General features: G+C 43.5%; 53 protein-coding genes (2 of these 53 cut by a window edge). 16 read left to right on the top strand and 37 right to left on the bottom strand.

Features of this window, described 5'->3' with window-relative positions; all coding sequences use genetic code 11:
• The 6 genes from M3593_RS06815 to M3593_RS06790 all read right to left on the bottom strand — a co-directional run.
• Positions 1-586 carry the 5' portion of an ABC transporter permease gene (locus M3593_RS06815; protein ID WP_144474548.1) on the bottom strand. The gene continues 365 nt to the left of window position 1, outside the view, so 586 of the gene's 951 nt are visible here — the first part of the coding sequence; its start codon is at positions 584-586; its stop codon lies off the left edge, out of view.
• A gap of 367 nt (positions 587-953) precedes the next feature.
• Positions 954-2,603, bottom strand: coding sequence for a peptide-binding protein (locus tag M3593_RS06810; RefSeq protein ID WP_144474547.1), 1,650 nt, complete (start codon positions 2,601-2,603; stop codon positions 954-956).
• A gap of 84 nt (positions 2,604-2,687) precedes the next feature.
• On the bottom strand, positions 2,688-3,710 hold the full coding sequence (locus M3593_RS06805) for an ABC transporter ATP-binding protein (RefSeq protein ID WP_144474546.1): 1,023 nt from the start codon (positions 3,708-3,710) through the stop codon (positions 2,688-2,690).
• A complete protein-coding gene (locus M3593_RS06800; RefSeq protein ID WP_251544118.1) occupies positions 3,707-4,690 on the bottom strand; it encodes an ABC transporter ATP-binding protein in 984 nt (327 codons plus the stop codon). Before M3593_RS06800 ends, M3593_RS06805 begins: the two co-directional genes overlap by 4 nt.
• A gap of 348 nt (positions 4,691-5,038) precedes the next feature.
• Complete coding sequence (fabF, locus tag M3593_RS06795) at positions 5,039-6,280, bottom strand: beta-ketoacyl-ACP synthase II (RefSeq protein WP_251544225.1); 1,242 nt, start codon at positions 6,278-6,280, stop codon at positions 5,039-5,041.
• 53 nt (positions 6,281-6,333) lie between these two features.
• Entirely contained in the window at positions 6,334-7,266 is a 933-nt protein-coding gene (locus M3593_RS06790) for a beta-ketoacyl-ACP synthase III (protein WP_251544119.1), read from the bottom strand.
• 261 nt (positions 7,267-7,527) lie between these two features.
• Between M3593_RS06790 and M3593_RS06785 the strand changes: the two genes are divergently transcribed.
• Positions 7,528-7,839, top strand: coding sequence for a hypothetical protein (locus tag M3593_RS06785; protein ID WP_144474543.1), 312 nt, complete (start codon positions 7,528-7,530; stop codon positions 7,837-7,839).
• A gap of 25 nt (positions 7,840-7,864) precedes the next feature.
• On the opposite strand, the gene M3593_RS06780 is transcribed toward M3593_RS06785, so the two are convergent.
• From M3593_RS06780 to M3593_RS06765, 4 genes are all read right to left on the bottom strand, one after another.
• The gene (locus M3593_RS06780) at positions 7,865-8,053 is read right to left on the bottom strand and encodes a ComZ family protein (RefSeq protein WP_251544120.1); all 189 of its coding nucleotides are present in this window, start codon (positions 8,051-8,053) and stop codon (positions 7,865-7,867) included.
• A 25-nt stretch (positions 8,054-8,078) separates the two neighbouring features.
• On the bottom strand, positions 8,079-9,029 hold the full coding sequence (locus tag M3593_RS06775) for a BMP family ABC transporter substrate-binding protein (protein ID WP_144474541.1): 951 nt from the start codon (positions 9,027-9,029) through the stop codon (positions 8,079-8,081).
• A 144-nt stretch (positions 9,030-9,173) separates the two neighbouring features.
• Positions 9,174-10,001 (bottom strand): NAD-dependent epimerase/dehydratase family protein, encoded by an 828-nt coding sequence (locus M3593_RS06770; RefSeq protein WP_251544122.1) that lies wholly within the window; start codon positions 9,999-10,001, stop codon positions 9,174-9,176.
• Positions 10,002-10,068: 67 nt separating this feature from the next.
• The gene (locus M3593_RS06765) at positions 10,069-10,812 is read right to left on the bottom strand and encodes a lipase family protein (RefSeq protein WP_285848094.1); all 744 of its coding nucleotides are present in this window, start codon (positions 10,810-10,812) and stop codon (positions 10,069-10,071) included.
• Positions 10,813-11,103: 291 nt separating this feature from the next.
• Here M3593_RS06765 and M3593_RS06760 point away from each other — a divergent pair, with 291 nt between their 5' ends.
• Positions 11,104-11,292 (top strand): YjzD family protein, encoded by a 189-nt coding sequence (locus tag M3593_RS06760; RefSeq protein ID WP_144474539.1) that lies wholly within the window; start codon positions 11,104-11,106, stop codon positions 11,290-11,292.
• Positions 11,293-11,338: 46 nt separating this feature from the next.
• On the opposite strand, the gene clpB is transcribed toward M3593_RS06760, so the two are convergent.
• A complete protein-coding gene (gene clpB, locus M3593_RS06755; protein ID WP_251544124.1) occupies positions 11,339-13,939 on the bottom strand; it encodes an ATP-dependent chaperone ClpB in 2,601 nt (866 codons plus the stop codon).
• 94 nt (positions 13,940-14,033) lie between these two features.
• Positions 14,034-14,216: a YjzC family protein gene (locus M3593_RS06750; protein WP_079508079.1), complete on the bottom strand. Its 183-nt coding sequence runs from the start codon at positions 14,214-14,216 to the stop codon at positions 14,034-14,036.
• Positions 14,217-14,365: 149 nt separating this feature from the next.
• Here M3593_RS06750 and M3593_RS06745 point away from each other — a divergent pair, with 149 nt between their 5' ends.
• On the top strand, positions 14,366-15,178 hold the full coding sequence (locus M3593_RS06745) for an undecaprenyl-diphosphate phosphatase (protein ID WP_144474537.1): 813 nt from the start codon (positions 14,366-14,368) through the stop codon (positions 15,176-15,178).
• Between the two features lie 44 nt (positions 15,179-15,222).
• Here the strand turns inward: M3593_RS06745 and argF are convergent, their stop codons facing one another.
• The 7 genes from argF to argC all read right to left on the bottom strand — a co-directional run bounded on the left by argF (position 15,223) and on the right by argC (position 24,644).
• Positions 15,223-16,179 (bottom strand): ornithine carbamoyltransferase, encoded by a 957-nt coding sequence (gene argF, locus M3593_RS06740; protein ID WP_251544126.1) that lies wholly within the window; start codon positions 16,177-16,179, stop codon positions 15,223-15,225.
• Positions 16,176-19,277: a carbamoyl-phosphate synthase (glutamine-hydrolyzing) large subunit gene (locus M3593_RS06735; protein ID WP_251544128.1), complete on the bottom strand. Its 3,102-nt coding sequence runs from the start codon at positions 19,275-19,277 to the stop codon at positions 16,176-16,178. The genes argF and M3593_RS06735 overlap by 4 nt, the downstream gene beginning before the upstream one ends.
• Positions 19,270-20,349: a carbamoyl phosphate synthase small subunit gene (locus tag M3593_RS06730; RefSeq protein ID WP_144474534.1), complete on the bottom strand. Its 1,080-nt coding sequence runs from the start codon at positions 20,347-20,349 to the stop codon at positions 19,270-19,272. The genes M3593_RS06735 and M3593_RS06730 overlap by 8 nt, the downstream gene beginning before the upstream one ends.
• 75 nt (positions 20,350-20,424) lie before the next feature.
• A complete protein-coding gene (locus tag M3593_RS06725; protein ID WP_251544130.1) occupies positions 20,425-21,579 on the bottom strand; it encodes an acetylornithine transaminase in 1,155 nt (384 codons plus the stop codon).
• Complete coding sequence (gene argB / locus M3593_RS06720) at positions 21,576-22,349, bottom strand: acetylglutamate kinase (protein WP_251544132.1); 774 nt, start codon at positions 22,347-22,349, stop codon at positions 21,576-21,578. Before argB ends, M3593_RS06725 begins: the two co-directional genes overlap by 4 nt.
• 13 nt (positions 22,350-22,362) lie before the next feature.
• Positions 22,363-23,598, bottom strand: a complete 1,236-nt coding sequence (gene argJ, locus M3593_RS06715) for a bifunctional ornithine acetyltransferase/N-acetylglutamate synthase (RefSeq protein ID WP_251544133.1) — start codon at positions 23,596-23,598, stop codon at positions 22,363-22,365.
• A gap of 11 nt (positions 23,599-23,609) precedes the next feature.
• Entirely contained in the window at positions 23,610-24,644 is a 1,035-nt protein-coding gene (argC, locus tag M3593_RS06710; RefSeq protein WP_144474530.1) for an N-acetyl-gamma-glutamyl-phosphate reductase, read from the bottom strand.
• Between the two features lie 222 nt (positions 24,645-24,866).
• On the opposite strand from argC, the gene M3593_RS06705 reads away from it, so the two are divergent.
• Positions 24,867-25,559, top strand: a complete 693-nt coding sequence (locus M3593_RS06705; RefSeq protein WP_251544135.1) for a Crp/Fnr family transcriptional regulator — start codon at positions 24,867-24,869, stop codon at positions 25,557-25,559.
• Between the two features lie 417 nt (positions 25,560-25,976).
• Here M3593_RS06705 and M3593_RS06700 read toward each other — a convergent pair whose 3' ends face one another.
• From M3593_RS06700 to M3593_RS06685, 4 genes are all read right to left on the bottom strand, one after another.
• A complete protein-coding gene (locus M3593_RS06700) occupies positions 25,977-26,693 on the bottom strand; it encodes a YwiC-like family protein (protein ID WP_144474529.1) in 717 nt (238 codons plus the stop codon).
• 187 nt (positions 26,694-26,880) lie between these two features.
• Positions 26,881-27,303 carry a respiratory nitrate reductase subunit gamma gene (locus M3593_RS06695; protein ID WP_251544228.1) on the bottom strand — a complete coding sequence of 141 codons (423 nt, stop codon included), beginning with the start codon at positions 27,301-27,303 and terminating at the stop codon, positions 26,881-26,883.
• A gap of 144 nt (positions 27,304-27,447) precedes the next feature.
• The gene (mobB, locus tag M3593_RS06690) at positions 27,448-27,966 is read right to left on the bottom strand and encodes a molybdopterin-guanine dinucleotide biosynthesis protein B (RefSeq protein WP_251544137.1); all 519 of its coding nucleotides are present in this window, start codon (positions 27,964-27,966) and stop codon (positions 27,448-27,450) included.
• Positions 27,960-29,225 (bottom strand): molybdopterin molybdotransferase MoeA, encoded by a 1,266-nt coding sequence (locus tag M3593_RS06685; protein ID WP_251544139.1) that lies wholly within the window; start codon positions 29,223-29,225, stop codon positions 27,960-27,962. The genes mobB and M3593_RS06685 overlap by 7 nt, the downstream gene beginning before the upstream one ends.
• Before the next feature lie 221 nt (positions 29,226-29,446).
• Between M3593_RS06685 and ric the strand changes: the two genes are divergently transcribed.
• Positions 29,447-30,145, top strand: coding sequence for an iron-sulfur cluster repair di-iron protein (gene ric / locus M3593_RS06680; RefSeq protein ID WP_144474525.1), 699 nt, complete (start codon positions 29,447-29,449; stop codon positions 30,143-30,145).
• Between the two features lie 69 nt (positions 30,146-30,214).
• On the opposite strand, the gene cls is transcribed toward ric, so the two are convergent.
• The 3 genes from cls to M3593_RS06665 form a co-directional block, all read right to left on the bottom strand.
• On the bottom strand, positions 30,215-31,726 hold the full coding sequence (gene cls, locus M3593_RS06675; protein WP_251544141.1) for a cardiolipin synthase: 1,512 nt from the start codon (positions 31,724-31,726) through the stop codon (positions 30,215-30,217).
• A gap of 148 nt (positions 31,727-31,874) precedes the next feature.
• The gene (gene moaA, locus M3593_RS06670) at positions 31,875-32,891 is read right to left on the bottom strand and encodes a GTP 3',8-cyclase MoaA (RefSeq protein WP_251544143.1); all 1,017 of its coding nucleotides are present in this window, start codon (positions 32,889-32,891) and stop codon (positions 31,875-31,877) included.
• Between the two features lie 244 nt (positions 32,892-33,135).
• On the bottom strand, positions 33,136-34,635 hold the full coding sequence (locus M3593_RS06665; RefSeq protein ID WP_144474522.1) for a nitrate/nitrite transporter: 1,500 nt from the start codon (positions 34,633-34,635) through the stop codon (positions 33,136-33,138).
• Positions 34,636-34,966: 331 nt separating this feature from the next.
• Between M3593_RS06665 and M3593_RS06660 the strand changes: the two genes are divergently transcribed.
• The gene (locus tag M3593_RS06660) at positions 34,967-35,665 is read left to right on the top strand and encodes a Crp/Fnr family transcriptional regulator (protein WP_144474521.1); all 699 of its coding nucleotides are present in this window, start codon (positions 34,967-34,969) and stop codon (positions 35,663-35,665) included.
• A 99-nt stretch (positions 35,666-35,764) separates the two neighbouring features.
• Here M3593_RS06660 and M3593_RS06655 read toward each other — a convergent pair whose 3' ends face one another.
• The 3 genes from M3593_RS06655 to M3593_RS06645 all read right to left on the bottom strand — a co-directional run bounded on the left by M3593_RS06655 (position 35,765) and on the right by M3593_RS06645 (position 38,647).
• Positions 35,765-36,889, bottom strand: coding sequence for a TIGR04053 family radical SAM/SPASM domain-containing protein (locus tag M3593_RS06655; protein ID WP_251544145.1), 1,125 nt, complete (start codon positions 36,887-36,889; stop codon positions 35,765-35,767).
• A 602-nt stretch (positions 36,890-37,491) separates the two neighbouring features.
• Positions 37,492-37,803, bottom strand: a complete 312-nt coding sequence (locus tag M3593_RS06650) for a metal-sulfur cluster assembly factor (protein ID WP_079508061.1) — start codon at positions 37,801-37,803, stop codon at positions 37,492-37,494.
• Between the two features lie 76 nt (positions 37,804-37,879).
• On the bottom strand, positions 37,880-38,647 hold the full coding sequence (locus M3593_RS06645) for a prolyl oligopeptidase family serine peptidase (protein ID WP_251544147.1): 768 nt from the start codon (positions 38,645-38,647) through the stop codon (positions 37,880-37,882).
• Positions 38,648-38,860: 213 nt separating this feature from the next.
• On the opposite strand from M3593_RS06645, the gene M3593_RS06640 reads away from it, so the two are divergent.
• From M3593_RS06640 to M3593_RS06630, 3 genes are all read left to right on the top strand, one after another.
• A complete protein-coding gene (locus M3593_RS06640; RefSeq protein WP_144474518.1) occupies positions 38,861-39,679 on the top strand; it encodes a Cof-type HAD-IIB family hydrolase in 819 nt (272 codons plus the stop codon).
• 444 nt (positions 39,680-40,123) lie between these two features.
• A complete protein-coding gene (locus M3593_RS06635) occupies positions 40,124-40,276 on the top strand; it encodes a hypothetical protein (protein WP_186326628.1) in 153 nt (50 codons plus the stop codon).
• Positions 40,277-40,468, top strand: coding sequence for a DUF3813 domain-containing protein (locus M3593_RS06630; protein ID WP_144474517.1), 192 nt, complete (start codon positions 40,277-40,279; stop codon positions 40,466-40,468).
• 40 nt (positions 40,469-40,508) lie between these two features.
• Here M3593_RS06630 and M3593_RS06625 read toward each other — a convergent pair whose 3' ends face one another.
• Both M3593_RS06625 and M3593_RS06620 read right to left on the bottom strand, forming a co-directional pair.
• Positions 40,509-41,297 carry a BsuPI-related putative proteinase inhibitor gene (locus M3593_RS06625; protein ID WP_251544149.1) on the bottom strand — a complete coding sequence of 263 codons (789 nt, stop codon included), beginning with the start codon at positions 41,295-41,297 and terminating at the stop codon, positions 40,509-40,511.
• 20 nt (positions 41,298-41,317) lie between these two features.
• Entirely contained in the window at positions 41,318-42,160 is an 843-nt protein-coding gene (locus M3593_RS06620; RefSeq protein WP_144474515.1) for a YitT family protein, read from the bottom strand.
• Between the two features lie 129 nt (positions 42,161-42,289).
• Between M3593_RS06620 and M3593_RS06615 the strand changes: the two genes are divergently transcribed.
• A complete protein-coding gene (locus tag M3593_RS06615) occupies positions 42,290-43,150 on the top strand; it encodes a DegV family protein (protein WP_144474514.1) in 861 nt (286 codons plus the stop codon).
• Positions 43,151-43,213: 63 nt separating this feature from the next.
• A complete protein-coding gene (locus tag M3593_RS06610; RefSeq protein WP_125478228.1) occupies positions 43,214-43,345 on the top strand; it encodes a DUF3941 domain-containing protein in 132 nt (43 codons plus the stop codon).
• 21 nt (positions 43,346-43,366) lie between these two features.
• Here the strand turns inward: M3593_RS06610 and M3593_RS06605 are convergent, their stop codons facing one another.
• Positions 43,367-44,230 (bottom strand): CvfB family protein, encoded by an 864-nt coding sequence (locus M3593_RS06605; protein ID WP_251544151.1) that lies wholly within the window; start codon positions 44,228-44,230, stop codon positions 43,367-43,369.
• Positions 44,231-44,383: 153 nt separating this feature from the next.
• Between M3593_RS06605 and M3593_RS06600 the strand changes: the two genes are divergently transcribed.
• The 3 genes from M3593_RS06600 to M3593_RS06590 all read left to right on the top strand — a co-directional run bounded on the left by M3593_RS06600 (position 44,384) and on the right by M3593_RS06590 (position 48,133).
• Entirely contained in the window at positions 44,384-44,875 is a 492-nt protein-coding gene (locus tag M3593_RS06600; RefSeq protein WP_144474512.1) for a YajQ family cyclic di-GMP-binding protein, read from the top strand.
• Between the two features lie 349 nt (positions 44,876-45,224).
• Positions 45,225-46,877: a CoA-disulfide reductase gene (locus tag M3593_RS06595; protein WP_251544153.1), complete on the top strand. Its 1,653-nt coding sequence runs from the start codon at positions 45,225-45,227 to the stop codon at positions 46,875-46,877.
• Between the two features lie 389 nt (positions 46,878-47,266).
• On the top strand, positions 47,267-48,133 hold the full coding sequence (locus M3593_RS06590) for an SDR family oxidoreductase (RefSeq protein ID WP_144474510.1): 867 nt from the start codon (positions 47,267-47,269) through the stop codon (positions 48,131-48,133).
• Between the two features lie 35 nt (positions 48,134-48,168).
• On the opposite strand, the gene M3593_RS06585 is transcribed toward M3593_RS06590, so the two are convergent.
• From M3593_RS06585 to M3593_RS06565, 5 genes are all read right to left on the bottom strand, one after another.
• A complete protein-coding gene (locus tag M3593_RS06585) occupies positions 48,169-49,203 on the bottom strand; it encodes a LacI family DNA-binding transcriptional regulator (RefSeq protein WP_144474509.1) in 1,035 nt (344 codons plus the stop codon).
• A 121-nt stretch (positions 49,204-49,324) separates the two neighbouring features.
• Complete coding sequence (locus M3593_RS06580; RefSeq protein ID WP_251544155.1) at positions 49,325-50,860, bottom strand: alpha-amylase family glycosyl hydrolase; 1,536 nt, start codon at positions 50,858-50,860, stop codon at positions 49,325-49,327.
• Positions 50,861-50,931: 71 nt separating this feature from the next.
• Positions 50,932-51,774: a sugar ABC transporter permease gene (locus M3593_RS06575; protein ID WP_144474507.1), complete on the bottom strand. Its 843-nt coding sequence runs from the start codon at positions 51,772-51,774 to the stop codon at positions 50,932-50,934.
• Position 51,775: 1 nt separating this feature from the next.
• Positions 51,776-53,059: a carbohydrate ABC transporter permease gene (locus M3593_RS06570; protein ID WP_144474506.1), complete on the bottom strand. Its 1,284-nt coding sequence runs from the start codon at positions 53,057-53,059 to the stop codon at positions 51,776-51,778.
• 419 nt (positions 53,060-53,478) lie between these two features.
• Complete coding sequence (locus M3593_RS06565) at positions 53,479-54,756, bottom strand: sugar ABC transporter substrate-binding protein (protein WP_144474505.1); 1,278 nt, start codon at positions 54,754-54,756, stop codon at positions 53,479-53,481.
• Positions 54,757-55,044: 288 nt separating this feature from the next.
• On the opposite strand from M3593_RS06565, the gene M3593_RS06560 reads away from it, so the two are divergent.
• Both M3593_RS06560 and M3593_RS06555 read left to right on the top strand, forming a co-directional pair.
• The gene (locus M3593_RS06560) at positions 55,045-56,802 is read left to right on the top strand and encodes an alpha-glycosidase (protein ID WP_251544157.1); all 1,758 of its coding nucleotides are present in this window, start codon (positions 55,045-55,047) and stop codon (positions 56,800-56,802) included.
• 416 nt (positions 56,803-57,218) lie between these two features.
• Positions 57,219-57,671: the beginning of an MATE family efflux transporter gene (locus M3593_RS06555; protein WP_144474503.1), read on the top strand. Its footprint extends 891 nt past the window's final position; 453 of the gene's 1,344 nt are visible here — the first part of the coding sequence; its start codon is at positions 57,219-57,221; its stop codon lies beyond the right edge, outside the window.

Genomic DNA, 57,671 nt, shown 5'->3' with positions numbered 1-57,671 from the left:
TATCGGCAGCGGCTAAAACAAATGCTGGCATGATTAAGTGGTGGATCCTGTCCCATAGACTGAAAGGAGCATTCAGGGTTGCGACCCCTCCTGTCGGGAACCAATTATTCTGGACGGCAAAAACCATGATCAGGATCAAGCCGAGGAAAAAGTTTGGTGTTGCGACGCCGAGGAATGATGTAATGGTCACTGAATAGTCGAGCTTTGAATACGGTCTGGTTGCCGATATGACTCCAAATGGAATTGAAATCAACAATGCCAGCAATGTCGAAACGACCATTAATAAAATGGTATTCGGCATCCTGTTCATGATCATTTCTATGACAGGAACACCTTTGCGGATCAGTGAAGTACCAAAGTCACCTTGAAGCATGGCTCCCAGCCATTTCAAATACTGGATATGAATAGGGTCATTAAGACCGTATCTTTCCATGAACCTGGCCTTGTCCTCAGGGCTGATGGTCGGATCCATCATCAAGCTGGCAGGATCCCCGGGGGCCAGCTTCATGATGGCAAAAGAGACAATCGTAATGCCCAGCAGCAAAGGAATGGCCATCAGTATTCGGCGAATGATATAAGATAGCATGGCAATTCTCCTTTAAAAATTAAGAGATTATAAGAAAAGCGCAAGCGCCTTGGTCTGCCCCGACAAGCGCTGGAGGGCCGATCAGTGAAGTCGTTCTTTGACTTCATTGGGCGGACCGAAGCGACTCGAGGGGCAAGGCGCTGGAGCTGGACAATGAAAAGTGCAAGCGCCTTGGTCTGCCCCGACAAGCGCTGCCCGCCTAAAAACGCCACGTCCTGTGGCTGGCGGGTCTAGCACCTCGTGTGCCACGGAGGGCCGACCACTGAAGTCGTTCTTTGACTTCATTGGGCGGAAGAAAACGCCTCGGTAACTGGCGGCACTTAAAATCTGAAAGGGAAGGGACACTCCCTTCCCCCCCATCCTGATCCTATTTTTTCAGCCACCACTTGGAGATTTCATAAAAATCATCCTTCGCGTGGAATACATAGCCTTCCAGATTCGCAGGCATGACCCTGTGTACATTTGGATAGTACAGGAATGTGTATGGCTGGTCTTCTGCCAGCATCTTATAAATTTCGGCATACGCTGCTTTGTACTCATCCTGGTCAAGGATTTGCTTCGCTTCTTCCATCAGCTTATCTGCCTCAGGGTTTGAGTACCAGACGAAGTTCAAGCCTTCTTTCATCTGGCTAGAGTGGAAAATATCATACTGATCCGGGAATGTTGACAGACTCCATCCAAGTACAAGTGCGTCGTAATTCCAGTTTGGCGCAGAAATTTGCTCGATGAATGCGCTCCATTCAACAATTTCCGGCTTGGCTTCGATTCCGACTTCCTTCAGCTGCTCTTGTAGAACCACGACAATATCTTCCCTTACTTTGTTACCCTGGTTTGTTTTTACCGTGAAAGAGAATTTCTTGCCGTCCTTATCGAGGATTCCATCACCATCCGTGTCCTTCCAGCCAGCTTCGGCTAGTAATGATTTTGCTTTCTCGACGTCATATCCAAATTTCGGAACATCGTCATTGTATGCAAATGAAAGTGGGCTCTCTGGAACATCAGCGACTTTACCGTCACCGTTCATGACAGAATTTACGATTGCTTCCCTGTCGATTGCGTGTGTAATTGCCTGTCGGACTTTTTTATCTTTGAACAGATCATTCTTCTGGTTGTATCCCAGATATGTGTAGGAAAGAGCAAGGCCTGACTCAACCTTCACACCAGGGAATGACTTGACTGTTTCAATATCAGTTCCAGGAACACCAGCTGCAAAATGAATATCTCCAGCCTGGATTTGCGCGATCATGGCATCCATATCAGGAACGATTTTATAGGTGAGCGTATCAAGGTATGGACGGCCTTTGAAGTAATCATCGAAGGCTTCAACCTTTACATACTCTCCGTCTTTCCATTCAACGAATTTGAATGGACCAGTACCAATTGGACTTTTCGTATTGAATTCATGCTCACCAAGTTCGGCAACCGGTACATCTTTCAGGATGTGTTCTGGCAGGATATAGTAGCTCAGTGAAACCGGATAGAAAGAAGCATCTTTCTTGCTCAGTTTGAACTCGACCGTATAATCATCAATTTTTTTGACGGATTCCATTGATTCGAAAGCTGATCCGCGCTCGCCGTTATAATCCGGGTTTTTCGGGATGCTGAACGTGAACACTACATCATCAGCAGTGAACTCTTCTCCGTCGTGCCATTTAATGCCCTTTTTCAATTTCGCTGTAAAGGTCAGGCCATCGTCAGAGATATCGATCGACTCTGCCATGCTCATAGTCGGATTGAATTCAGTATCCGATGACACCAGGCTGTCATAAATGAAACCTTCAATGTCCGAACTGGATGTATCAGTTGAATAAAGTGGGTTGAAGACGGTCGGCGCACCAGTGGAACCAATGATCAAATCCCCGCCCTGCTGCGGTCCTGAAGCTTCCTCTTCTTTCTTGCCATCATCTCCAGGAGTTTCTTTAGGATCCTCAGCTGAATTTCCTGTACATGCAGTCAGGAAAATCGACAGGATCAGGGTAAGACTGATTAATAACCATGAAGCTTTTCTTAATTTCACATCATTTCCCCCTTAAATTTTTACTGATTTTCTAGATAAGCAGAAAGGTATACCTATCTCCCCCCTTCAGTTTCTGCAGCTGCCCTATGTATATAGATGGCAGGCAACAAAATGGTTGTTCTTGACTTCTTTGAATTCAGGATCCACTTGTCTGCAAAGGTCAAATGCAGCTGGACACCTTGTATGGAATACACACCCTTTGGGCGGATTCGATGGACTCGGAAGCTCGCCTTTCAAGATGATGCGCTCACGTTTCATGACACCTTTCTTTCTAGGAACCGGAACAGCTGACAAGAGTGCCTGTGTATATGGATGCAGCGGTTCTGCATACAGGTCTTTTTTTGCAGCGAGTTCCATCATTTTTCCTAGATACATGACACCAACCCTGTCACTAATATGTCTGACAACACTTAGGTCATGGGAGATAAAAATATAAGTAAGCCCAAATTCCTCCTGAAGGTCTTCCATCAGATTAATGATTTGTGCCTGAATGGAAACATCCAGGGCAGAAACAGCTTCATCGGCTATAATCAATTCCGGGTTCAATGCCAGTGTTCGGGCTATTCCAATTCTCTGGCGCTGCCCCCCGGAAAATTCATGGGGATAACGATTGATAAACGAAGCATTTAGTCCTACCTTTTCCAATAAGCTCTCAACATGAATGTCCCTCTCTTTGCTCTTATACAATTGATGGGTATCAAGAGGCTCCCTGATGATTGATCTCAATGTTTTTCTCGGATTAAGCGAAGCGAATGGATCCTGGAAGATCATTTGTATATTTTTGCGTACATCCCTTCTCAGGTCACTCTCCGAAAGATGGGAGATATCCTTGCCGTTGAAAATGATTTTTCCATTGGTAGGTTCATAGAGCCTTATAATCGTCCTGCCGACAGTAGATTTTCCACAGCCTGATTCTCCTACAATTCCAAGAGTCTCTCCTTTATTCACCTTCAAATTTATTCCGTCAACCGCTTTAATATGACCAACTGTCTTTTGGAATAGTCCTGCTTTAATAGGAAAGTGCTTTTTTAAATCTTGTAATTCAAGCAAGGTTTCGGAGCTATCTTGTTTTGATTTGTTTTCCAGTGATTCCTTGGCTGCAATCATTTCTCCACCTCCTTGCTTTCATGTAAAAAGCACCTTACAGACCGTGTGCTATATTTCCTCACAAGACTTGGCATTTCACTGAAACAGCGGTCAAAGGCATGTGGGCATCGAGGAGCAAAACGGCAGCCTTTTGGCAGATTCTCGGGTGAAGGTACATTTCCTTCTATTGACACAAGCCGGGCATGGTCCTCGTCTACCGACGGGATGGAACCCATCAGGCCCTCAGTGTAAGGATGCAGTGGATTTTCAAACAGGTCCTCCACGATTGCTTGCTCCACAACCTGGCCCGCGTACATGACGACAACCCGGTCTGCGATTTCGGAAACCACTCCAAGGTCATGGGTAATGATCAGGATCGAGGTATTGAATTTTGTGCTCAAATCCTTCATCAGATCCAGGATCTGCGCCTGGATTGTCACGTCCAAAGCTGTAGTTGGCTCATCCGCAATCAAAAGCTTTGGGTTGCAGCTCATGGCCATCGCAATCATCACCCGCTGGCGCATTCCTCCCGAAAGCCGGTGGGGATAATCATTGATAATTTCCTTCGCTCGTGAAAAGCCAACGAGTTCCAGCATCTCGATGGCTTTTTGCTTCGCCATTGCCTGATTCAATCCCTGATGGTATGTCAGGACTTCGGTTATTTGTTCACCGATGGTAAGCACAGGATTCAGTGAAGTCATCGGTTCCTGAAAAATCATCGAAATGTCATTGCCTCGGATTTTGCACATTTCGTCCTCTGTGGCCATCACAAGGTCCCGCCCATCAAAATGGATCTGCCCGTCCACAATTTCCCCGGGCGGGCTAGGAATCAATCGCATGATTGATAGAGATGTAATGCTTTTGCCGGATCCCGATTCTCCCACCAAAGCGACAGTTTCCCCTTTATTGATGACAAGGTCCACTCCGTCCACAGCAGGAATCACTGTCTTTTTTCTTTTAAAATAGGTTTTTAGGTTCTTTAGCTCCAATAAGGCTGTCACGTTTCTTGCACACCGCCCATCCCAAGAAATTAATAGTAAAAGAAGACACTATCGGCCTGAATAAAACATTCTGATAATTATTAATTATTAGGAACATGGTCCTTTTATTACACTTTCATTACTTTTTTTGAAAGGATCTTTTGATAGCAATGCTGCTTTCTTCATGAAACTAAAGAGTATTGAGGCAAATTCTAGTATGAGGGGAAGAAGTTTTATAAGAGTGTAATTAGCCCCTAAATGGAATTCTCATGGGCATAGGAGGTACGGAATGGATTCATCGACAAAAAAAAGCAGAAACCCTGCCGAAAGGGTTCCTGCTTCTATTACGAAGGACTTTTACCGATATCATTAAGCTTCGTATTTTCTGAAAGCAATTGTCGCGTTGTGACCGCCAAAACCGAGCGAATTGCTGATTGCTGCGTTTACTTGCTGGCTGCGTGCTTCGTTTGGAACATAATCAAGATCACATTCAGGATCTGGATTTTCAAGATTGATTGTTGGAGGCAAAATTCCTTCTTTCAATGCAAGTACGGTGAAGATTGCCTCAATTCCTCCTGCTGCTCCAAGCAAGTGGCCTGTCATCGATTTTGTTGAACTGACTGCCAGTTTATATGCCTGCTCGCCAAAGACTGTCTTGATCGCCATTGTTTCATATTTATCATTATACTCGGTGCTTGTTCCGTGTGCATTGATATAACCAATTTCTTCTGGTGCAAGCCCTGCATCATCAAGGGCCATTTTCATCGCTCTTGCCCCGCCTTCACCTTCTGGAGCGGGTGCGGTGATATGGTATGCGTCTCCAGTTGCGCCATAGCCGACGATTTCGGCATAGATTTTTGCTCCGCGGGCCAATGCGTGTTCTAATTCCTCAAGAACGACAATTCCAGCGCCTTCACCCATTACAAAGCCATCACGGTTTTTATCGAATGGTCTGCTTGCTTTCTCTGGGTCATGATTGGTCGATAAGGCAGTATTTGCACAGAATCCTGCAAAAGACATTTTTGTTATTGGTGCTTCTGCCCCGCCTGTTACCATAACATCAGCATCACCGCGCTGGATGACCTTAAAAGCATCACCGATTGAGTTTGTCCCCGTCGCACACGCTGTCACTGTACATGAGTTAAAGCCTCTTGCACCAAGAGTGATCGATACCTGTCCTGTTGCCATGTCAGGAATCATCATTGGCACGAAGAAGGGGCTGACCCTGCGGTACCCTCTATTCATGAATGTTTCATGCTGCTGCTCGAATGTCTCCATCCCGCCGATTCCCGATCCGATCCATACACCAACTCGCGGCGCATTCTCATCGGTAATTTCCAGCTCGGCATCTTTTACAGCCATCAGGGATGCGGCAACAGCATAATGTGTGAAGCGATCCATTTTCCTGGCATCTTTCCGGTCTATAAAGTTTTCAACATTGAATTCTTTTACTTCTGCTGCGACCTTTGCCGGAAAATCATCGGCATTTAGCCTTGTGACCGGGCCGATTCCCGATACACCTTCCACAATATTTTTCCAGGTAGTTTCTGCATCATTGCCGAGGGGCGTGACAGCCCCGATTCCAGTAACTACGACTCTGCGTTTCTCCATCATTTATTGCATCTCCTTTATCTGATCTCTTATTTTGATTGAAGTTATTTTAATTATCTACCCCATCGCATGGCAATCGCGCCCCAGGTCAATCCCCCGCCAAAGCCTACCATTACGACTACATCGCCATCCTTGATTTTTCCAGCTTCTAGTTCTTCAAAAAGCGAAATCGGGATTGAAGCGGCAGATGTATTTCCGTACTTATGGACTGTTTTTGACATTTTTTCAGTGGGAAGCTCAAGACGCTGGCGTGCAGACTCCATGATCCTGATATTTGCCTGGTGAGGAATCAGGAAATCTACATCTTCTTTTGAAAGGCCGGCTTTTTCAAGTACATTGATGCTGCTCTCACCCATTTGCCTTACCGCAAACTTGAAAACTTCCCGGCCGTTCATCACAATATAGTCGTCCTGATACAGATACTTTCCGCCGGTTCCGTCAGAACCCAATTCAAACGAAAGTACTCCTTTACCGTCTGACACTGGCCCCATCACTACAGCACCGGCACCATCACCAAAAAGTACAGCTGTATTCCGATCATTCCAGTCAGTGATCTTGGATAGTTTCTCAACACCAACTATTAACACGTACTTATACGTACCTGCTTCGATAAACTGCTTTCCGGTTACCATCCCATACATGAATCCGGCGCATGCGGCACTCAAGTCCATTGCTGCAGCCTTTTTCGCACCAAGCTGTTCCTGGAGCATGCATGACACCGTTGGGAAAGGCTGATCCGGCGTAACTGTAGCTACCAGGATCAAGTCTAGTTCTTCAGCAGAAATACCAGCATTTTTGATGGCTTCTGCTGCAGCACGATAGGCTAAATGTGATGTATCCATATCATCATTTGCAATTCTTCTTTCCTCAATCCCCGTCCTTGTGCGGATCCACTCATCCGAAGTGTCCATTTTCTTTTCCAGATCAAGGTTCGTTACTATATTTTCAGGCAAGTACCGCCCAACCCCAATTATCCCTGCATTCATGGGATCCATCTCCTTTATCTTTAGGATTCTGTCTATTTAGCGCAATTTATTGTTATCAATTATTATGACTTGGTACTAATTTTAGCAGATAATCCTCCCTTGCTGCAACTGAAAAATAAGAATTCCACTATTGACCCAGTCCATATGACCAGATTCCTCATAGACTGACAGTGAGGACATTACGTCTGAAAACTGCCAAGTGCCAGCCGCCAGTTTGCACTATATTGATGTACAAAGAGATAGAGAAAGGTGGGACTCAAAATGGAGGATGAAAGAGCTAGAGACCTGTTTGGTTTCAAGCTCAGGAGAAGTGAAGAAGAAGTCGGCGATGAGAAAGGACAGGAATTCGATCATTTCGACCACATCATGTTTGGAGGTCAGAGGAACATAGCCGAAAGCAATGACCAACCAGCAGAGCCTTCTTCCCCTTTAAGCAAGTACCTTGATCAAATTGATTTAGATGAAGTGATGTACCATGTTGATACATTGATCACATCAGCCAGGGAACTAAAGCCCCTTTTGGGCAAAGTAAAGCCTTTTTTTAACCAGATCATTGATAAAAATAAAAGCTGAGGCATGCCTCAGCTTTTATTGTATTCTATTCCTGTGCAGCGTCTGTTTTCCCCAGTTCATATGCTTCGTTCATTACTTTTGTGAACAGGGTGAAAAATGGCTGCAGATTGTCCATTGTCAGCTCGATGCCTGCTTCTTGCAGTTTTTGCTGGGCTTCTGGCAGGTATTTCATGGCGATTTGCATGAATTCCATTGTTTTGTCATTATTTTGCATGTTCTTTGCCTCCTATAGTGTCAAATCATTGATTAGGTAATTTGCCAGTGTTTTTATAAGTATTGATATAAGTATTTAACTTTTTGCGGTACTCTGAATCGACATCAGGGCTGAATTTGCCAAGGGTGATCACACCGTCTTGAAAGTCGAATGATAAATTGCCAGATTCAAGATTGCCGTTATTGTACTTCTCAGCCGTTAATTCATACAAGTCGTCAACATGCTGGACAGTACTCGTCAGAACCGTCGACTCGCCGAAATCGGACTGGTCAGAAATATAGCCAATCACATAGAAGCCGCTGTCCTTCACTTTTTCGATAACGGGAACATTATACCCATCTCCGGCAGGATAAATAACATCCGCTCCCTCGTCCAAAACTTCGTCAAGAACTTCCAGCGCTTTCTTTTGGTCATCCCAGTGGCCAACATAACGGATGTTGACCTTCATATTCTTATTTTCAAAAATGGCCCCATCATAAAATCCTTCGACTTCAGGCTGCCATTCATAAGCTGCAATGATACCGACCTTGCCAGTTTCAGACATATGGCTCGCGACCATACCTCCAAAGAATCCCATAGCATATCCCTCAAAATTCAGACTTGTCGTGTTCTTCTTTCGGGCATCTCCATTAAAACTGATGAAATGGATATCTGGATATTCTTCAGATATCTTATTGAAAAAGGCAGCGTACTCATTGCCATGGCCATAGATCAGGTTCACACCTTTACGGTCGAACTCCTTGACAGCTTCCTCTACAGCTTCTTGGGAATCCATACCTTCCTTGAAAAAAACATCAACACCCAGACGGGTCTGGATTTGCAGAAGACCGCGATATCCCTTTGTCCCCCACACCTGATCATCAATAGTTTCAGGCACCAGCAGGCCGACTTTCTCTACCTTCCCGGATGCAATAGGTTGTCCGCATCCTCCAAGTAAAAGAAGGCTTAACAATATCAGCCCGAAACGTTTCAGCATCCGATGCATCTCCTTTATGCGCCACTGTTCTTATTTTATATGATCCAGCAGTGTTCGCTTTATTAAAATGGAACCGAGTAAAAGAATCTTTTACCATTTTACTCTGTGGAGTATCGTTTGAAAAGTGATTTATGGAAAATCCCTTCAGACTCTGCTGTCGTGTATCCGGTAATATTGCTCCCTTTGTTTCCTCAACCCTTTGCTGACTTCTTCGTTTTTTTTCACTTTTTTGACCTTAACGGCCCCTTTTACCTTTGATTTTGCAAACCGGCTATCAGGAACTGCTGGGTCCTGTCCAAGCAGTTCCCTGGCACACTCTTCCCATCTGTCTGGTTGTCCGCTTGACAGTATAAACCGCCCTTGTTCGCCGGATTCAGCCATTTTCCTAATCAAGTTAACAGCATCATCAATATACAAACAATCCTCGGTCCACTCCCAAGGATCGATTTCGAGGATTTCTCCTCTTTGATTTGAGGCATGATTCATCGCTTTCTGGAAAAAACACTTCTCAGGCTGCCATGGCCCAAAAATAGTCGGCAGATAGATTATCAGGACAGAAGACTTTACACTGTTGGTAAACAGGTCCAATCCAAAATCAGTCTTATTCAGCTTCACATTTTCATGCGCAAAATATGCAGGAAGGAGCAAAACTGTCCGCTGGTTATTATATTGCCGTGACTCAAGTTTAGGTAAAATTGTCTCCAGATAATCTGCTGTGCGATCCTGTTGGAGGAATACTTCAAACATAGTAACAAATAAGTAATCAACAGCTTCATCCGTCTGCCACTCTAATAAACTAATTTCTGAAAAGTTTGCATTCCTGCCAATTTCCAAACGCTTCTCTTCTGTATAATCGTTCTCTTTTTCACCGATAGGATGGATTCCCGCCACTTCAATGCCCATATCGAGCAAATGCCGACAAAGACTATAGCCTATAAAATCGTATACCCCAACAATAGTTGCCCTTTCCATGAAAATTCCTCCTTGCAAATACTCTCTTGTATCCTATGAATCTAATATTGAAAATATTTGCAAGGAGTTATAGGACTTGCTCATGTTTGGACAGAAATTGGACGATTTGGAATCCTATCTGCAGTTTTTTTTCGGGCAGCACGTAACTTATGGTAATCGGCAAACTGTCTTTTTCCCATTCAACGGATAAATGCTTAATGACATTCGATTGTTTATATGCTCTGTTCCCGGACAAAACATGAATGATTTTTACCGGTGTTTCTTTATTGAAGCCTTCGGAACCTGCCTCCTCATCATGAAGTCGCTGATGAAGATTCTCGATACCGGTTTCGTAGGCCGTTTCCAGTTCTGCTATAAGCTTTTTATAAAAAAACTTGTTCTCTTTTTCCTGTTCCATATGGGCAGTTAATGAGAGGATTGGATTGATCAGAACCAGTGATCTGATTTTATTATCGCTGTCGGCTAATAGTTTCAATGCGACGAGTGCCCCCATCCCTTCAGCAACGATATGGAAGGATGGGTTCAATATTTCATTGCGGACAATATGAGTGCACAATCTCTTTGCCAGATCGACAGCCTTCTCACTTCCCCAATGCCTGCCGTATAGATTCGAATAAAAAACAGTATATCCTTCACTTTTCCAAATGTTCAGCATTGAACGTTTACCTTCATTCTGTGTCCAAAAACTGCTTTTTCCATTTACAAAATGTCTTTCGTCTCCAATTGCCAGGATACCGAAACCATTTGGTCTTTCAGGATAATGTATCACGTTCCATTCGGTATCCAGTTTAAAGTTCCGGCTCTCCACCATACCAACCCCTTCCCTATAGATCATTCATATTACTGTATGTTATTTATCAGGAAATGAACGGGAGTTTGCCCATTTTTCTCATTAAACCTTAGAATCTTCATAAATGGCTTTTTCATTTGCCAAACATATCAAATGGCCTGGAATTTCATCTACATCTCTATAATAATTCCTACAGACTGGAAAATCGATTGATTACATGAAAACGCTTTTCATTTTATTTAAATATTATTTATAATTTAGATGGCTTGTGGTAAGATGATAAAAGATTTAATAATGTAAGAGGTGAAAATCGTGAAATATTTCTGGACTTTATTCTGGACATTCCTTCTTGTTCTAATGCTGAATTATGTAGCCGGCGCAATGATTGGCGTTGGATTGGACCTGGCTCAAAGCACGATCCTGGCTGTTTTGGCAACCATAATCATCCTCGTGATTCCTGCAGTCCTTCCTGGCGGTTCCGAAGAGAAGCACGGTCATTAATTAAAGTACATAAAAAAGTCATCCAGCTGGATGACTTTTTTCTTTGTTATTCAACTCGCAACTCAATATCCCCATTTTCAATTCCAATTTCCACCTTGCTTTTCTCTTTTATCCTGCCAGCGATAATTTCTTTTGCAAGTTTGGTTTCCACGCTTCTCTGAATGAATCGCTTCAACGGTCTGGCACCATAGACAGGATCGAAACCATGTTCTGCTAAAAACTCTTTGGCTTCTTCCGTAATATCAAGCTGGATTTGCTGATCTGCCAGTCTTCCCTGCAGAGTTGAAACCAACTTTCCGACGATCATTTTGATTTCTTTCAATGCAAGCGGCTTGAACAAAATGATTTCATCGACACGATTCAGGAATTCAGGACGAAAATGGCTGCGCAGCTGGGACATGACCAGATCCCTTGTTTTAGAAGAGATTTCTTCGGCACCGTCCTGCCGCTCAAGCAGATGGTGTGAACCGATATTGGATGTCATGATGATTACCGTGTTCTTAAAGTCGACTGTTCTTCCCTGCGAATCGGTTACCCTGCCATCATCCAGCATTTGCAGGAGGATATTGAATACTTCTGGATGCGCCTTCTCCACTTCATCGAGAAGGATGACAGAATATGGATTCCTTCTGACAGCCTCTGTCAACTGCCCTCCCTCTTCATACCCGACATATCCTGGTGGAGCTCCGATCAACCTTGAAACAGCATGTTTTTCCATATACTCGGACATATCGATTCGGATGATATGCTCTTCACTGTCGAACAAGGATTGTGCCAGCGTCTTCGCCAACTCCGTTTTACCAACCCCTGTAGGGCCAAGGAAAATAAATGAACCAATCGGCCTGTTTGGATCCTTGATTCCTGCTCTTGCCCGCAGGACTGCATCGGCAACGAGAGATACCGCTTCATCCTGACCTACAACTCGTTCATGCAGGATGCTTTCAAGCTTGAGAAGCTTCTCCCGTTCCCCCTCAACCAGTTTCATGACAGGGATGCCCGTCCAGCGTGAAACGATACCGGCAATTTCTTCTTCGGTTACTTCCTCACGAAGAAGCCTGTCATCTTCATTTTTGCTAACTTCTAATTCAAGCTTTTTCAGTTCTTTTTCGAGAGAAGGAATACGGCCATGCCTTAATTCAGCCGCCTTGTTCAAATCATAATCATTTTCTGCTTTTTCCAGTTCACGGCGCAGTTTTTCCAACATTTCACGTTTTTCCTGAACCTTTTGGATTCCCTCTTTTTCCTGCTGCCATCTTGCCTTCATTCCATTCGCTTTTTCCCGCAAATTCGCGAGTTCCTTACGAAGAATTTCAAGGCGTTCCCGGCTGGCATCATCTTTTTCCTTTGTCAATGCAGCCTCTTCGATTTCCAGCTGCATGACCCTTCTGGTTACCTCATCAAGTTCGGAGGGCATTGAATCAATTTCAGTACGGATCAGTGCACACGCCTCATCAACAAGGTCAATCGCCTTATCAGGCAGGAATCTGTCCGTGATATACCGATCGGATAAGGTGGCAGCGGCAACGAGGGCACGGTCATGGATATTCACTCCATGGTGGATTTCGAACCTTTCTTTCAATCCCCGTAAAATTGAAACTGTATCCTCGACGTCCGGTTCTTGTACCAGTACCTGCTGGAATCTGCGTTCTAATGCGGGGTCTTTTTCAATGTATTTACGATGCTCATCGAGAGTTGTCGCGCCGATGCAGTGTAGTTCCCCGCGGGCAAGCATAGGCTTCAGCATATTGCCTGCATCCATTGCACCTTCTGTCTTCCCAGCCCCTACGATGGTATGGAGTTCATCGATGAACAGCAGGATTTTCCCTTCACTTTTTTTCACTTCATTCAAAACGGCTTTCAATCTCTCTTCGAATTCGCCGCGGAACTTCGCACCAGCAATCAGCGCACTCATATCAAGTGCGAATACCGTCTTATCCTTCAAGCCCTCTGGAACATCTTTACGCACGATCCTTTGTGCTAAACCTTCCACTATAGCTGTCTTGCCGACCCCAGGTTCCCCGATCAGGACTGGATTGTTTTTCGTTTTTCTGGATAAGATCCGGATTACATTGCGTATTTCACCATCCCGGCCGATTACCGGGTCAACCTTACCTGAGCGGACTTCCTCAACTAGGTCACGTCCATATTTTTTTAAAACTTCGTAAGTCGCCTCTGGGTTTTGTGAAGTCACTCTCTGATTCCCCCTAACCTCTTTGATTCTTGCCAGCAGTTTTGCCCTCGTTATGCCTGAATTCCTCAAGGCAGATCCAGCCTCGGAACCTGCAGTTTCGAGTGCTGCCAGGATAACATGTTCTACCGACAGATATTCGTCCTCAAACTGTTTCATTTCCTTTTCGCCTTGTGCCAAAACCTTTTGCAGTGTCGAGGTAATATATAATTTCCCCTGTTCGACGCCGCTTCCTGAAACTTGTGGTTTTTTTGCAAGGGAATTATTTAAGACTTCTTTATAATTTTCCAGATTCATTCCTAAGCCCGTCAATAGGGTAGCGGCCAGGTTACCGTCTTGTCCAAGTATGGAGAGCAACAGATGGGTATCGTCCACTTCCTGGTGATTATGTTGAACAGCCAGGGTCTGGGCTGATACAAATGCCTGCTGTAAGCTTTCCGTCATTCTATTTAAATCCAACCCAATCACTCCTTTGACCTTTTTTGACCTTTATTTCATTATAATAAAATTTTCCATAAAGTAAAGCCATCCGCACTGGATGGCTTTACTGCTTTTATTTAAATTTTGGCATGTATGTCCAGTGGCGATTATGGTTGGAGTTTTCAGGAAAGCGATCCCCAGCTTTTAGCTTGATTTTTTGCGGGTTGTTGACATTGCTGCCTGTTTCGCCGATTTCAATGTAAATACCATTATTAGGTGCCTTTTGTCCGGCACGGAACTGATGACTCTGACCCATCTGCCTTCCTCCTTCATAAGTATTCCGGCTGTAATATTATTTACTTTCTCAACCAAAGTATTAATGCTTATTTTATCCTTTTAAAAAAAAGGGATATGCTGTACATTAGTTTGTATGGGTTAAAAAAACATGGAGGATTAGAAATCATTATGGAGAATTTCTTTGATTTGATCAAATACATACTTTTAGGTTTATTCCAGGGAATTACAGAGCCAATACCCGTGTCTTCAAGCGGCCACCTTGAAATTGCCGAGCATTTTTTCGGGCTTGAAATCAGGGGCATGAGCTTTGCCCTTTTGGTGAACACAGCTTCATTATTTGCGGTATTATTCATTTATCGGGAAGATATCTGGCGATTAATTGTCAATGGACTTGCATATCTTAAGGATAAAGATCCTGAAGCGAAGTCTGACTTTATGTTCATTATCTACCTGATTGTCGGAACGATTCCTGCAGGAGTCATCGGCATCCTTTTTGGCGACTTTATCGAGGGAAATTTAGCTTCAATAAAAACTGTCGGCATTACATTATTGGTGACTGGCTTTGCACTTTGGATGATTCGGAATTTGCGGGGGCGCAAAAGTGACGGTGATTTAAGTTTTAGGGATGCGATTATTGTTGGTCTTGCCCAGGCTGTAGCCCTCATACCAGGAATCAGCCGTTCGGGTGCTACGATTGTTGCCGCAATGGCGCTTGGCATGAAACAGGAAACAGCCTTAAGATATTCCTTCCTGTTATATATTCCTGTCAGTGTCGGCGGCATGATCCTTGGATTTTCGGACATTTTACAAGACCCATTTCTTAAGGATCTGGCATTACCGTATGTATTTGCATTTATTGCTTCACTAATCGCCTCTTACTTTTCATTAAAATGGTTCATGAATATCATGGCCCAGGGAAATCTGAAGTATTTTGCGATTTATTGCTTCATTGCTGGCACAGCAGTGATCCTTTTCTCTTAATTAAGGTAAAAAACCGGCTAACATTTAGCCGGTTTTATTTGTATCTAGTCCTTCAAAATCTCCACCAGCAAAGCTTTTTGGGCGTGAAGTCGATTTCCTGCCTGCTCAAAAATGACTGAGTGCTGACCATCAATGATATCTGCGGCTACTTCTTCTCCTCGATGTGCGGGAAGGCAGTGCATGAAAAGGTAATCATCATTTGCTGCCGTCAGCAATTCAGCATTAACCTGAAAATCTTGAAAGTCCTTCATTCTTTTTTCGTTTTCGCCTTCCTGTCCCATGCTCGTCCAGACATCTGTATAGATGACATCTGCTTCAGCAACAGCTTCTGATGGCGATTCAGTAATGACGAGTTTTGCACCACTCTTTGCTGCAAAGCTCTCACAAAGGGATATAATTTGCGAATCAGGGTAATATCCATTTGGACATGCAAGCGATATGTCGAGACCCACTTTTGTGCAGGCGATCATCAGGGAATGTGCGACATTGTTGCCATCCCCGAAATATGCCAGCTTGAGTCCTTCCAGCTTACCCTTCTTTTCGTATATCGTCATCAGATCGGCCAGCGCCTGGCATGGGTGATATAAATCGGTCAATCCGTTAATGACCGGTATATCGGCATGCTGTGCCAGCTCCTCCACCGATTTATGTGAAAACGTCCTGATCATGATGCCATCCAGGTATTGTGAAAGAACCTGGGCTGTATCGCTTAGCGATTCGCCTCTCCCCAGCTGAAGATCATTGCCATTTAAATATAGAGCGCTGCCTCCAAGCTGAATCATGCCTACTTCGAATGAAACCCGGGTCCGAGTCGAGGATTTATCAAAAATCATTCCAAGGATTTTCCCTTTTAAAGGCTGGTCAAATTGTTTTTTGAGCGTTTTTTCTTTGAGGATCATTGCCTTTTCCAGCAATGCCAGAATCTCATGTTTTTCTATATGGGCAAGAGTTAATAAATCTTTGCCTTTTAGATTGGTATCAAGCTGTTGCAGTGCTGTCATCTTACAATCACTTCCTCATTTTTTTCTGTCAGCCATTCTCCTAGGGATTTTACATTCCAGGATTGCATGGATTGGCTTTCTAAAAAAGCATATAATGTTTCCTTTTGGGTCAAGACGATTTTTCTGTTCTTTACTGCCCACTCCCTTAGAGCGATATCCTCTTTTAAAGTCCCGGGGCAATACAAGGCAGCGATTAAGTTATCTTCAGTTACATGGTCAATATCCACAAGCTGTAAAGAAGGGAATTTGTTTTCCACTTCCGATAAAACCTTCTTATCAGCAATGGCAATGGTACCGTTGACACTCTTTCCATTTAAGGAATGAAAACTTTTATTTATGGCTTCTTGAAAAGAGGCTCCTACACTGATTCCTTCTCCTGTCGATATCATTTGAGGACCTGTTTTGCTGTCAAGCCCTTTTAGTGCAAAGTTCGAAAATACAGGGTGTTTGACACAGATGAAAGGTGCATCAGAATCGAGTTTGATTTCGTCTTTCGACAAAAAGTATTTCCCAAGCAATATTTTTGTCGCTTTTTTCACTAAATCCACTCCGGCTACCTTGCTAACGATCGGCATGGTCCTGCTTGAACGTGGATTGACTTCCAGTAAATACACGTCCTCACCTTTCACAATGAACTGAACATTCATTAACCCCTTATATTTCAAACTGCTCACAATCCTCTTGGCATAATCAGCCATTTTCCGTTTCATTTTTGGCGGGAAGCTCTGGGCAGGGATCATACAAAAACTGTCCCCTGAATGGACTCCTGTCTTCTCGATATGCTCGATGATCGCCGGAATCAGGATATGCTCACCATCCGCCGCAAGGTCAAGCTCTGCCTCACTTGCTTCAAGATACTGATCAACAAGAATCGGGTAATGTATATTTCCTTCTTCCAATACATTATTCAACTCCTGTTGGTTATGAATTATGACCATATTCAACCCGCCAATGACATAAGATGGCCTGATCAGTACTGGGTATCCGAGACGCTCGGCTGCATTCCGCAATTCTTCTTCGTCAGCAGCTGTCTCTCCTTTTACACGCGGAATCTCCAATTTATCAAGCAGTTTGTAAAATTCATCTCTGTCTTCAAATACATCAATTGTCCCGGAGGATGTTCCCAGGAGCTGTACTCCTTCTTCTTCAAGCCCTTTGGCAAGATTTAAAGCCGTCTGTCCGCCGAGCTGAACAATGACTTCATCAATTCCTTCAAGCTCAATCACATTCAAGATATCTTCCAATGCCAATGGCTCAAAATACAGCCTGTCGGAAATCGCAAAATCTGTGCTGACTGTTTCGGGATTGTTATTGATCATGATCGTTTCGATTTCTTCTTCCTTAAGGGCAAAGACGCCGTGAACTGAGCAATAATCAAACTCAATTCCCTGACCGATGCTGATTGGGCCGCTTCCGATGACGAGGACCTTCCGCTTTCCGCTTTTAGCCATCGCCTCATTTTCTCCAAAATAGCTCGAATAAAAATAATTGGATGCTGATTCAAATTCAGCAGCACATGTATCGACCATCTTATATGCAGGCACTATACCTTGCTCTCTTCGCAGTTCCCTGACAGCTTTCTCCGCAACCTTCCAAACTGTTGCCAGATAGGCATCGCTAAAACCTTTTTCTTTTAAAATTCTTAGTTCAGATGGTGTAATGATTTCGATATTGTATCCTTCAATTTCCTTCTCCATTTCAATCAATGATTTGAATTTAGATAGGAAGAACAGATCTATTTTGGTTCTTTCATGGAGAGCCATCATCCTCTCGCCTTTGCGCAGCAGTTCCAGCAAAGCAAATATCCGCTGGTCTGTCTGATTGTCTGCAAGGGTGTATAACTCTTCAACGGAAAGATCCGCAATAGCAGGCAGCTTCAAGTCCAAGGTTTTGATGTTAAGGGACCTGACGGCTTTGATGAATGCACGCTCAAAGTTTCTGTCAATCGCCATCGCTTCCCCGGTTGCCTTCATTTGCGTCCCCAGTGTCCGGTCAATGTGAGGGAATTGTTCGAACGGCCATTTCGGGATTTTCACTACTACATAATCGAGCGCCGGCTCATAGCTGGCGAATGTATTTCCCGTTACCGGGTTCTTGATCTCTGCCAGGTTATATCCAACGGCCAGCTTTGCTGCCATACGGGCAATCGGGTAACCTGTCGCTTTGGATGCGAGCGCTGAAGACCGGCTTACACGCGGATTCACTTCAATCAAGTAGTATTTCTTGCTTTCAGGATCGAGGGCAAACTGGATATTGCAGCCTCCGACAATTCCTAAAGCCGAAATAATTTTAACCGCCGAAGTCCTGAGCATTTGATACTCACGGTCAGTCAGCGTTTGGGAAGGTGCAACGACGATCGAGTCACCTGTATGGATTCCCACTGGATCGATATTTTCCATATTACAAATGGCGATACAAGTTCCAGCTGAATCACGCATCATTTCATATTCAATTTCTTTGAAGCCGGCAATGCTTCTTTCCACCAGGCATTGGTTGATTGGGCTCTCATTCAATCCCCCGGAAACAAGCGCCAGTAATTCATCCATATCATCGGCAATTCCGCCTCCTGTGCCGCCAAGTGTATAGGCTGGACGGACAATCAGCGGAAAACCGATTCTTTCTGCAAAAGCAGCCGCTTCTTCCACCATTTGTACGATTTCGCTTTCCGGCACAGGCTCATTCAGCTTATGCATCAGGCTTCGGAATGCTTCCCTGTCCTCCCCCTGCTTGATGCTCGACACTGAAGTACCAAGTACTTTCACACGGTATTTTTCGAGGATTCCTTGTTCACTCAGCTTAAAAACCAGATTTAGTCCTGCCTGGCCGCCCAGTGTGCCGAGAATGCCATCTGGCCTTTCTTTTTTGATGATATTTTCTACACTTTCCACTGTCATCGGCTCAAAATAGACTGCGTCGGCAAACACATGATCCGTCATGACGGTGGCAGGGTTATTGTTGACAAGTATGACACGGTAGCCTTCCTCTTTCAGAGCGATGCAGGCCTGTGTTCCTGCATAATCAAATTCTGCTGCCTGGCCGATGATAATGGGGCCAGATCCAATGACCAATATTGATTTAATACTTGTATCCTTAGGCATAGCTGACTTCTCTCCGCTTTCTGTATTTGACTGTATTGATGAATTCTTCGAATATGAAGATGCTATCTTCAGGTCCCGGACTTGCTTCTGGATGAAATTGAACGGTAATCAGCGGCAGTTTTTCATGGTAAAGCCCCTCGATGGACTGGTCATTTTTATTAAGGAACCGTATTTTCAAACCTGTATGCTCGATACTATCTTGATCAACCGCATAGCTATGATTTTGTGATGACATGAATACACGGTTTCCCGTCACATCGAATACAGGCTGGTTTGCTCCCCGGTGTCCAAACAGCATTTTTCTCGTATCCCCTCCGAAAGCAAGGGCCGCCAGCTGATGGCCGAGACAGATTCCCAATACCGGATAATATTCAGCCACTTTCCTGATTTCCGGCAGCTGATCAATCAACTCTTTTGGATCTCCTGGTCCATTTGATAAAAGCACCCCATCAGGCTTCAGTGCCGAAATTTGTTCCGCACTATAATCATAGGGAACGATTGTAACAAGGCAGCTTTGTTTAACGAGATAGTCGGCAATCGATTTTTTGAATCCGTAATCGACCAATACGATGTGGGTATTGCCCCTTCCAATCGTCACCGGTGACTGGACTGAAACCTCTTTTACCTTCAGGCTGTCGATGGTGTCGCAGCATACAGTACTTTCACGGCCAGCTGCCAGAACTGCCGGCATCGTGCCATTTTGCCGGATGCTTTTTACAAGCTCACGGGTATCAATATGTTCAAGGACCGGAATATTCCATTTTTCAAGATACTCGGTAAAAGAATGCTGTGCTTCATAATGGTAGGCCTCTTTGGCAGCTTCACAGACAATTACCGCTGCAACATGCGGCTTCTTGCTTTCAAAATCCTCATTATTTATACCGTAATTGCCAATCAGCGGATAAGTGAACACAATGATTTGATTCTTATAGGAAGGATCGGTCAGTACCTCCTGATATCCTGTCATTCCTGTGAAAAACACAATTTCACCGGCGATTCCCTCTTCAGGAAGCGAACCAAGCAGGGATCCCTGATATGTCTTTCCGTCAGCCAGATGCAAATATCCTTTCATTTGTCACCTCTCCAGTTGAATATTTATTTATATTAATAAATTTTTATTCATTTATTTTTAAAAAATATACAGCTCTTAAGCTGTTACGGTTTGCTTTATTAATATTTCTCTTAATACAGATACTGCCTTTTGCAGCACTTCAACAGTTACAATCAGCGGCGGAAGAAGCCTTATCACCTTTTCTCCTGCCGGCAAAGTGATCAATCCCGCCTTCCTCAGCTGGGAGAGATAAGGCTGGGCTGCAACAGTCAATTCTATACCGGCCATCAAGCCAATGCCCCTGATTTCATTTACCACTTCCAAATCGCCAAGTTCCTGGTCAAGCAACTGAAACAAAGTCTCCCCTTTGGCAGATACTTCTTTAAGGAATTCATGCTCGAAGATAATATCCATTACAGCGGAAGCAGCAGCGATACTGATTGGATTCCCTCCGAATGTTGATCCATGGCTTCCCGGGCCAAAATGTTCTGCAAGTATCGCTTTACCGACGGCTGCACCAATTGGCAATCCATTACCAAGCCCTTTTGCAACCGTTATGATATCGGGTGAGATCCCAAAGTGCTGAAAGGCGAAGGGCTTTCCTGTACGCCCGATTCCCGTTTGGATTTCATCGACAATAAGCAGCACCCCGTTTTCTGTGCAGAGTTTGCCTGCCTCTTTAATAAACTCTTCATTAACGACATGTATTCCGCCTTCACCCTGAACAATTTCAATCATGACGGCTGCTGTATCGGAATCAATTTCATTTTTTAGAGCTTCCAGGTCATTGAATGGCAAGTGAACAAAGGTTTCGAGCATACTCCCGAATCCATGCTTGATTTTTTCCTGCCCTGTCGCCGCCATGCCAGCAAACGTACGCCCATGGAAGGATTGCAGGAACGTAATGATCTTCTTCCTGCCGGTTGCTTTTCTCGCCAGTTTTATTGCTGCTTCATTCGCCTCTGCACCACTGTTGGCAAAAAACACACAATCCAAACCAGACGCTTTCGCAAGTTTTCCGGCCGCTTCCTCCTGGATGCTTTGCGGAAAAAGATTTGATACATGCCAGAATAATTCCAGCTGTTCTTTGACAGCCTGTTCCACACCTTCAGGACGATGGCCCAGATTGCATACACCTATACCTGAAGTAAAATCAAGATATTCACGTCCATCTTTCCCATGAATGACCGACCCGATTGCTTTCTCAGGCTCAATCTCCCATCTCTGGTAAGTGGGGAATAAATGACTCATTTTAGCACTCCTTCCTTTGCGGCAATCGCAGTTCCATGCCAGCAGTCATTTTTATAGAATGGCTTTTTGCCAGAAATGATCATCGCTTTCTCTACACCGGCGGCTGTTGCAGATAATGCTGAATTTACCTTGGGTATCATTCCGCCATAAATGCTTCCGTCAGAAATATAGTTTTCTATCTCAAGATCAGTTATTTCGGAGATTAGCTCACCATTGATCAGGATGCCATCGACATTGGTCACAAAAGCACAGCGCTCGGCATTCAAAGCTTTCGCGATCGATGCAGCAGCGTAATCTCCATTGATATTCAGCTTGCAGCCATCCTCCGAAATTCCGATAGGAGTAATGACCGGAATATAACCCGACTCAACTGCCATCATAATAAGGTCAGTATTTACGCTTTTGACCTTCCCTACATACCCTAGCCCTTGTTTATCGATATAGTCTGCCTGCAAGCAGGATCCGTCGCTCCCATTAATACCAAGAACCTTGAATCCTTGTTTCATCAATATCCCGCAAAGCTGCCTGTTCGTCTGGCCTGACAGGACCATTTCAACGATTTCCATCGTTTTTTCGCACGTTACCCTAAGCCCTTCCTTGAAGTCCGCAGTGATGTTATATAAATCAAGCATTGAATTGATTGCTGGCCCGCCACCATGGACGATGACAGGATAATATCCGTCTTTCATCAATTCTCTAAGACTCATAAAGAATGGGTCATCAAGTTCCCCCAGCACACTTCCGCCGCATTTAATGACTACAGTTTCCAAAGAATCCGCCCCTTTAAGTCCGATAGCTTGCGTTAATTTTCACATAATCATATGAAAGGTCACAGCCCCATGCCATTCCTTTGCCTTCACCTAGATGGAGATCCACGAAAATTTCCACCTTGTCATTCATCAAATACTTTCTTGCGATTTCTTCGTCGAAAGCAATCGGTGTACTATCCTTCAGCATGATGATGTCACCAAGCGAAATGTCCACGGTATTCGAATTTACGGTTGCCTGGCTCTGGCCGATCGCCCCAATAATCCTTCCCCAGTTGGCATCTGCACCGTATACCGCGGTCTTGACAAGGTTTGATCCGGCTATTTGCTTGCAAATTATCCGTGCCTCTTCATCAGACAATGCACCGGATACGGATATTTCAATCAGTTTTGTCGCTCCTTCCCCATCCCTGGCAATTTGTTTTGCAAGGCTGGCACAGCTTTCTTTTAACAGTTCAATAAAAACCGGCCATTCTGGATGCTCACGATTCAGCAGTTGATTTCCAGCAGCTCCGTTTGCCATTACAAGTACCATGTCATTTGTCGAGGTATCGCCATCGACAGTGATCTGATTAAATGTTGTATTGGTTACTTCTTTTAGCGCGTATGTCAGGTCTGCACTTGATATATTCGCATCAGTCGTTAAAAACCCGAGCATCGTGGCCATATTCGGATGAATCATGCCTGAACCTTTTGCTGCTCCTCCCACCGAAACGGTTTTTCCATCGATCAAGGCACAATGACAAGAGTGCTTCTGGACAAGATCGGTTGTCAGAATCGCCGTCTGGAAGTCCTTAATATCTTCGGAATCATTCCCGACTGCAAGCTTTGCGATTCCCGCTTCAATTTTTTCCATTTGCAAGAATTCACCTATGACTCCCGTGGAGGCTACAGCTACATGATGTTCAGGAATCCCTAATTTTGCCGCTGTCAGCGCCCTCATCTTCAGTGCATCCTTATATCCCTGTTCGCCTGTACAAGCATTCGCGCATGCACTGTTGACGACGACGGCCTGAAGAACTCCATCGCTGGCAATGCTCTCCTGTGTAACAACCAGCGGAGCAGCCTGAAAATGACTTGTTGTATAAACCGCAGCACAGCTTGCTGGTGCCTCACTAACAATCATTCCTAAATCAAGCTTGTTATAGCGCAATCCAGCATGAACTCCGCCGCACTTGAATCCCTTTGGAGTCAAGATCCCGCCCTCCGGGATTTCTTTGATCAACTTCTGGTCTGTCAAAGCCTGGTACATATAATCCTCCTTTATGGATACAGGGGCATCATTTCAAGACCCGCTGTTTCATCTAATCCAAACATTATATTGGCGTTCTGGACAGCCTGCCCTGCAGCGCCTTTCATTAAATTATCAATGACCGAAACAATCGTCAGCCTTCCAGTCCGGCTGTCTGCATGCAATCCGATATCGCAGTAATTAGAACCTTTAACTTCTTTCACGGCCGGAAAGATTCCTTCCTTCCTGACTCTTACAAAAGGGTGCCGAGAATAAGTTTCCTCATACAAATCCAGCAATCTCGAAGTATCCCAATCTTCCTTAAGGTTCACATACATGGTCGTCATGATCCCTCTCGTTACCGGAATGAGGTGGGTGCTGAAGGTTATTTTCACCCCATCACCATTCCAAAAACTTACCTGTTGTTCAATTTCCGGAATATGCTGATGCTCGTTCACTTTATAAATTTTGAAATTTTCATTCAACTCAGCATACAAGGTGCCCAGGGAAGGCGACCTTCCTGCCCCCGATACGCCAGACTTTGCATCAATGATTATACTATTTGGATCAATTACTTTTTCCTTCAAGACCGGCGCGAGGCCGAGAAGCGCTGCTGTTGGATAGCAGCCTGGATTGGCAAGAATGCTTGCATGCACAATTTCCTCTCTGTTCCATTCGCTTAGGCCATACACTGCTTCGGCCAGAATCGAATTGTCTACTGGTTTATGCTTATACCAGTTTCTATAAGTATTGGATTCTTTTAATCTCAGGTCTCCGGACAGGTCGATGACTTTGATGTTTTTATTAAAAAAGTTTTCGACAAGTTCTCCGGAAACTTTCGATGGTGTTGCCAGGAAGACAATGTCTGATTCATCAACGATTTTTTCCGGATCAATGCTGGTGAGGACTTTATCAAAGATGCCTGTCAAATGGGGATACTCTGCAGAAACAGGCTTTTCATCCCGTGTTGTATGTACTGAATGAATAGTGAAAGATGGATGATTGTTGAGTATACGGATCAGCTCCCCGCCCCCATAACCTGTCGTTCCGATAATAGCTGCCTTCACGTTTTTCCTCCTTTCACGATATGCATAAATAAACATATTTATTTATAATTATTAGTAAAGTTCTTTTTATTATAAAAACTAAACTATAAAAAGGCAACTAAATTATTAAAAATATGTGAACATTTCACAATTAGATTGATGATTTTGTATGCTTTACAATATAATTATATTAATATCAGATACGGACGGGTGTATAAACTCCCTTAATAAGGTGGTAATCACATGTTGACGGCTGCAACCTTGTCACCAAATATGAATAAGCTGTTTGAAAAAGTTCATAGAATTAAAAATATCGATAAAGGAAGCTTCCTTTTTGAAGAGGGAAATACTGCGAATGAGTTATACATTATCCAGAGCGGGAAATTCCAGGTCAGCAAAATGATCCCAGATGGGCGCGAGCTTACGATCAGAATGTGCTCTGCCGGTGAGTTGGTTGGAGAATTGACATTGTTCAGTCCGGAATCGCAGCATATATTGAACGTCAGGGCTTCTGAAAGCGGGAGTGTTGCGGTTATTCAAAAGGACCGGCTCGAGGACGAAATCGCAAAAGATAGCGGATTGGCACTGGAACTCGTTAAATGGCTTTCCCTGCAGCACCGCAAATCGCAAACCAGGTTCAGGGATTTGGTCCTTCACGGAAAGAAAGGTGCATTGTACTCTACCCTGATCCGTTTGGTGAACAGTTTCGGTGTAAAAACCGAAGACGGCATGAAAATTGATGTATCCTTGACAAATCAGGAACTCGCAAACTTCTGCGGCACATCGCGTGAAGTTGTAAACCGGTTATTGAGCGAGCTCAGGAAACAGGATATCATCTCTATCGACAAAGGATATATAACCATACATGCACTTCATCGCCTGAAACGGGAAATCGACTGCGAGAATTGCCCGATTGAAATATGCAATATTGAATAAGAAAAGCGCAAGCGCCTATCCTATCAGGACCGACAAGCGCTGGAAGGCCTGACAGGCTAGGCGATAGATCTGGACATTTAGCGAGTTTTCGATTTATATAGAGAAATTTTCAATTTAAATAGTGAGTGTTTTCAATTTTTATAGCGACTTTTCGATTTTTATAGCGACTTTCAATTTTATATAGCGAGTTTTCAATTTATATAGCGACTTTCAATTTTATATAGCGACTTTCAATTTTATATAGCGACTTTCAATTTTATATAGCGAGTTTTCAATTTATATAGCGACTTTCAATTTTATATAGCGACTTTTCGATTTATATAGCGACTTTCCAATTTTATAGCTTGAAATGAAATTTATATATTCTCTTATCTCTTAAAGAAAAGCCGCCAGATTTCTGGCGGCTTTCTTTATTTTTTATTGAATTGCGAAAAGCATGATGATGAAAAACAATGCTGCGTTTATGATTTCATATATTCCAACCTTCATGACGCTAAGTGGCTTGCCGTAAAATGCGACGGCTCTGATCAGGCTTGGTACTGCAGCAACGGCGACAATGACTTCTCCGGCTGCCAGCCACAAAACCGGGACCAGCAAATGATAAGTCCAGGATATCCACTTGAATTGACTGTTTTTCTTTTCCCGGATCATCGTTTTCACATAGAAAGTACTTCCTGTGAAAAATAGTATACTTGAAGCAAAAACGAGAACACCGTGCTGATTGATTTCTGCAGCAGGCAGATAACTGCTTGCAAGGCCAGCGATGGAAAAAACAATGATCGCGCTTAGATCATTCATCAGTGCCCTGTCTTTATTTTTGGCCGAGAAATAGGCATTAAGGACGAAAAATGGAATCATCGCAAACCCAAAGAACACAATGGATGGTGTCGTGAATAACGGGACCATTAAGAATACTAAGGATGGGATGATATAGATTAGCGCCCATTTGCGATAAAACGGGATTTTCTTTTTTTTGAACATCAACAGAAGCGGATATGTTCCCAAATATAGTAATAGCCACCCAATAAAAAACGGGATATGCTGCCAGACGATTTCACTTGCCGCTGCTCCAAGCCAGAAAGGGATGATCAACATCGCCCAGGCTCCATGCTGTTTTGGCATAAATAATTTCATGAATAAACACTCCCTTTTGGTTCCTGCTTTAACTATAAAACAGCCGGAGGATTACATAAGTGAAACTCATCACATTTTGCCACCCCTGTTTGCAACTGACACCGAACTGTCAAAAAAGAGCCACTAAAATAAAATAAGCTGCACACAATTGGTTGTATTCGATAACCAATTGTGTGCAGTCAAGAGTTCATCCTCTTTTCTCAACCTGAAGCTTGAGATAGATTTTCTTCAAATATTGATGCGGCTTCAAAAGATAATAAATTTCCTTTGTGAATGCCAGACTTAACAGGAACAAGAACACAACGACAAAATGGATCTTTGAGAGAATGGAAATCTCCAGGATTAAGCTTATGTCTGGCTGCAGCTGTGCGAGACTGATCAGCCATCGGAACAATAGGAGCGGTTCATCAGCCATGCTGCTCGAAAGCACTATGGCAATCCCGGTCGCTGTACTCGCAGCCATCATTACTTTTACCACCATCAGCAGAAGCTTCCCTGCTGTTGAGCGTGCCTCCTCATCCCTTGATGAATCATATCGCCAGACCAGGCCCATCCCAACTATGGCAACTACCGTATAAGGGTAGACAATCCATAAAAACATCTGCAGCATTTCCACTGCTTTCACCTCACAAAAATTACACAATCATCGGACTCCATTTAACATTCTAACCGTGCAAGTGTGAAGTGACAGTGATAAAAGTCGCCCATCCAGCTAAATTCGACATAAAAATAGGTGGAAAGACGAACTTTCCACCTAAACTTGCTCGAGAATATAATCAAGAACCCAATTCACTCCCCTGTCATCTTCCATTTGAAAGACAGGGCAGGCACAATCTTTCAATAGATTGGCCAGATTCGGGTCACGATAAAAAACCACCTTGATATTTGCAAGAACTTTCAATAATTCTAAATCTGCTTCGTTCCTTAGAATGACCGCTTTTGGATAAGCCTCGCGTTTGTAGCCTTCTATCAGGATGACATCTGTCTTGAAGCAGGATAAAACCTCTATTTCTTCAGCCAGGGACCATTGCCGATTCTCCGCGTGAAGGACGAGCCTGCCTCCACCTTCGACAAGGGAGACAACTGCTCCTGCGCCCATATGGCGGCCTGAATCCTTTTCCTCCGCGATATCCGGCTTTCCACCGTGGCCATGGTGTTTGATCGTAGCAACCTCCAGGCCAGCTGCAGAAAGCTGCTGAATCAGGTTAAGGCTCAGTGTCGTCTTCCCGCTGTTCTGATATCCTGCCACCTGGAACAGTACCGGTTTTACCAAGGCCAGTCACTGCCAACATGGTCCTCTAGCATCAGGACCTCGACCTCAGTTCCTTCTTCGAAACCTCTTGTTCCTCCCGGAAGAATCATAAGTGAATTAGCACCCGCTAAGCTCATGATAATATTCGACTTATCAAGACCGCTCGGTGTAACTGCCAGCTTTCCGTTTTCGATTGTCAAGGCACTCCTGACAAATCTTGTGAATGGATTTGCCTTAGGGAAATTGGCATCCAAAATCGCCTTTTCCTTCCTTAGATGCGGCTTATCGGTAAACAGCATTGTTCTGATGATCGGCCGGGCGAATAGCTCAAATCCTACATAGCAGGCAGATGGGTTTCCAGACAGGCCAAACAGCAGCTTGCCATCCAGCTGGGCAACCGTCGACACGCTTCCCGGACGCATCGCTACTTTATTGAACAGGACTTCCGCTCCAAGCTTTGCATAAATTTCCGGCAGGTAGTCATAGTCCCCTACGGAAACTCCCCCGGTTGTAATGAATAAATCCACTTCCTCAATCGCTTTGCTTACTGCATCAAAGCAGGTGTCAAAGTCATCAGGCAGCTGACCGAAATATTTAACTTCAGCTCCCGCCCGGAGAATCTGAGCGGAAATCATATATGAATTGCTGTTGCGGATTTTTCCCGGTTCAAGCGGCTCATGGACATCAAGCAGTTCAGTGCCGGTTGCATAAAGGCCTATCACCGGTTTTTTCGCAACAGGGACCTGAGCATAGCCAAAAGTCGCCAGCATCGCCTGGATACCAGGATTGATGAACGTGCCTTTTTTGACAAGCACTTCCCCTTCCTTTGCATCCTCGCCGCGATAGGAAACATTGTCTCCTTTATTATGCTTGCGTTTCGTTTCCATATATTTCTTTCCATCACGCTCGATTTCCTTTACTAATTCAAGCATGACCACAGCATCGGCGCCAACTGGCATTTGGGCCCCAGTCATGATCCTTACAGCCTGGAAAGGTCCCAGTTCCTTATCCGTAAGCATTCCTGCCCCAATATGGTCCACCACTTCAAATTCGACTGACTGGTTTTGGGAAGCTTCCGCTGAATCGACTGACCTTATTGCATAGCCATCGTAGGGTGCTCTGTCAAAATGCGGAACATCACTTGTGGCTTTCAGATCCTCTGATAAATAGCGCCCATAACTCTCATTGATTGAAACATATTCGATAGAGCCACTCTTTTTGTGCTCCATTACTCTCTTAACTGCCTCTCCGATTGGGATAGGATTCCTTCGCTCTAACATATAATCAGCTCCTATTGCAGGCTTCTCTTGATTGATTACCCTTTTCATTATAAGAGTAATGTAAAAATGAATACATAACAAACCTCACAGTATTCTCTCATAAAAACTTTTAAAAATATGTAGATTTTTTGTGAAGTGTGATACACATCACCAAGTAGTAATTACATTTGCTTTATGCTGAGTATGTAAACAGTATACATTTTTTATTGGAGGTTTTTTTAATGAAAATGCCTTTTGAACAACATTCACTAGTTAAAGATATTGTCAATATATTCCCTCAATCCAGTGATTTATTCAAGAGAAACAGACTCGACTTTTGCTGTGGCGGCAACCGTCCGCTATCAGAAGCCGCGTTGGAGCAGAACCTTGACGTTCCTGAATTGATGAATCAGCTGGAAGAACTTTACAAAAAACATAATGGCACAGCCGAAAACATGGAGGTATGGACCGATACAGATTCTGAAGAATTGATCGAGCATATCAAGAATAAATACCACCGTGAGCTTGAGGAAGAACTGAAAATGCTAAGCCCATATGTAACCAAAGTAGCGAAAGTCCATGGTGAACGCCACGATGAACTGTTAAAAGTAAATGAACTTTTTTATGAATTAAAAAAGGAGCTCTTAGAGCATACAGCCAAAGAGGAAGCCACAGTGTTCCCGCTGCTTCTGGAACTTGAAAGTGCTGATGTTGAAAAGCGGGCTGGAATCATTGCCGAAATCGAAGAATTAGAGAAAGAACATGATCATGCAGGCTCAATATTGAAACAATTACGCGAGATTACTGAAGATTTCAATCCGCCAATCGATGCATGCGGAACATACCGTTTAGTTTACAAGCGGCTTGAAGCCCTGGAGTCACACACATTCATGCATGTACATCTTGAGAATAATATTCTATTCCCGAGATTTATTGCATAAAAGGAAAATCGCAGGCCTCAGTAAAAAAATGACCCCTTTTTCTCAAGATGGGGTCATTTTTTGGTTGGTCTATAATGCACCTGAAAACAGTCTGGCGAAGGATTCCTTCGTTCTTTCCCAGAGTCCTCGTTTATGATATTGGACAGCACTGATTTTCTCTGAATCTTCGAGGTCCGCTTCATAATGTGCTACAAGATCTCTGATTGAACTCGTTCCAAGCAGGAAGACGTTCACTTCAAAGTTAAGATGGAAACTCCTCATGTCCATATTGGCCGTCCCAATCGAAGCGATATTCCCATCGACAATGATGACCTTTTGGTGCAGGAACCCCTTTTTATAGGAGTAAATCTCTGCCCCATTCCGCAGCAGTTCAGAAAAGTATGATCGGCTGGCATATTGTGTCAGATAGCTGTCATTGATTTCCGGAACCATGATCCTTACTTCTATTCCTTTGGCTGCAGCCACTCTCAATGCTGTCCTTATCGCTTCATCAGGAACAAAATAAGGAGTGGCAATCCAAATCGACTTAGTTGCGCAGGACATCATCGTGTAGTAAAAATCACTCATGATTCCTTGCTGTGTGTCCGGCCCGCTTGGCACTACCTGAATCGCACCATCCAGCTCATCGCTCTCATGCGGCTTTTTTTCGGCTATATAGTTCCCAAGTACCCTTTCACCGCTCACATATTCCCAATCAAGCAGGAAGACATTGTGGAGGGTATAGACAGCCTCTCCTGTCAGCACCATATGGGTATCGCGCCAAAAACCGATTTTCTCATCTTCACCGAGGTATTCTACGCCTACATTCAATCCGCCGACAAATCCGATTTCCCCGTCAATGATGACAATCTTCCTGTGATTCCGAAAATTGAATTTCTGATTGAAGAACCCGTATTTGAGCGGAGAGAACGGCGCAGCTTTAACGCCTGCCTCCTGCATGTCCTTAAGGTCCGTGGCGGCAATCTTCATGCTGCCGGCAGCATCGAACATGAATAAAACCTCAACACCCTGCCTGGCTTTTTCTATCAGGATGTCAATTATTTCCCTGCCAAGCCGGTCAGACCTGAAAATATAGTATTCCATATGGATGAACTTTTCTGCTTCCTTCAATTTCTTTTTTAATTCAGAAAAAGTCTCTTCCCCATTTTTAAGGATTTTTGCCCTTGAGTCGGTCGTAATCGGAGTCAACGCTGAATTCTTTGCATATTTTGCGAAGCAAAACTGATTTTCAATCAAGAAAGAAAGATCCCTCGACTCTTCATTCCTCATCAGCTTTTCCCATTGGTCACGATCCCTGGTACGCTTGCTTTTATACAGATACCCTTTTAAATACAGCTGTCCTGAAAATAGGTAAAAGAAATACCCGGCGACAGGAAATAACAGCATTACATACATCCACATCAGCGTATGCTGTGCGGAACGGTTCTCGAGCATCAACGAAAAGATGCTGACAAACAGGATAAGGGAGTAAACGGTGATCGCTGCAATCTTAATTGCCTGGCTGTACCCAGTAAAAAAGACAATATAAAAACACACCATTAAAATAAATACAAATAAAAATTCAATTCTTCTTTTTAGCATTCGGCAGTCTCCAACAAATTTTATCGTAGATTCATGTATACCCATAAACCTTTTGGTTGGAAACATAGTATGCCCAAAATCCAGAAGCCTCTGTTTTCCTTTGGATAAAAAACTCCAGAGGAACAGAAAAAGACCCCCGAAGGAGTCTTTAGCCGCCAATATAGGACATTTCGATTTTCTTTCTGTTCGCGACGGTTTCAGCTGTACGTTCATCTGAATAACGGTCCGTTCTGTGATTCCAGATATTTGTGATTCGTTCACGAAGCTCGTCATCGGTTGCACCGGCACGCATGAAGTCACGGATATCATGACCATTGCCATTGAAAAGGCAGGTGAACACCTGGCCATTCGCTGATAAACGTGATCTTGTACAGCTGGAGCAGAAGGACTCAGAAACTGAGGAAATAAAGCCGACGTTGATATCCGTACCTTTGTATCGGTATTTTTTAGCGACCTCGCCAAAGTAATCAGGATCTACGGGTTCCAATTCATAGTGCTGACTCAGCATGTCATGGATTTGCTTTTTCGTGATGACGTCGTCCATCTTCCAGCCATTAGTGCTGCCCACATCCATGAATTCAATATATCGGAGCTCCAGTCCTTCCTTTTTACAGAATTCTGCCATCGGAAGAATTTCGGAATCATTCAGGCCTTTCTTGACGACCATGTTGATTTTAACGCCCAACCCGGCCTTTTTTGCCGATTCGATTCCCTTGAGTACTGGCCCTACCCCTACATTGCGGCCATTGATTTCGCCGAACAGCTCATCCTTTAAGCTATCCAGACTGATATTCACGCGCTTCAACCCTGCTGCATACAGCTCTTCGGCATATTTAGGGAGCATCACGCCATTGGTAGTCAATGCGATATCCTTAAGCCCTTCAATCTGGTTGAGCTTCTTGACAAGGATCGGCAAGTCTTTCCGCATCAATGGCTCGCCGCCTGTGAGCCTGATTTTTTCAACACCCAGATCTATGAACAATTTGGCCACACGTTCGATTTCTTCATATGACAAAAGCTCACTTTTAGGCAAGAATGCAAAGTCTGGTCCAAAAATCTCGGCAGGCATGCAATACTGACACCGGAAATTACAGCGATCTATAACAGAAATACGCAAATCGCGGAGCGGTCTATTTAATTGGTCTTTAATTATGCTTTTTACCATCTGTGTCAACTCCAATTATAGAAGTTTTGATTATTGACATTGTAACAGCTATAGTAATGGTTCACTGTTAATATTCTCACAGTAACATCAATAGTCCTCTATTTAAAATAGTAGCTTTTACCCTTATGTCTATATTACAACATAAAAACTGGCAGGATAGTGTTTTTATCAGAAAATGTCATTATGTTGTCATATTATCTAAAATAGAAGGCTGCATCAAGGATTTGATGCAGCCTTCTTAAGGTTATTTCTTTTTTATAGGTAGCTCACTGAATATGCCGACATAGTTCTTGATTTCTCCGGCTTCATTTTTTAAAGGACTTATTGTAAGCCATTCAGGATAGATGTTTCCGTTCTTCTTTTTGTTCCAGATTTCTCCCTGCCAGAATCCATTCTCCTCAATGGATTTCCACATCTCCTTGTAAAAAGCCTCCCCATGCTTTCCTGACCTCAGGACTCTTGGGTTTCTCCCAATGACTTCCTCAGCTTTATATCCCGTTACATTCGTGAAAGATTGGTTAACCTTTTCAATCATGCCTTTCACATCCGTGATCATGATTCCCTCTGCAGTATGGTCGATGATATTTTTAGCAAGGCTCAATTTATCCTGATAGTACATCCAGATGACGATGATCAGGCTCGCAAGTGCAACCTGCGACAAAGCCATGAAACCAATGGCATAATGCCCTGTCAGGTTGAACAGGAAGGCCAGCATAAGCGGCGGGAAGAAGCCTCCCAATCCACCCATCGCTGATACTATACCATTCACGATCCCCGCCTGTTTTGAAAAATAAAGCGGCACTAGTTTGAAGACGGTACCATTGCCAATCCCCGCACTGATTGCTACCGTAAGACAGCCAATCGTATAAAGGGTCAGGGAAGGTGTGAAAGACAGCAGTATTCCTGAAATGGTCATGCCTGCAAAGACAATCATCAAGATGATGAATGAGTTGAATTTATCACCAAGCCAGCCGCCAATCGGCCTGAAGAATGTAGCAAGGGCAATGAATCCTGCTGTCCTGATTCCGGCATCTACCTTATCGAGCTCAAAATGTGACACAAGGAAATTCGGCAGGTAGATCGTAAAAGCTACAAATGATCCAAATGTTAAGAAGTAAAACAGACTCAATGCCCAGAGTTTCTGGTTCTTGTATACACTTTTAATTTGATCCCCCAGTGGTGTAGGAACTTTGGGTTCATTTTTGTCACCAAGGAAAAAGTTAAGCAATGCAAATGCCAGTAAAAGCACCAGGTAAAGCTGGACTGTTGACTGCCAGCCAATCTGCGATGCAATGACCGGTGCCGAAAAAGTCGTGACCGCAGTTCCGAGATTGCCTACCCCATAAATTCCGTTCACAAATCCATGGCGTTCTTTTGGATAGTATTTCGGGAGGGATGTCACACCGACAGAAAAAATTGCACCACCTATACCGACCAGCAAGCCGCCGATCAGCAGGTCAATAAAAGAATCTGCCAGACTGATGAAATACACCGGAAACAACAGGAATGCGAAGCTGACAAAGAACAGTTTTCGTGCTCCATATTTGTTTGTCCAGTATCCAATCGGTATCCTCATAACGGAACCCAGGACAACAGGAATGGCAGTCGCCATCGCGATTTGATTTGCTGTAAGCTTTATATCCTCTTTAATGAACGGCATTAATGCGGATAAAATAACCCACACCATAAAACCTGCAACCAGACTGAGCGTTTGAAGCGGCAGCTGATTTTTTTGTGTTCGCATGATTCTTCCCCCTCCTAGTTTTCAGGCGATTATTGCTTGATAAATAAATCGTAGAAAAATACATGGCCTTATGATGTGAAGAACTTCACTCCTATTTCTTTGTTCAATAAACTGTCACAGTTGACTTCTAACATCGGAATCAACTTACTTTTTTTATCGATATAATATACCTATAGCAACTTTGTTTCGAAAATGTGAACAAAACGAAGAGAGAATGTGACGGGATTTTGACAATTCCCCATGCGTTATTTAGTTAACACTATCCAGATGTTATTATTGTCTCAATAACGAAAAGCCACGGAAGCTTATATTCTAAAAAAGGGTGATGACCATGCCAAACACAACGAAAGTGACTCATTCAATAGAAATTAAAGAATTGCTCCAGTTTGCAGACAGGACATTCAAGGTTAAGAAGGGCACATACTTGTTCCAGGAAGGCATGGAGGCAGAGGAGCTTTATTTGATTCTTGGCGGAAAGGTGCAGATTAGCAAGGTTACCCAGGATGGGCGCGAACTTGCGTTAAGGATTTGCGGAGAAAATGATCTATGCGGGGAATTGACCCTGTTTACCGAGGCACCAAAATATTTGCTTAGCGCATTGATCCTGGAGGATGCAACCATTTCCGCAATCAGGAAAGATGTCATCGAAAAGGAGATTTTTCAAAATCCATCACTCGCATTCGAATTCATGAAATGGATGAGCGACCATTTCCGCAAAACACAGACTAAATTCCGTGATTTAGTACTTAACGGAAAAAAGGGAGCGCTATTCTCTACATTGATCAGGATGACGAACAGCTATGGTATCCATAAAGATACCGGCATTCTGATTGACCTTCCATTAACAAATCAGGAACTGGCCAATTTCTGCGGCACATCACGTGAAAGTACAAACAGGATTCTGAATGACTTGAAACGCGAAGGAATCATCTCCATTAAAAAAGGGAAAATCCTGATCCATGATGTAGATTACTTACGCAAGGAAATCGGCTGTGAAAATTGTCCGGCGGTTTTCTGTTCAATCGACTAATATAAAAAGCGAGTGAAGCCCAGCTTCACTCGCTTTTCTATTATGAGGCAGCCCTTTTATAAGCGGAGCTGCTTTTTATCTTTCCTTTTCCCTGCTTTGTTAGCTTTCCTGCTTTTGTTTTCTCAGCGCTTTAGGAATATACACGCAGAACGGTTCGCTCTCCAGGTAATCTCCTGTCATGGCATATGCCCGAGAACGCGAACCTCCGCATACATGCCTGAACTCGCAAACACCACATTTCCCTTTGTATTCATCAGGATTCCTCAGTGACTTGAATACGGGAGATTCCCTGTAAATTTCAGCAAGAGGCTGTTCCCGGACATTCCCTGCTTTAACCGGTAGCAATCCGCTCGGGTACACATCTCCAATATGGGATATGAATACAAACCCATTTCCATCGTTAACACCTTTTGGAGCCCGGCCGAGACCATCGATGGATCCCGTCAACCCCTCATTTGTCAGGGCCGTCAAGTAGTTGATTTCGTCTGTATGATCCCTGGCTTCACGCATTTTTTGCTGGATGACAACCCGGCGGTAGTGCTGGGCAGCTGTAGTTTTTATGTCAAACTTCACCCGTTTGCTTAAATCATAAAGCCATTGGAACACTTTTTCATGCTCCACAGGTGAAATCATGTCCTTTTCCTGGCCGCGTCCTGTCGGGACAAGGAAAAATACACTCCACAGGACACATTCCAGATCTTCAACCATTTTTGCCATTTCATCTAAATACTCTATATTATATCGGGAAATGACGGTATTGATCTGTATCGGAATTTCGAGCTCGTGCAGATATTTTATTCTTTCCATCGTTAAATCAAAGGAACCGGCTGTTCCCCTGAAGTGGTCGTGAACTTCTGCTGTTGGTCCGTCGATACTGAAGGCCCATCGCGATAGACCGACCGCCTTTGCCTTTTCGATCGCTTCCTTGGTTACATTCGGTGTCGCACTAGGTGTCATCGATACACGGACACCCTTTTTTACAGCGTACTCGGCGATATCAAAAACGTCCTCCCTCATTAAAGGGTCTCCGCCTGTGAACACGAGCATCGGATTATTCATTTCGTATATTTGGTCAATCAGCGCTTTTCCCTCTTCGAAAGACAGTTCACGAGGATCTCTTCTATATTGTGCCTCCGCACGGCAGTGCAGGCATTTCAACTGGCAGGCTCTTGTAAGTTCCCAAATCACAATGAATGGGTCTTTGTTAAAATCTCTATCAAACATATTGGCGCCTCCTTAAGTACTTCTCTATACAAGAAGTATATAAGTGTTTCCAACATGTTTAAGTGAACTAACTCACATAAATTATGGCCAATCGTTTTTTTCTATGACAATTTTGTGACCTTTGTTTTCAGGACAAATAAAAACAGCAGGAGATTTCCTGCTGTCAGATGAAAGAAAAATCAAGGGCTGCTTTTATCTTGCGGACTAAATGGTCTGATGAACCAGCTGGTCTAATGCAACCATTTCTAACTTTTGATCACGAGGGATTGGATTGTTCTTGGAATGTATCTTTATCACATTTAGCGTTATATGTATCTATTTTAAAAGAGACTTACGGTTAGTTCCACACTAAGTTGAGGAATCCTGTTGATTGGAGTGGAAGGCGCGTAGACTCCTGTGGGATCAGACGGACAGGTGAGACCCCGCAGACGCCAACGGCGGCGAGGAGGCTCAGCGCCGGCCCCGCGGAAAGCGAAGCGCCTGGAACGGTAATCAAAAGCCCCATTCCAGCACAAACAAAAAAACTGTAGACAAGCTCGAATTCCATCGAGTTTGTCTACAGTCTGACAGCAAGAAATTTTCCTGTTGTTTCAAAAGGCTGATTAATCCCTTACCCCAAGGGCAATTTTCGCGTAACGTGACATCATGTCTTTTGACCATGGCGGATTGAAAACAATGTTCACTTCTGTATCTTTGACTTCTGGAAGGTCGGCAAGTGCTAATTTTACCTGTTCGACGATTGTGCCGGCAAGCGGGCAGCCCATTGACGTCAGGGTCATCGTTACAGTTGCAAGCCCTTCTTCATTCAAATCAACATCATATACAAGCCCTAAATTCACGATATCTACGCCAAGTTCAGGGTCAACGACCATCTCAAGCGCACCCATAATGCTCTCTTTTAATTCTTCATCCATCGGTGAACACTCCTTTATTAATGCTGTACCTGTTTCTATCATAACAATGATTCATTCCCATTAAAAGCGGAAGGTATTAGATATGCTTTGCAAACCACTCTGCTGAAGCCTCTACACCAGCGTTTGACACATTGTGCCCAGCATGTTCATCCGTAATGAACTCCAACATTCCTTTTGTTCCCACATAGTTTTTCCTGGTTTGCTCATAAAAATGATAGGCCGATTCATATGGTACTACTGGATCCATCCTGCCATGCCAGAACAACAGAGGACGTTTGTTCAGTTTTTCCGGCTGCTGGCTGAGGTCATACTGCTTCAGCTGATTGAGCAGTTCTGAAATTTCTTCTTTCGATAAATTGATATTTACATTCCGTTTTTCCATTTCATTCAGCTGCCACAGAGCAAACTGCTCAAATGACGGATTGCCCATTAAACTCACGCCGGCCTTGATCCAGTCATACTTAGCCATCGCGCCTAGCGTGGTGATGCCGCCCATCGATGTTCCGGCTACGCCAATCCTCGAAGGATAAACTAGTCCTTCATCGACCAATTCTGTTCTGATTGATGAAAGCTCTTCGATAGAAGTTATGACGATTTCCCAGAAACGGAAGCCAAGTTCTGTCTCTGACAATCCCTCACTGCGGGTTCCATGGTATTTTGCTTCTGGCATGATCACCCTAAAACCTTTTTCGGCATAGAGATAGGCATAATGCATGTTTCGTTCCTTTTTGCTTGTAAAACCATGCAGAAAAACAATCAATGGCATTTTATCTGAAAATTGACTTTGTTTTGCGATATGAAGAACGGGAATATCTTGAATGCGTTTCTTTTCGACTAAAATCACTGTTAAACCCTCCAAATTATGCGAACAGACAATAAATTTTACCGCGCTTTAAAGTATGTTATATGATTTTTTTACAATTTAAATGTAAAATGGTTACCATAGTGGTTATAAGAAGAAATTCACTACCATCCAAATATGTATTGTAGAACTCTTATGAAAAAAGAGCCAATCATACGCATAGGATTTAAAAAACAGAGATAAGAAGGAGTATTTATGGCTGAAAAACATTTAATCGCTTTAGACCTGGACGGTACATTACTTACAGATGATAAAAAGATTTCTGAACGAAACAAACGAGTCATCAAAAAAGCACGTGAAGAAGGACATGTAGTTATGATCGCTACAGGTAGACCATTCCGTTCGAGTGAAATGTATTACCATGAACTGCAGCTGGACACACCAATCGTCAATTTCAATGGAGCTTTCATTCACCATCCGCTTGACAACAGCTGGGGTGTACATCATTCCCCTTTATCGATCGATGTTGCCAAGGACATTGTCGAAGCACTCGATGACTTTAAATTTTATAACATCATCGCCGAAGTGATCGATGATGTATATGTCCATTATCATGATGAAAAATTGATGGATATCTTCAATTTAGGCAACCCAAATATAACAACCGGTGATTTAAGACGGTACCTAAAGGCATCTCCGACAAGTATGCTGATCCATTCTGACGAGGAGGATGTCCGCAAGATCCGTGCTCACCTTTCTGAGGTCCATGCAGAAGTGATTGATCACAGAAGCTGGGCAGCACCATTCCATGTCGTGGAAATTGTCAAAAATGGCTTGAATAAAGCTGTCGGGTTAAAAAAGGCCTCTGATTATTTCCAAATTCCTGCTGAGCGGATCATTGCATTCGGCGATGAAGACAATGATTTAGAGATGCTGGAATATGCAGGACGGGGAATCGCGATGGGCAATGCCGTGGCCGATGTAAAAAATATCGCCAACGATATGACCCTGACAAATGAGGAAGACGGAATTGGTGTGTATTTGAACGATCTGCTTAATCTGAAAGCACTATAAAATAACAAGAAGTGATTTGTCCGATAGGAATGAGTTCTATCGGACTTTTTTGCATGTTTTCCTGTTGCGTATGTCCAATTGGAGGCCTCTATCGGACACTTTTCCTTTCCTCACGCTTCTGTTTGTCCGATAGAAGGGCTCTATCGGTCACTTTTTCTTTCCTTACACTCCTGTTTGTCCGATAGGAGGGCTCTATCGGTCACTTTCCCTTTCCTCACGCTTCGGTTTATCCGATAGATAGGCTGTATCGGTCACTTTTCCTTTCCTTCCGTTTCTGTTTGTCCGACAAAGTTGCTGTACAGAAAAAATTCAATCATAAATGTCTGAACCTGCCAAATCGAACCTGGTTCGTTCCCGATTGTTTTTCCACTAAAAGAGCATACTATGACTGAAGCAGCCAGATTGACTGTTTCAAAATTCGCTCGTAGATGGAGGGGTAAAACGATGGGTAAAGGCAATAAATCCAAGCGTTTTGTACAGCAAGGGGTAGATTCTGTCTCCAAGCATTCTCAAAGAATCCCTTACCACACCACGTATGCCGAAGCTGAAGCTCAAAAGATGGCGAATGTCAGAGAGTCCTCTTTAGGGGGAATTTAGATGGGAAACAGGCTTTTTCAGGAAGCTAGGAAGGCTGTCCAATTAGCTCAGACTGCGGAGCCTGCGGAACAATCTGCAGCCATCAGCAAGGCGAAAAATGCTCTTTCTTCCGCATATGCCAATACAACGATGGCGGAAAAAGAGCAGCTAAGGTCATTCCAGGACGAGCTGAATTCAATTGAAAACCAGTAACAGCAAAGCTGGCGGGATTCCCGCCAGCTTTTGCTTTGATTTATTTATTTTGGTTGAATCTTTCGAGCAGGACTGGATAAGTGTGGATAATTTCACCCTCCTTACTGCGTTCGTAAAGATTGAGGATGAGCGATCCGTTTTTAGGCAGCTTATTTTCAGGAATTGTTACATCAAGCGAAAAAGGGTGCCATTTCGGGTATTTTGATTGTGGGACAACTTCTGTTTCAGCAATTAACTGGTTGTGTCCATCCTCGACAGTATAGAAGAATTTCCCGCCGATTGGCCTCGCTTCGCCTGATATTTTATACGAGCCCCTTCCTCCGGCAGCTTGTATACCTTTAAAGACAGGATTTTCGCCTGGAATGTACATTTGCTTTTGATCGGTCAACTGTTGTTTGTCTGTGACAGGTTTTCCGTTGACGCTTACTGATTTCAACTGTGCATTAACTGTATATTCTCCTTCTTTGACCCTTGTTCCCGCCTTTTTATAATCCCAGCTTTCCCTCCATTTCATTGTCTCGTGCGGTTTTAGCGCCAGTTTTTCAAACGCCTGGGCAAATGCCTTGTCCTCAGAAAATTGATAGACTTTATTCCTTTGGCCATCCATTACGATGATTTCATATTTCTGGGAGGTAGGAAATTCAAATACCAAATCTCCATCTCCATTGTTTTGCAGAGTCAGTTCAAATACAGCATGTTCGGCCCCGGCGATTGGGTCAATGTAAAAACTGAACTCCGATTTTTCTGGTGTCTGCTTTTTCTGCCCGATCGCCAGTGCCGGTGCAGCGGCCATCAAAAGCAAAATGATCAACAAACTGCTTTTCTTCATCTCAAACCCCCGTTCAACTTTTATTCACGCCTGAAAAATCCAAAGATCCCGGCTGTCTCCACAATATTGGTGAAAGCATGAGGATCGACTTCCTTGATGATATGTTCAAGGTCATACAATTCATACCTTGTAACAACAATGATCAGCATTTCTTTCTGTTCGCCGGAGAAAGCCCCTTTCGCAGGAAGCAAAGTGATACCGCGGACAAGCTTGTCATGGATGGCTTTCTTTAATTCATCCGATTTCTTGGTGACGATCATCGCTGTCAATTTTTCATGGCGGGTATGGATCGCATCGATCACTCGGGTCGACACATAGAGAGCCACAAGAGTGTAGAGCGCATTTTCCCAGCCGAAGATGTAACCAGCAGTCATTATAATGATGCCATTCAATGTAAAGAAATATGTACCAACCGGGCGATCATTCATGCGGGATAGTACCATTGCAATAATGTCCATGCCGCCAGTCGAAGCGCCCCATTTTAATGTCAGCCCAACGCCCAGCGCAGCAATGACTCCTCCAAAAACTGCATTCAGCAGGATATCACCTGATACTTCTTTAACCGGAAGGATTTCAAGAAAGATTGATGAAAGCAATACTGAAATGAAGCTATAGAAGGTAAATGATTTCCCTACCTTTTTCCATCCAAGGATGGTCACCGGAATATTTAGCAGTAAAAGAAGGATTCCTGTAGAAATATTAAATGGCGCAAATTCACCAAGTATGCTTGAAACGAGCTGGGCAATACCGGTAAAGCCGCTTGCGTAGACATTTGCCGGGATTAAGAAGAAATTCAGTGACAATGCATTTAAGAATGCACCGATCACCACGATGAAGATTTTTTTCGTTTCCAACCAGACCATGTAAATCCCCCTTATTCTTTTCTATTCTTCCTCTACCCCTATTTTGCCGAAAATCACTACATTTAATTGTCTTTTTCCCATATTCCCGATAAACTATTAACATATAAAGGTTGAAAGCAGGTGAAAGTCATGTCAGTAAAAATCTTGGCTGACAGTGCATGTGATTTGCCATTGGATTTTTATGAAGAAAATGGCGCTATTTTATTCCCGTTAAAAGTCCATATTGATGGGACAGAATATGAAGATTTAAGAACAATCCAGCCAAAACAGGTATATGATGCAATACGTGCTGGCAATCTTCCTAAAACCTCACAGGCTTCCCCTGCTGGTTTTAAAGAAGTTTTTACAGAAATGGCCGAAAATAAACAAGAAGGTATATACATAGCGTTCTCCTCTGAGTTATCTGGTACATACCAAACAGCGGTAATGATTTCCGAACAGGTCAAAGAAGAATATCCTGATTTCAACTTGTCGGTGATTGATACAAAATGTGCTTCCCTTGGACAAGGCCTAGTTGTCATGGAGGCAGTCCGCATGGCAAAGGAAAACTACTCTAAGGAGGAAATTGTTAAAGCGGTGCAATTCCATAGCGAGCATATGGAACATCTATTTTCCGTTGATGACCTCGACCACCTTGCAAAGGGCGGGCGTGTGTCCAAAGCATCTGCGTTTGTCGGCGGGCTTTTGAATATTAAACCATTGCTTAATGTTGAAGACGGCAAATTAGTTCCGCTGGAAAAAATCCGCGGCAAGAAGAAGCTTTTGCGCAGGATTATCGAAGTGATGAAGGAGCGCGGAGTGGCTTTTGAGGAACAGGTAGTTGGCATCAGCCATGCCGATGACCTCGAAACAGCGACTGAGATGAAGAATATGATCATTGAGGAACTTCATGCAAAAGATGTCTATATTACTTCGATTGGTGCCGCCGTTGGCTCCCATACAGGTCCAGGCACAATCGCCATTTTCTTTTTAAATAAACAGCCATCTTAACTACATACTCCTTTCAGGTTTTAGGAAAAATAAAATGTACCTAACCTGAAAGGAGTTTTTATTATGCCGCATACATCCGATAACGATAAAAAAGCAAAGGACAATAATGCCCTTCGCCATGAAAAAAATATGATGCGTGAAAAGAACAGGAAGGCTGGCAAAAACGAATATTCCAAGAAGACAGATCACTTGTAAAAAAAATAGAGCCAGCCGGCTCTATTTTTCTTTTTTATATGTCCAATTTTCTTCCTGGTACACCTTGTCTTCTTTCATTAGTCTGCCAAGTGCGCGTTTGAAGGAGCCTTTGCTCATGCCGAAGCGTTCCTGGATATCCTCAGCCATGCTCTTGTCATGGTAAGGCATTGCTCCATTCCGCAGATCAAGGTACGCCATTATTTTCTCGGCATCCTCATCAAGTGCCTCCTGCTTGCGTGGCAGCAGGGAGATATTGACGGAACCGTCCGGCTTCACATCGATGATCCGGCCTTCGACTTTCTCGCCAATCCGCGGCTCTGTCCGGCGCTGTGATTCATGGATAAAGCCTTTATATCCTTCAGCAGTGATCATCCAGCTGCCGACCCTTGCCGTACGGTATACATAGCCATGTACATTTTTATTGAAAGCACTTCTGTTCGCTGCAACAGAGATTTCCTGGATGACAGGGTCTGTAGCCATCCGCGCGTAAATCATATTATTGCGATTTACACGGAGCGTAATATAAAGAAGGTCCCCTTTTTGAGGCCAAACCGATTTAACAACTGGCAAGTCCTCCTCACCCAGCAAAATATCCTTCCTAATGCCAATGTCCAGGAATACTCCGATTCCTTCCTTCACATCGACAACGGATACCCACTCATATTGTCCCACTTGCACTTTCGGAATGGTGGTCGTCGCAGCCAGCCTGCCTCTTGATTCTACAAACAGGAAAACCTCGACCTTGTCCCCTTCTTCAAAGGTCCGGTCGGTATCATTGGAGTGGAGCAAGACATCTTCTTCTCCATCTGTTAAAAAATAACCGTAATCCACGATTCTTGCTACGGTCAATTCCTGAATCTGACCTGTATATTCATTCAAGGACATAAAAATTCCCTCCTGCCTTGTTATTAACATCTTTCCTAAAATTTCGCAAAGTTGTTTGAACTGCTATATTTTACTATAATGTAAGCAAAAGCGAAAGCGCCTGGACAATCATTGTCTCCGGCGCTGCATAAATTACATAACCCGGAGGTAACCATGTCCAAAGAGAGCTCATTTGATATTGTGTCCAAAGTAGATATGTCTGAAGTCACCAATGCGATCAGCATTGCGATGAAGGAAATCCAAAACCGTTACGACTTTAAAGGAAGCAAAAGTGATATTTCACTAGATAAGGAAGAACTCGTCCTAATTTCCGATGATGAATTTAAGCTTGACCAGTTGAAGGACGTTCTATTCAGCAAAATGATCAAACGCGGGATCCCTATAAAAAATCTGGATTACGGAAAAGTAGAACGTGCTTCAGGTGGTACTGTTCGCCAAAGGGCAAAGCTCGTGCAGGGCATTGACAAAGAAAACGCCAAAAAAATCAACACAATCATTAAAAACAGCGGTGTGAAGGTCAAGAGCCAGGTCCAGGACGATCAGGTGCGCGTGACAGGGAAGAATCGCGATGACCTGCAAAAGATCATTGCTGCCGTCAAGGAAGCCGATTTGACTGTTGATGTGCAATTCGTGAATTATCGCTAATATCAAGGCAATACTAAATATGGGAAGAAACGGACCTTGGAAATCAGGGTCCGTTTTTGTTTTATATTGATTATTTTATCCAGTTATATAGCCCCTAAAAAAAACCTTAATTGTCCTTAATTTTCAATGTTCATGAATGGTTCACAAACCACCTACGGTATTATCCTATTTACACGTTAAAATGAATGTATTATATTCCGGTGTGATATTTATCTGTTTGGAATATGGAATTTGGAATAACTTTCACAAATCCTTCACAAAGTTCTATTGGATTCCCCCTATTTCCGAGTTAATATACCAGTAGGGGTATAAAAAAACTATTTTTTTCAACCGAAAGGATGATCATACAATGGGTAAAAAAATCGTAATCGTAGGCGGCGTTGCAGGTGGAGCAACTACTGCAACCAAACTTAGAAGACTTGATGAAAAAGCTGAAATCGTACTTTTTGAAAGAGGAGAATATATTTCTTTTGCAAACTGCGGATTGCCATATCATATCAGCGGGGTAATCGAAGACCGCAAAAAATTGCTTCTTCAAACTGTTGAAGGCATGAATGCACGCTACAACCTGGATATTCGCAACTTCTCAGAAGTGACTGCAATCAACCGAGAAGAAAAAACAGTTTCAATCAAACATGTCCAAACTGGTGAAGAATACAATGAAAGCTATGATGTACTTGTTTTATCACCGGGAGCAAAACCAATCGTCCCGCCAATCGAAGGATTGAAGAGCGCAAATGTATTCACACTTAGAAATATTCCTGATATGGATAAGATCAAAGCCTATCTTGAAGACAACAAGCCAAACAATGCAGTTGTGATCGGCGGCGGCTTTATCGGCCTTGAAATGGCAGAAAACCTTGTTCACGCCGGAGTGAATGTCACTCTTGTAGAAAAGTTGCCCCAGGTAATGGGTCCAGTCGATCCTGAAATGGCGGCAATCGTTGAAGATGAGTTAAGAAAGAATGGCGTTGAGCTGATTCTTGGAGATGGCATCACAGATGTTCAGGAAAATGGCACAAAGGTTGTCCTTGAAAGCGGAAAGGTCCTTGATGCTGAATTGATCATCCTGTCAATCGGTGTACGTCCGGAAAACAAACTTGCAGCAGATGCTGGCCTTGCTCTTGGAGAACGCGGCGGTATCAAGGTAAATGAATATCTGCAAACTTCAGATGAATCCATCTATGGAATGGGAGATGCAATCGAAGTGACTGACTTCATCAATGGTCAGCCAACGATGATTCCGCTCGCATGGCCTGCGAACCGCCAGGCACATATTGTTGGACATCATATCAATGGACGTAAAATTGCGTACCCTGGAACACTCGGTACTTCTATCGTTAAGGTATTCGAATTGACAGCAGCTACTACTGGCAACAGTGAAAAGCTATTGCGAAGACTTGGAATTCCATATGAAGTGGTCCATATTCACCCGCTGTCACATGCCGGCTATTACCCTGGTGCAGAGCAAATCTCTCTAAAAGTCATCTTTGACAGAGAAACAGGCAAGATTTTCGGTGCACAGGCAGTTGGTAAAGATGGTGTCGACAAGCGAATCGATGTCATTGCAACAGCGATCAAAGGCGGCCTAAGTGTCTATGACCTTCAAGAACTTGAACTTGCATACGCACCACCTTTCTCTTCTGCTAAAGACCCAGTAAACATGGCTGGTTACGTAGCATCCAATATTGTTGACGGAACAATTGAAACTGTACAGCACTATGAAGTGGATGACCTGATTAAGGAAGGTGCGTTCATGATCGACGTCCGTACCGAACAAGAACACGCACAAGGGAAAATCGAAGGTACAAAGAACATCCCGCTTGATGATCTTCGCAGCCGCCTTGATGAGCTGCCAAAAGATGAAACAATCCTGATCACTTGCCAGGTTGGTTTAAGAGGGTACCTAGCATCCCGAATCCTTCAGCAAAACGGCTTCAAAGTCAAGAACCTGACTGGCGGGTACAAGACATACTCTATCTTTAAAAATAAACTACAGTAATGATTTGAAGCGGCTCCTTTTGGGGCCGCTCTTTTGATGGACAAAACTCTTTACCTCTTCCGTCTTTTTGTCAGTCATTGCTTTCATGATGGACAGAAATTCGTCTTGGACTCCCTTTTCTGTCCGTCATCGTCTCCATGATGGACAGAAAACTTCCTATTCCTTATTTTTCTGTCCGTCATCGTCTCCATGACGGACAGAATCCCGCCCTCGCTCTCCTTTTTTGTCCGTCATCGCCGTAATGACGGACAGAATATCACTTCCTTTACTCCTGTTTTGTCCGTCATTTTCAATCACACAATTTTTAAAGAAGTAATTTCCATGTTTTTTCTCTGGGTTTTAAAGGAATTTAATAAGTGTTGAATCAAATCGAAGGAGTGACGTGTTCTATGGCTAACGAGAAGAATAAGCAGGGATTTCCGCCTCAGCATCAGGATCATCAGCCTGGTACGGAGCCGGAGATGAATCCTGAACCGAAATCGGTAGATGAAAATTATAAAGGGTCCGGGAAATTATCTGGCAAGGTTGCTTTGATCACTGGAGGAGATAGCGGCATTGGCAAATCAGTGGCAATCTATTATGCAAAAGAGGGTGCTGATGTAGCGATTGTCTATCTTGAGGAAAGCAATGATGCCAAAACGACGAAGGAGCTTGTTGAGGCTGAAGGCAGAAAATGCCTGCTCCTGGCCGGGGACGTTGGCAGCGAGCAGTTCTGTGAGGAAGCTGCCAAGAAAACACTTGATGAGTTCGGCAAAATTGACATCCTTGTCAATAACGCGGCTGAGCAGCATCCGCAAAAGAGCTTGCTTGATATCTCTGCACAACAGCTGGAGAAGACGTTCCGTACGAATGTATTCTCGATTTTCCATTTGACCAAGTCGGTGCTTCCTCACCTTGAAAAAGGAAGCACCATCATTAACACTTCATCTATAACAGCCTATAAGGGCAATGAGAAGCTGATTGATTACTCTTCAACAAAAGGTGCGATCGTTTCTTTCACACGTTCCCTTGCCATGTCTCTTGCGTCGCAGGGCATCCGTGTCAATAGCGTGGCTCCAGGCCCGATCTGGACACCTCTTATCCCATCGACATTCACAGCTGAGGAAGTTGCGAAATTTGGCACGAATGCGCCAATGGGACGAGCTGGCCAGCCGTATGAACTAGCGCCGGCATATGTTTACCTCGCTAGCGATGACTCTACTTATGTAAGTGGGCAGACGATCCATGTCAACGGCGGAACGATTGTAAATGGGTAAAAGAAAGAGGCAAAGCAGTGCTTTGCCTCTTTCCATTATACAAGCGACTCTTTAGGACGATCGCATGAATATCTTGTAACAATTTTGAATGGAACAATGATCCGCTTGATCGGCTCATCCGGGTTCTCAATTCTTTGTATCAGGCTTTTAGCTGCCTGATATCCAAGATCAAAGATGTTGATATCGACGGATGTCAGTGGCGGTCTTGCCATCTCGGCAATCAATACATTATTAAAACTCACAATGGAGATGTCTTTAGGTACTGCTAGTCCTATTTCATCAAGCTTATTTAAAACACCTAATGCCATCAGATCATCGGCAACCACCATCGCTGTAGGCGGTTTTTCCAATGACAACAGCACTTCTACGGCATCCTGGCCGCTCTCACGCAGGAATTCATCATTGATGATGTAATCGTCTACTAACTGGATTCCTGAGTTTCTCAAAGCCTTTTCATAGCCGAGCAGGCGCTCCACTGTCACAACGAGATCGAGATTCCCGCCAATGAAGGCGATTCGATCATGGCCAAGCTGAATCAAATGCTCAGTCACTTCTTTACCTGCTTTGAAATTATCATTATCAACATAACTAGTATTTTCATCATCTTTGAACGGCTTGCCGATTACCACAAATGGAAAATCCCGTTCCTTCAGGTAGGAGATTACCCTGTCTTCTACCTTTGAGTATAAAAGAACCACACCATCGACTCTGCCACCCTGGACCATCGCGACAACACCGTCGAAAATTTCATCATCTGTCTTCCCTGTTGTCATGTGGAGAGCATATTGTTTGGCATGTGCTCCCTCACTCAATCCAGTCAGGACAGTGGGAAAGAATGGGTTCTGAAAGACCACATCAGTTGAGCTTGGCATGACAAGCCCTATTGCCCTGGTCGATTGGCTTGCAAGGCTTCTGGCGATAAAGTTTGGGTGATACCCAAGCTGGTCCATAACCTCCCTGACTCTTTCCTTCGTTTTTTCGCTGATCCTGGGACTATTGGCGATAACACGAGAGACAGTTGAAGGTGCGACATTTGCTACCTTCGCAACATCTTTTATAGTAACAGCCATTAAGTTCCCCTCCCTTTTGCCAGAAAAAATCCTTATCTTTATTATAAATGAATTGTCCAGCTTTGTTCCTTATTTTTTTCAAGAGCCGGTGCTAACAATAGTGGTAAGTATTGGACCCGCCTTATTCTTTGTTTCTCTTTCTTGCTTTTCTGACAAGAAGGATAATGAAGCCGAAGAAGGCAGCATACACAGCACCCATTGCTGCAATATAAGGTATGTTCAACCCTGTTTTCTCGGCGAGTACATAGATTTCTGCTTTCTCCCGTTCGAGCGCCAGGTTATACTCCCCATCCTTGCTCCTGACAAGGTCATTCGCCAGCAAACCGCGCAATTCCTTGTCATCCTCAAGCTGATCGGCAGTCAAAGTGACTTGCTGGGTATTTGATGTATTATTGATGGCAATGACTGCTGTTTCATCCTTATAGGTCCGCTTGAAAACAGCCATTCCTTTCTTTTCATAAAGAACCTCAAGATCCCCTCTTCTTAAAGATGGAAGGTCGTTTCGAAGCTCACCGATTTTTGTGACGTAATCAATCAATTCTTTATCTGCCCTGAAGCTCATTTGCCTGCGGTTATCAGGATCTTCACCGCCGTCAAGCGCTATTTCGCTTCCATAATAAACAATCGGAATTCCTGGAGCCGTATACATATAGGTCAGCGCCATTTTCCATCTCGTTCCCGGGTGCTGCCTGTTCTGGACCGCTTTTCTAGTGAATCTGACCATATCATGATTATCGATGAAGTTCCCCATCAGCTCGGGATTTTCATAGATTGCCTTATTTCTTTTCGCCGTAGTCAGCAGCCAGTCCAAAGTCTGGTCTGGTTTTTCAAAAGCCGTCCGCAGCTGTTCATTCAATGGAAAATCAACAAAGCCATCAATCCCGGCTTTATCATACTTGGCAATGTAATTTGGATCTTCTGACCAAACCTCGCCGATCAGGTAAAAATCATCTTTTACGCTCTTCACTTCTTTTGAAAAGTCTTCCCAGAAATCAACTGGTACATGGCGGACAGTATCAAGTCTGTATCCATCGATATCTGTTTCTTCAATCCACCATTTAGCGGCATCCAGCAGATACTTTCTTGTCTCTGGATTTTCCTGTGCTAAGTCCGGAAGCCCATACAGCCAGTTATTCTCCAGCTCATCCTGGTTGTTCCAGTCGATGATATCCTGCTTTTCATGGAACCAGTCCTGCTTGGCCGGATCGTTCACCCACTCATGTTCAGGAGCGACATGATTAACGACAAAATCAAGGATGATTTTTATGTCCCGTTTATGTGCCTCTTTAACAAGTTCTTTGAATTTGTCAACGCTTCCAAAGTGCTCTTCTGTATTATAAAAATCCTTGATCCAATACCCATGGTAGCCTTTATCAACATTATCAAATACAGGCGTCAGCCAGATCGCAGTGAATCCCATGTCCTTGATATAGTCCAATTCGTCGATGACTCCCTGGAAGTCTCCTCCATGATAGGCCTTCGGATCTTTCGCATCGACCTTGAAATCGTTGCTATTGTCACCGTTATTAAAACGGTCCACTATTAAGAAATAAATTGTTTCATCCTGCCATTTGCGTCCTTCTTTTTCAACTGCGCCTACTGGTAGGGCGTAAAAAAGAAGAAACGGAATCAAGATGAAGATGAACTTTTTTTTCATCTCCGCTCCTCCTCATAATTTAAGCAAAGACCGAACACGGCCTTTGCTTAAAATTTATCTGCCCTAATAGATTATCCTTTTGTTCCGCCAGCCGTCAATCCTGATACGAAGTATTTCTGGAATGACAGGAACAGGATAGCGATTGGAACGGCTATCAGAACAGCACCAGCCGCGAAGGTGGTGAATTCTGCGCCGAACTGTTTGGCTACCAAATCATATAATCCTACAGCAAGTGTATATTTACTTTCTGTCCTAAGCAGTACAGTCGCTAAGATAAAATCTCCAAATGGTGCAATGAATGAGAACAATGCGATGACCGCAATGATCGGTGTGGCCAATGGCATGACGATCTGGAAGAAGATCCTCAGGTGGCCTGCACCGTCCATTTTGGCAGATTCATCAAGCTCTTTCGGAATTGTATCAAGATACCCCTTCATCAGCCATGTATTCATCGGGATTGCCCCCCCGACGTATACAAGGATCAAGCCAAAGTGTGTGTCAAGTAACCCAGTCAATAATGCCAGGATGAAAATCGCGATCAATGCTGCAAAGTTCGGAATCATTTGCAGGATCAGGAATGTCATCAAGCTATTTTTCCGTCCAATAAAACGGTACCTCGAGAAGGAATACGCTGTCAGGCTTACAAGGATGACTGTAAACACCATTGTCAGCACACTTACCTTCAATGAATTCCAGTACCAGTACAGATAGTTGCTGCGGTCAAGATCAAACAGTTCCTTATAGTGGGCAAGAGTGGCATTTTTAGGGATAATATTAGACCCAGATAGACTCTGTCCAGGATTGAAGGAAGAACCGACAATCCAAAGGAGTGGATAAATAATGATCGCAAACATAGCCAAAATCACAAGATACGTTAGTGTCAGTCTGATATATTTCTGTCGTTTAATACTCATATTACATCATATCCTCTTCCTGGAATGATTTCGTTCTCTTAAACTGCCATAGAGCTACACCGATAACGATCAAGGAAAGCAGCATGGTGATGGCAGCAGCTTTGGAATATTGTGCAGATGTCATTGTCAGGCTGTAAATCCACGAAATCAGGATATCTGTTCCGCCGGCATTCGCTCCTGGCACTGCAGGTCCACCGCCGTTAAAGAGATAAATGATATTAAAGTTATTAAAGTTGAAAGTATACTGTGTAATCAAAATTGGCGCTGTTGCGAAAAGCACTAACGGCAATGTGATGTTTTTGAACTTCTGGAAATTCGTTGCACCGTCCACTGTAGCTGCCTCATACAATTCTTCAGGAATGGATTGAAGTACTCCGGTTGTCATCGCAAAAATGAACGGGAATCCAAGCCAAGTCTGGATCAGAATCAACGCAATTTTTGTATACATTGCTTCAGTCATCCATGGAATCGGATCAATTCCGAAGAAACCAAGGATGTCACGGTTAATGGCACCAAAAGATTCATTGAACATACCTGCAAAAACAAGAATTGAAACGAAAGCTGGTACTGCCCAAGGAAGGATGAACACAGTACGGATGACCGCCTTCCCTTTTACATCCTTTTGATTGACGAGAATGGCCAGGAACATTCCCAAAGCCACCTGGAAAGTTGTTGCAACAAATGTCCAGATGATTGTCCATGAAAGAACGGAGAAGAATGTCTGACGCCAAGATTCTAATTGGAACAAATCAAAGAAGTTTTTCAGACCCACCCAATCAACCAGCTTTGCAGGAGGCGAATGGTATAAATCGTAGTTTGTAAATGCGAGTAAAACAACGAAAATGATAGGAAATACAACAACAAAAATCAGGAGCAGGAATCCAGGTGACATGATCAGATATGGGAAACCATTATCAATTAAGTTGTTGTATTGCTCCTTAACTGTACTTAGACGCTCACCCATGTCTCTTTTTAAACCTGTCTTATGAGCATCTTTCAAATTGAATAGATAGAAACCGATTCCAAAGATCAGGACAATAAGCGCCAAAATCCCTTCTACCAGCAAGAAGATGGAATGGTCACGAGGTGTCTGCTCTCCCAGTGTAAACAGACCCCATAATCCCATGTTAAGCAGATCTGAGAACACTCCGAAGAATGCACCAGTCAGGATCAGGAAAGTGATTCCCTTTAAGTATTGTTTGTTGTATAGCTGTCCTAGCCCAGGAATGATCGAAAGGGCTGTTGCTATTCTGCGGTGGTTGGTTTGATAGGACTTCTCTTTCATCCTATATTCCCCTTTCTCTTTCTATAATTGATAAGGCTATTTCGAAAACATTGCTGGTTCACATATAAGCTAGGTTTTATTTGACTAACCATGGCTGCAGTGACAACAAATCTTGCGATAATCCGCCTTGTTAAAAGCATCAGATGCTTTATGAGAACGAATACATTGTCTTTCATACAGAAGATCGTTTCATTCCTGTATTATACTGAAATCTCTTGTTTTCACTCTCATGAAGCACCTGATTGACTTATCTCTATTCTAGCGCAACCGTTTGCCCAATGAAAGACTTTTTTACTGCGGTTTTTCGTAAACTTTGTGACTTTTCACAATGCATTACAGAATACACAGAAACTGGAATATACCTTTGGAAAATATAACAGTACCCCCCATGGGAGGTACTGCTATATCTATTGATGCTATTATTTTGAATGGTTTTGCTTGATGTTCTGTTCGATTTGCTTCACAGCTGAATCAAGTGCTGCCTTTGGCTCTGCTTTGCCTGTTACAACTGTTTGCAATGCGCTAGCCATTGGTGCCCAAACTTCACCCATTTCAGGGATGTTTGGCATTGGAACTGCGTCTTGAGTCTGAAGTGCAACAGCTTTAGCACCTTCGTTTTCAGCGATTGCTGGATCGTCAACAAGTGCTACGTTTGTTGGAACTTCAGCAGTTTGCTCGAAACGGTACTTAGCGTTCTCGTCGTTTGTGATGAACTCAAGGAACTTAGTAGCCCATTCCTGGTTCTTAGAGTAAGAAGAAATGTGCCATCCTTTAACACCCATGAAAGTCTTCATTGGAGTGCCATCAGCGAATTTAGGGAATGGAGCAACACCGAAATCGATGCCAGCATCTTTCATGCCGCCGAATGCCCATGGTCCGTTCATGACAGAAGCAACATTACCTTCGTTGAAAAGTCCGTCCATAGCAGATCCGCCGTTTTCGCCGACGATTCCGTTAGGGAATAGCTTTTCAGCGTACCACTTCTGGATGTACTCAGTACCTTTTACAGCACCTTCATTGTTCAAGCCAAGATCTTGAGGGTTAAGAGCTCCGTCTTTTTCCCCGAATACATATCCGCCGTTTCCAGCGATTGGAGCATGTGCAAAGTAGAAGTTATCCCAAAGTGCAAGGAAACCATATTTGCCGTCTTTAGTGTTAGCTTTTGCGAATTCATATAAATCTTCCATAGTAGCAGGAACTTCAGTCATAAGAGCTTTGTTGTAGATGAAAACTGGAGTTTCAGCAGACTTTGGAAGTCCGTATAATTTACCATCGAAAGTTTGTGCAGCGATTGAAGACTCAGAGAAAGTCTTTTTTACATCGTCGCTTACATTAAGTTCAGCGATGTGCCCTTGAACTGCAAGCTCACCGATTTGGTCATGCGGCAAAGTGATGATGTCCGGGCCAGTTCCAGCAGGACCATCAAGACGTAATTGTTCTTTCATTTTTGTAGCCATTTCTACTTCTTTGAACTCAATTTTGATACCGTTTTCTTTTTCAAAGTCAGCTGCTACCTTTTCAAGCCAGCCAGACTTTTCTTTATCTTCCCAAACTACCAGCTTCTCTGGTTTTGAAGCATCTTCTGTTTTCTCGCCGTTGTCTTTTGAACCTGTGTTTTCTTCTTCTTTAGGTCCACAAGCAGCAAGAGCACCGACCATTAAGATCAGCATCATGAAAATCGACAATGCCTTTTTCATGTGTATACCCCTCCTAAAAATGTGTAATTACTTTTTTATTGTGCAGATATTCTCTCAATCTGTGCAAACGTTTGTAATGTTGTTTGCAAGTCTATGAAAACGATTGCACAACCTAACTCTTATTATAAAGACTTAAATCATTTTGACAACTAGTTTTTTTATTTTTTTTTACCAAAATACTAAATTCGTTAATTTTTTGTGAATCGAACTTTTTATAATTGACATTTTAAAATAGGTGGTCTAACCTTGTTTTAATCTTGAATTGATAATGAAAGGAATGGTTTCTCCTTGTTAAAAGAAGCGATCTATCACCGTCCTAAAGATAATTATGCATACGCTTGCACCAATGAAGAACTGCATATCCGCATCAGAACGAAAAAGGATGACATGAAAGAAGTTTCCCTATTAAATGGTGATCCGTATGATTGGGCGGATGGAAAATGGAATTTCTCTTCCGTTCCAATGATTAAAAGTGGGTCCGATCTGTTATTCGATTATTGGTTTGTTTCGATAAAGCCGCCATACAGAAGGATGCGTTATGGCTTTGAATTGAATGATGGAACTGAAACCGCTTATCTGACCGAAAAGGGTTTCTATCCTGAACCTCCTGAGGATACTGGCTTCTATTATGCTTTTCCATACTTGAATAATATTGATGTTTTCCGTGCTCCTGGCTGGGTGAAAGATACAGTCTGGTATCAAATTTTCCCGGAGCGATTTGGAAATGGTGACCCTTCGAATGATCCGGAAGGTGCACTGCCGTGGGGAAGCGCCCCTCCGGAAAGGGATAATTTCTTTGGCGGCGATTTGAAAGGTGTTATCCAGAACATCAGCTACCTTGCGGACCTGGGCATAAGCGGTATTTATTTTACACCGATTTTCAAGGCTTATTCCAACCATAAATACGATACGATCGATTATATGGAAATTGACCCTCAATTCGGTGACAAGGAAACTTTGAAAGAGTTGGTCCAGGTATGCCATGAACATGGAATCAAAGTCATGCTTGATGCGGTGTTCAACCATAGCGGTTTCTATTTCCCGCAATTCCAGGATGTTTTAGAAAATGGCGAAGCATCTCCATATAAGGATTGGTTCCACACAAAAGAATTCCCTCTTGTAATGGAGCCAAGGCCCAACTACGATACATTCGCCTTTGAAAAATCAATGCCAAAGCTCAATACAGAAAATCCAGAAGTGATCGAATATCTGCTCGAAGTCGGGCGCTACTGGGTACGTGAATTCGATATTGATGGCTGGAGACTCGATGTTGCGAATGAAGTCGACCACTCATTCTGGAGAAAATTCCGTACAGAAGTGAAAGCCATCAAACCTGACCTCTACATCCTTGGTGAGATCTGGCATGACTCGATGCCGTGGCTGCGAGGCGACCAGTTTGACGCGGTCATGAACTATCCTTTCACGACCAATATCCTGAACCTGTTTGCCCGGGGTTCGATTACTGTAAAAGAATTCATTGAAAACATGACAACAGTCAACCATATGTATCCGAAGAACGTCAATGAAGTCGCCTTCAATCTGATTGGGAGTCATGATACACCAAGAATCTTGACAGAATGCGGCGGCGACGAAGACAAGGTAAAACAAATCTTCACTGTATTACTATCTTATATTGGAACTCCGTGCATCTATTATGGAGATGAAATCGGCATGAGCGGGGAGCAGGATCCTGGCTGCCGTGAGTGCATGAAGTGGAATGTTGAAGATCAGAACAAGATTATGTTTGAACACGTCCAGAAGATGATTCGCCTCCGTAAAGAATATCCGCTTCTGGCGAATGAAGGCGAACTCCACTTCATTCCGTCCGATTACCATGAAAGCTGCTTTGCTTATACAAAATCCAATGGTGAGACAACAATCCTTGTCGTCGTGAATATGAGCAATGAAGAAGCAAATTATCATCTGCCTTTCAATTTAAATGGCAAAAAGATCACCAATATTTATACGGGCGAAGAATATGCTGCTGAGAGCGATGAGCTGTCAGCCAAGATTGCCGCAAACGGATTTGCATTGTTCCAGTTTTAAATAGTGGGGACCCCTTTCCTGTTTTTGGAAGGGGTTTGTTTTTTTATGGTGGGATATTATTTACACTTTTAGAATAGAATTACCCTGTTCGCGGAATCAAAGGGGTTTTTCGCGGGATTTATGCAGGTTTTCGCGAGATTAATACGGATGTTCGCGGAATAATTGCGTTTTTCCCGGGATTAACACGGATGTTCGCGGAATAATTGCGTTTTTCGCGGAATTACCAAGGTTCTGCAGAATTTCATATATCGCTTAAGCGGAATGAACGCAGAATCCCAGCTAAATATTGCTAAATTGTGATGTTCTAGCCCAACAATCTATTATCCTCATTTTATTTTCGAAAAATGAAGGTTTTTACTTCAATTCCCTTCCAGAGTCTGTATAATAAAAGAATTACAACTTGGAGATATAAAAACATGAAGAAAAAAACTGCTAAACTATCGTTATTTGCCATTACATGGCCTCTATTTATTGAAATCATGCTATATATGCTGATGGGGAATGCGGATACGCTGATGCTGTCCCAGTATTCGGATAACTCTGTGGCAGCTGTCGGGGTATCCAATCAAATCCTTTCCATGGTCATTGTCATGTTCGGCTTTGTAGCGACCGGCACAGCTATTCTTGTGGCGCAGAACCTGGGTGCTGAACGCGATGATGAGGCGCGGGAGGTTTCTTCTGTCTCAATCGGGGCTAACCTTGTATTTGGTATTCTCCTGAGCGCTGCTGTCTTCATTTTTAGCGAACAATTGCTAAAGCTGATGGACCTTCCACCCGAATTGTTTGATGAAGCCAATTCCTACTTGAAGATTGTCGGCGGATTTTCATTCATTCAGTCGCTGATCATGACAGTCAGCAGCATTATCCGC

The sequence above is a fragment of the Mesobacillus sp. MER 48 genome, from assembly GCF_023714225.1.
Classification (GTDB): Bacteria; Bacillota; Bacilli; order Bacillales; family Cytobacillaceae; genus Mesobacillus; species Mesobacillus oceanisediminis_A.
Note: the sequence above shows the minus strand (reverse complement) of the source record. Positions and strands in the feature narration are given on the sequence as shown.

Coding starts and splice junctions, on each gene's coding strand:
- M3593_RS06805 (WP_144474546.1), bottom strand. CDS start 3,710: ATGATTGCAGCCAAGGAATCACTGGAAAACAAATCAAAACAAGATAGC.
- fabF (WP_251544225.1), bottom strand. CDS start 6,280: ATGGAGAAACGCAGAGTCGTAGTTACTGGAATCGGGGCTGTCACGCCC.
- M3593_RS06790 (WP_251544119.1), bottom strand. CDS start 7,266: ATGAATGCAGGGATAATTGGGGTTGGGCGGTACTTGCCTGAAAATATA.
- M3593_RS06785 (WP_144474543.1), top strand. CDS start 7,528: ATGGAGGATGAAAGAGCTAGAGACCTGTTTGGTTTCAAGCTCAGGAGA.
- M3593_RS06780 (WP_251544120.1), bottom strand. CDS start 8,053: ATGCAAAATAATGACAAAACAATGGAATTCATGCAAATCGCCATGAAA.
- M3593_RS06775 (WP_144474541.1), bottom strand. CDS start 9,029: ATGCTGAAACGTTTCGGGCTGATATTGTTAAGCCTTCTTTTACTTGGA.
- M3593_RS06770 (WP_251544122.1), bottom strand. CDS start 10,001: ATGGAAAGGGCAACTATTGTTGGGGTATACGATTTTATAGGCTATAGT.
- M3593_RS06765 (WP_285848094.1), bottom strand. CDS start 10,812: ATGGTGGAGAGCCGGAACTTTAAACTGGATACCGAATGGAACGTGATA.
- M3593_RS06750 (WP_079508079.1), bottom strand. CDS start 14,216: ATGGGTCAGAGTCATCAGTTCCGTGCCGGACAAAAGGCACCTAATAAT.
- M3593_RS06745 (WP_144474537.1), top strand. CDS start 14,366: ATGGAGAATTTCTTTGATTTGATCAAATACATACTTTTAGGTTTATTC.
- argF (WP_251544126.1), bottom strand. CDS start 16,179: ATGACAGCACTGCAACAGCTTGATACCAATCTAAAAGGCAAAGATTTA.
- M3593_RS06735 (WP_251544128.1), bottom strand. CDS start 19,277: ATGCCTAAGGATACAAGTATTAAATCAATATTGGTCATTGGATCTGGC.
- M3593_RS06730 (WP_144474534.1), bottom strand. CDS start 20,349: ATGAAAGGATATTTGCATCTGGCTGACGGAAAGACATATCAGGGATCC.
- M3593_RS06725 (WP_251544130.1), bottom strand. CDS start 21,579: ATGAGTCATTTATTCCCCACTTACCAGAGATGGGAGATTGAGCCTGAG.
- argJ (WP_251544133.1), bottom strand. CDS start 23,598: ATGTACCAGGCTTTGACAGACCAGAAGTTGATCAAAGAAATCCCGGAG.
- M3593_RS06705 (WP_251544135.1), top strand. CDS start 24,867: ATGTTGACGGCTGCAACCTTGTCACCAAATATGAATAAGCTGTTTGAA.
- M3593_RS06700 (WP_144474529.1), bottom strand. CDS start 26,693: ATGAAATTATTTATGCCAAAACAGCATGGAGCCTGGGCGATGTTGATC.
- M3593_RS06695 (WP_251544228.1), bottom strand. CDS start 27,303: ATGCTGCAGATGTTTTTATGGATTGTCTACCCTTATACGGTAGTTGCC.
- M3593_RS06685 (WP_251544139.1), bottom strand. CDS start 29,225: ATGTTAGAGCGAAGGAATCCTATCCCAATCGGAGAGGCAGTTAAGAGA.
- ric (WP_144474525.1), top strand. CDS start 29,447: ATGAAAATGCCTTTTGAACAACATTCACTAGTTAAAGATATTGTCAAT.
- cls (WP_251544141.1), bottom strand. CDS start 31,726: ATGCTAAAAAGAAGAATTGAATTTTTATTTGTATTTATTTTAATGGTG.
- moaA (WP_251544143.1), bottom strand. CDS start 32,891: ATGGTAAAAAGCATAATTAAAGACCAATTAAATAGACCGCTCCGCGAT.
- M3593_RS06665 (WP_144474522.1), bottom strand. CDS start 34,635: ATGCGAACACAAAAAAATCAGCTGCCGCTTCAAACGCTCAGTCTGGTT.
- M3593_RS06660 (WP_144474521.1), top strand. CDS start 34,967: ATGCCAAACACAACGAAAGTGACTCATTCAATAGAAATTAAAGAATTG.
- M3593_RS06655 (WP_251544145.1), bottom strand. CDS start 36,889: ATGTTTGATAGAGATTTTAACAAAGACCCATTCATTGTGATTTGGGAA.
- M3593_RS06650 (WP_079508061.1), bottom strand. CDS start 37,803: ATGGATGAAGAATTAAAAGAGAGCATTATGGGTGCGCTTGAGATGGTC.
- M3593_RS06640 (WP_144474518.1), top strand. CDS start 38,861: ATGGCTGAAAAACATTTAATCGCTTTAGACCTGGACGGTACATTACTT.
- M3593_RS06635 (WP_186326628.1), top strand. CDS start 40,124: ATGGGTAAAGGCAATAAATCCAAGCGTTTTGTACAGCAAGGGGTAGAT.
- M3593_RS06630 (WP_144474517.1), top strand. CDS start 40,277: ATGGGAAACAGGCTTTTTCAGGAAGCTAGGAAGGCTGTCCAATTAGCT.
- M3593_RS06625 (WP_251544149.1), bottom strand. CDS start 41,297: ATGAAGAAAAGCAGTTTGTTGATCATTTTGCTTTTGATGGCCGCTGCA.
- M3593_RS06620 (WP_144474515.1), bottom strand. CDS start 42,160: ATGGTCTGGTTGGAAACGAAAAAAATCTTCATCGTGGTGATCGGTGCA.
- M3593_RS06615 (WP_144474514.1), top strand. CDS start 42,290: ATGTCAGTAAAAATCTTGGCTGACAGTGCATGTGATTTGCCATTGGAT.
- M3593_RS06610 (WP_125478228.1), top strand. CDS start 43,214: ATGCCGCATACATCCGATAACGATAAAAAAGCAAAGGACAATAATGCC.
- M3593_RS06605 (WP_251544151.1), bottom strand. CDS start 44,230: ATGTCCTTGAATGAATATACAGGTCAGATTCAGGAATTGACCGTAGCA.
- M3593_RS06600 (WP_144474512.1), top strand. CDS start 44,384: ATGTCCAAAGAGAGCTCATTTGATATTGTGTCCAAAGTAGATATGTCT.
- M3593_RS06595 (WP_251544153.1), top strand. CDS start 45,225: ATGGGTAAAAAAATCGTAATCGTAGGCGGCGTTGCAGGTGGAGCAACT.
- M3593_RS06590 (WP_144474510.1), top strand. CDS start 47,267: ATGGCTAACGAGAAGAATAAGCAGGGATTTCCGCCTCAGCATCAGGAT.
- M3593_RS06585 (WP_144474509.1), bottom strand. CDS start 49,203: ATGGCTGTTACTATAAAAGATGTTGCGAAGGTAGCAAATGTCGCACCT.
- M3593_RS06580 (WP_251544155.1), bottom strand. CDS start 50,860: ATGAAAAAAAAGTTCATCTTCATCTTGATTCCGTTTCTTCTTTTTTAC.
- M3593_RS06575 (WP_144474507.1), bottom strand. CDS start 51,774: ATGAGTATTAAACGACAGAAATATATCAGACTGACACTAACGTATCTT.
- M3593_RS06570 (WP_144474506.1), bottom strand. CDS start 53,059: ATGAAAGAGAAGTCCTATCAAACCAACCACCGCAGAATAGCAACAGCC.
- M3593_RS06565 (WP_144474505.1), bottom strand. CDS start 54,756: ATGAAAAAGGCATTGTCGATTTTCATGATGCTGATCTTAATGGTCGGT.